Below are 42,359 nucleotides of genomic sequence, written 5' to 3'. Positions count from 1 at the left end.
GCCGCCAGCGTTCGTCCTGAGCCAGGATCAAACTCTCCATAAAAGTGGTAAGCCCGAAGGCTTGGCCATTTTTAAGAATTCGCTTGTTAGCTCATTCAAAAAACTAGCTTTGCGAAACGTTAATTTCGCGATTTATGACCATTTGACTGGTCGCTCATTGTTCAGTTTTCAAAGAACAAATTTCATGTCTGGTTTGTTGACCCAGAATCAGATCTTACCATACTTCGAAACATAATTGCAAGCTTTAATTTCAACTTGTTTTTCGTTTCGACCACCGTGTTTCGCGTTGCTCTCAGCGGCGGAATTAGAATATATCATGGTTCGACACCATATGGCAAGTCTTTTTTGAAATTAATTTTGAATAAGTAATCCGGAGACGCATCAAGCGCCTCCAGGCCTGCAGTAGAACTATCTATAACGCTGAATAAGATCAAGTTTCAATTGCCATGCTTCGACACTAATATTCACGCGATACATCTCTGGATTCAGTTTGCGAAGGTATTGCGGCCAGAACAACTTCAACTGCTCCTCATGATAATTCCGAATTCCCTCTAGGGTCGGCATCGAATACACAAGCTCCCCCGATTGGAAGATTGGCTGCAAGAGCGGTACAGCATCGTAGTCCTCAATGACTTTGTGGATATAAGGATGCAAAGGATCAAACAGCTCGATAGCCTCTCCCCGCTTCACGGCTTCCTCATGCCGAAGGGTGATATAATCACCGTCAGCCATTCCGGTTCCTCGGTTCATAATGCGGTAGACCTCTTTAATCCCCGGTGTACTTACTTTCTCTGGATTGCCGGATATCTTGATAACGGGGATAAATCCGCCATCACAGCCTTCACGTGCGACCAACTTATAAACGCCGCCCAGCGAAGGCTGGTCACCAGCCGTTATCAGCTGCGTGCCGACTCCCCACACATCAATACGAGCCCCTTGCGCCTTAAGATTAAAAATAATATTCTCATCCAAATCATTCGATGCGATGATCTGGACATAAGGGAATCCCGCTTCATCCAGCATCGCTCTGGCACGCTGAGATAAATATGCGAGGTCTCCGCTGTCGAGACGAATCGCGTTCATCCGTTTGCCCTGCTGTTCCAGCATGCGTGCGATACTTATGGCGTTCGGTACACCGCTTTTAAGCGTATCGTACGTATCTACCAGTAATGTCACATGATCCGGAAGGACTTCCGCATATTTACGAAAGGCTTCCTCCTCCGTCTCATGACCCTGAACCCATGCGTGTGCATGCGTGCCTTTGGTCGGAATACGAAATAGCATCCCCGCTCTAAGGTTGGAGGTAGCATGGAAGCCGGCCAGATAAGCAGCCCTCGCTCCCCAGATTGAAGCATCCGCTTCCTGTGCGCGCCTTGTTCCAAACTCCAGCAGTCCATCCGCTCCGGCGACCTGCTTAATCCGAGAAGCTTTGGTGGCGATTAAGGTCTGGAAATTAACGAAGTTGAGCATGGCCGTTTCTATAAGCTGCGCCTCGAACACTCTGGCTTCTACCCGAATCAGCGGCTCATTCGGGAAAATGATCGTCCCCTCTGGAACAGCATCCAGGTTTCCGGTAAACCGAAAGCCTCGCAGCTCTTGCAGAAACGTCTCTTCGTAATGCTCTTCCTGCTCCTTCAGATAAGCAATTTCTTCATCGCCGAATTGCAGACTTCTGATATAGTCAACTACCCGCTCCAATCCGGCTGCCACCGCATAACCATTGCCAAAGGGTAGCTTCCGGAAAAACAGCTCAAATACTGCCTTCTCATTCAATGTACCGTTCATCCAGTGAGCGTACATCATATTAATCTGATATTTATCCGTATGGAGAGTCAGATTGTCGTAGCTCGACATTGAGCCTCACTCCTTCCACCAATCATCATAAACAGTCACAGGGCCGCGACGTTTATGCTCGGTTAGTTTGTAACGCGCTTCGATTTTGTCGCTTAACTCGGTCGGTAATGTTTTGCCCTCCAAGTAGTCGTCGAGCTGCTCGTAGGTCATGCCAAGTGCTACTTCATCCGGAATGCCCGGCTTCAAATCCTCTAAATCCGCAGTCGGTTTCTTCGTATATAAGTGGACGGGGCAATCCAATGCTTCTAATAATGCTCTTCCTTGTCGCTTATTAAGGCCATAGATTGGTGCCATATCGCAGGCTCCGTCACCATGCTTCGTATAAAAACCCGTGATCGCTTCAGCAGCATGATCCGTACCGAGGACCAGCAGCCCATAGTGCGCCGCCAGATCGTACTGCGCCTTCATCCGCTCGCGCGCTTTCACATTGCCTTTATGAAAATCGCCCAGTTTATCGCCAGTTGCCGCTTCAAACTGCCCAACTGCCGCATCAACCGCCGGTTTAATATTAACCACACTCGTGCGAGTCGGTGCAATAAATCGAAGCGCATCCTGGCAATCGTCTTCATCCTGCTGCACGCCATAAGGGAGTCGGACAGCAAGAAAGGTTGCTTGGTTCGCACTAGCTGGATCAGCATTGTATGCATCAACAGCCAGCTGTGCGAGTTTACCCGCCAGCGTTGAATCTTGACCACCGGAAATGCCGAGAGCGAAACCTTTGGCCCCAGTACGCTGTAGATAAGATTTCATAAAGTCCACTCTACGCCGGATTTCTGCCTCCGCAACTATAGTCGGTTGTACCTGAAGGTGCGCGATAATTTCCTTCTGCAGCTTATTCTCCATGTTCAAAACTCTCCTTTATAGGTTGATTGGCTGATCGCCTGCTACTACTTCTGCACCGAGTGAATGCTTGAAATGCTGCAGCGCCCACTCATGCCCCTTCTCATTAAAGCTTGCCACACCATCGGCATGAATGACGATTTGATAACCTCTGTTGTAAGCATCCACCGCCGTATGCAGCACACAGATGTCTGTACAAACACCGACCAGATGAAGCTCCATAATTCCTCTTGCCCGAAGCTGCAATTCCAGATCCGTTCCGCAAAATGCGCTGTATCTCGTTTTGTCCATCCAATAGATACGGTCTTTCTCCATCTCGTAAATCTCTCGCAGCTTGCCATACAGCTCCCGTCCTGCCGTACCTCGAATATTGTGCGGCGGGAACAACTTGTGCTCGGGATGAAGCAGATCCTGCTCATCATGCAGATCTACAGCCATCACTACATAGTCTCCTTGTTCTGCAAACTGCTTCGTAATGGCTGCAATGCGGCTCTCAATCTCGATAGCCGGCTGACCAACCGGCAGCTGACCGATCACAAAATCAACCGTGTAATCAATGACAACCAATGCTTTCATCATATCCACCTTCCTTATTTGAATGCATGATATTAAATTATGTCGTTACGACAATATCAATAGGTTTAAAAGAATGCCTAGCTGTATATAGACAACTGAGGCACATAATCAGTGAATCGATAAAGCTGTGCTGCCCGCTGGGAGTAGCGATTCGACATCTTCAGCTCACCGCGTGAATCCCGGATTTCTTCAATAATGCCTTTGCGGCTTTGCGTCGATGTAATCTTGCGGATAAAATTGCGTTCCACGAAGTCCGGCACAACCGCTTCAATAACCTGGTACAGCTCGCCGATCGTGAATTCCTCGGGCAGAAACTCTCTGGCAATTGCCGTGGTCAGCATGCTGCGGCGAATATGTTCCAGTGCATCCTGCAAAATCTGCTTATGATCGAATGCCAGATCCAGCTCCATTGCCTCCTGCACCGGAAACAACTTCACGTCTGCAGCATCATCCGCAGCTCTGCGATGCTCAAGCTCTCCTTCATGTACGAGCGCGCAGAATGCATGCGATATCATCCATCCACGCGGATCACGCCCAGGCTCACTGTAGGCGTTAAAATATTCAATATGAACGTTATCGACGCCGGTTTCTTCTTGCAGCTCCCGCTTCGCGCTCTCGAGAATCGTCTCGGTATCTTTCGAGAATCCTCCGGGCAGCGCCCACTGCCCCGCGAATGGCCAGCTTTTGCGTTGAATGAGCAGTACTTCCAAACGGCGGGTCGGGAGAGACTTCTTCACCGTATTCCGCTGCGTAGAAGTAATCGTGAAAATCACGATGTCCGCAGGCGCACCATCCGGTGTTCGATAGTTACGCGGGGAATAAGTCATTGCTTCTGACTCGTTAGCCTCGTCAATGGGGGAGGTCAAGGTGCTTCACCTGCTTTGTTTTTTATATTGTCATTATGACATTATTAAAAACAGATGTCAACCGGTTTGAAGTAAATGTTGTCCATGCGGCAGCCACTCTATTCGTTCCACATGCAGACCAAGCTGCTCAAGCTGCATCTTGTTCAGAAACAATCGGCCACCGTAATTGCGGCTATTCGTTGCATCAACATCAAGCTCACCACCTAAACCTGGTGCGCTCGTGATATGAAAACCGCCCCAATTCTTCTTATCCGGAAGGTGCTCAGCCTGTAATTGAAAGCTATCCATTAAGGGCTGGATCCATATCCATGCTTGATCGCCTTCAAGAAAAGCTGCCGGCAGCTCGATGGTTTGTCCGTTAATTTGAACCCTCGCTTCAGAGACGTAAGATTCCGTTACTGCAGCTTCCGGTAATTGATCAGGCTGTATATCTGCTGGCGGCACTAGGTTTGGCTTATATGGTTCCGTTTCATTTGATGCGGCGCTGGTCAGTGTTTCTCCGTTTAATGGGTCCCGAATTATACCCGTGCGGGTGTTGAGAATATGAGGAGTTCGGCTGGGCTCGTTATAAGAGAACCAAATGTCACCTTTCGCAGCATCGAACCCGACAAGTTTGGCTAGCAGCAGTCTTGTGGCAGCACCAGTAGCTGGATTGATGGTGATGATTTCATTTTGCCCGGCTTCTTTACTATAAACATTCCCCAGCAGCTGATTATCTGACATCCACCGAATGCCGGAATAATGGGCCGGAAACGCAGTCTTACGCACCTTGCCCGTCTTGAAATCTTTGATGAGCACGACGAATTCCTTGTTAAAGCCTCCGCCAGCAAGATAATTCGCTGAAACAGACAGCCCCCACTTCTTGTTAGGGGATGGGATGAAGTCAATTCGGTGCGTAATATTGTCGCTGGCAGGGTCGTACACAAGCTTAATCATTTCCGTATTCATATTGACGCTAAGCGTTGACAATAAATAGGTACCACTTGTATTCGCATTCCCCATCCACCAATATCGGTTCGGGAGTATGTGCCAGTCTCCGTCCTTCTCTGCATAGATGATGCGATGTTCGTACGTGTTTCCGATCTGGGCATAGATGGGATAGTAGGATCTCCCGGTTGCCTGATCCGCATATCCATTATAGTACTGCCACTGCTGTGACTGGGATTCTGGCTGGGATTGCTCGGCTGATGCTGAAGCAGTTACCCCGAATAGGGCTGTCGCCAGTGCGAGTGCCGACCACAATTGGACTCTCATCTCAATGTCTCCTCCTTGTTATTCACGCTACTACTGAGCAAGACGTAACACGAGGGTGAATAGTTGCTCCATTCTGTTAGGCAATTCCAAATGAAAGAAGAGGGCGTCCGAGTGAACGTCCTCTTCTTTCATTTGGAAAGACATGAGGTGAGTTGCAGTATTCAGGCCACTTAAGTAGCTGATTAGCTGCCTTCATTCACCTGTAAATTGCGGAGGCCGCTTTGCGCGAAACGCTTCGAGCGCCTCCAACCGATCTTTGGTGGGGATGATCGCTTCATAGGCACTCGTCTCCAGTGCAAGACCTGACGGGAGGTCCATCTCCAACCCTTGGTCGATGGCCCGCTTCGCTTGATAAATAGCCAAAGGGGCATTAGCGAGAAGTTCTTCTGCCGTTCTCGCCCATAATTCCCGCAGCTGTTCCTCATTCTCCGCGAGGCCAGATAGCAGCCCTAGCCTATGTGCCTCTTCGGCTGTAATCCGCCGCGCTGTGAGGATCAGCTCCTTCGCGCGTGCCGGGCCGATCAGCCGCGGCAGACGCTGCGTGCCTCCGGCGCCGGGGATGATGCCGAGGCTGACCTCGGTCAGCCCCAGCCTCGCACTGCTTACGGCGTAGCGGAAATCGCAGCATAGCGCCAGCTCCAGCCCGCCGCCAAAGGCGAGGCCGTTCATCGCGGCAATGGTCGGCTGCGGCAGCCGCTCCAGCGCAGCAAATACGGCCTTGCTCCGGATGAGGCGCTGCCTTATTTGCTGCGGGTCCGTCAGCATGCTTCGCTCCTTGAGGTCCGCGCCGGCGCAGAAGGCACGGCCTTCGCCTTCGAGGATGACGACGCGGATTCCCCGGGTATCGGCTGCAATTCGGTGCAGCTGTTCCTCAAGCGCAATAAGCATCGCTTCATTAATCGCATTCAGGCTCTCCGGGCGATTCAGCCGGATGAAGCCGACATGCCCTCTTTGCTCCCATAGAATAGGCTGCTGCGTTGATTCCGTAGTCATGGCGCTGCCCTCCTTCCTTCCGCTTCGCTAGACCGGATAGACCGGATGCTTGCGCTCTGTGAAGGTGACGGTTTTGGACGTGTACACCTCAAAGCGCTTAATCAGCTCTCTGCGCAGCGAATGAGCGGGAACGATGCCGTCAATGACCATGTCGGAAGCCAGCTGGTAAAGATCTATATCTTGGCGATATTCCTCGCGTTTGGCGGCGATGAACTCCGAGCGCTGCGGCTCCTGCAGCTCCGCGATCTTGTTCGCGTACACGGCATTGACCGCTGCTTCCGGTCCCATGACGGCGATTTGTGCCGATGGCAGCGCAAGGCAGCAATCGGGTTCGAAAGCCGGACCGGCCATGGCGTATAGGCCGGCACCGTAGGCTTTGCGGACGATGACGGAAATTTTCGGCACCGTGGCCTCGGATACGGCGGCGATCATTTTGGCTCCATGCCGAATGATGCCTGCCTGCTCTACCGCCGTGCCCACCATAAAACCGGGCACATCGGCGAGAAACAGCAGCGGGATGTGGAACGCGTCACATAAACTGATGAATTTCGCCGCTTTGTCTGCGGAATTGTGAAACAGGATGCCGCCTTTGGTCTTGGGCTGATTCGCTATAATGCCGACCGGTTTGCCAGCGATCCTAGCTAATCCCGTGATAAGCTCCCTCGCGAAGAGTCGTTTGATTTCGAAGAACGAATGCTCATCAATTAAACCGTCAATGAACGGATACATATCAAACGGGGAGTACTGATTGTCTGGAATAATCGAATCGAGAGGTACTCTGAGATCCGCTGGGGGACGGGGTTCCTTGGTTGGAGGCTTCTCCGTGAAGTTTGGCGGGAAGTAGGCTAAGTATAGTCTCGTAAGCGCGATCGCTTCCTCCTCGCTCTTGGCGAGTACATCTCCACAGCCCGATACAGAGCAGTGCATGCGTGCTCCGCCTAGCTGCTCCAACGTGGCTTTCTCCCCCGTCACCATCTCCACAATCCGAGGCGATCCCAGATACATGGAGGCATTGCCCTCGACCATGATGACGATATCGCAAAATGCCGGAATATAGGCGCCGCCTGCCGCCGATGGTCCGAACAACAGGCAGACCTGCGGGATTTTGCCTGACAGCTTCACCTCGTTGTAGAAAATTCGCCCTGCGCCTCGCCGCCCCGGATACATCAGTGCTTGGTCGGTTATTCGAGCCCCAGCAGAGTCGACGAGATAGAGCAGAGGAACCCGCAGCTTATCTGCCGTTTCCTGCATCCGAATGATTTTCTCAACTGTGCGCGCTCCCCATGAGCCTGCCTTCACCGTGGAATCGTTGGCGATGACGCATACCGTTTCACCGTGAATCTTGCCAATTGCCGTGACGACGCCGTCCGCCGGCAGTCCTACCTCATTGCAGCTGGCGAATAATGCATCCTCAAGCTCGAAGTCCGGATCGAAGAGCAGCTTCAAACGGTCGCGCACGAAGAGTTTTCCTTGCTCCGCATTCTTCACATGATATTTGGCGGCGCCGCCCTTCTTGATCTCCTCGATCTGCTCCTGCAGCTGGTCATTCGCCGATTCGTGTTCAGACTCCATTGTTCTCGGAACTCCCCTCTGCTACTGACTCTGCCAGGTTAACAACCGATTTGGGCCGCAATGACGAGACGCTGAATTTCTGAGGTTCCTTCCCCGATTTCGAGCAGCTTGGCATCGCGCATGTAACGCTCCACCTCGTATTCCTTCATATAGCCGTACCCTCCATGGATTTGGACAGCTTGATCGCACACCTTCATGCACATCTCCGTCGCGAACAGCTTCGCGATAGCCGCTTCTTTCTTGAACGGCCTCCCCTGATCCTTCAACCATGCAGCCTTATAGACCATCGTACGGGCGAGTTCGATGTTCATCGCCATGTCGGCCAGCTTGAACTGAATGGCCTGAAACGCGCTGAGCGTTCGGCCGAATTGCTTACGCTGCTTCGCGTAACGAAGCGATTTTTCGTAAGCGCCTTGGGCGATGCCGACCCCCATGGCGCCAATGCCAATTCGGCCTCCGTCGAGGACGGCGAGAAACTGCTTAAAGCCGTTCCCTTCCTTGCCGAGCAAATTCTCCTGCGGCACGGCTACTTCCTCCAGCACGAGCTCGGTCGTGTTCGAGGCGTGAAGCCCCATTTTCTCGTAGCTGCAATGGGTGGTGAATCCGGGGGCATCCGTCGGAACGATAAATGCGCTGATGCCGCTCGTTCCCTTCGACCGATCGGTAACGGCTGTAAGAGCGAGATTACGCGCGTAGCTGGCATTGGTGATAAAACATTTGGAGCCGCTGATGATCCACTGATCCTCGCTTCGTACCGCAGTCGTGCGGGTTCCGCCTGCATCTGATCCGGCATCCGGTTCGGTAAGTCCAAACGCGCCGAGATACTCGCCTCTGCATAGCGGCGTTAAGAAAGCGGCTTTCTGCGCTTCTGTGCCGAACAAGGCAAGCGGCGCTCCTCCAAGCGACACATGCGCAGAGTATGTGATGCCGGTTGAGGCGCATACTCGGCTCAGCTCTTCGACCACAATCGCAAAGCTAATGGTATCCGCACCGCCCCCGCCATACTGTTCGGGAAAAGGAAGGCCCATCAAGCCGAGCTTAGCCAGCTTCTCGAAGACATCCATCGGAAAATTGCCGGTGCGATCCCGATCAACGGCCCCCGGCGCTACCTCCGCATCTGCAAAATCATGAATCAAATCCCGAATCATCGCCTGCTCTTCCGTTAAGTCGAAGTTCATCGCAAGCAACCCCTCTTCTGCTTAAGTCGTCGTGGTGGGCGGCGTTGTATCGATTTGTTGTTGATCCTCGTCCTCGTCCTCGTCCTCGTCCTCGTCATCGTCGACGTCGTCGTCGTCCATTTCAATTTCGAGCCGCAAGAGATTAGCCGCATAACACTTGCCGAGGTTATCCATGCGCAGCGTGGCAGAGCCGCCCCCGCCTAGCGCAGCACGGCATACATAATTCATAGCCAGTAAATTCGGTACTACATAACGCTTCACTTCCCCTTCGATCATGCCGGCAAAATGCATCTTAACCCGATCGGCAGTCAGCTCCCGCTTCAACAATTCGAACGCAGCCTCACCCGGTGCAAATACTGCAATGTTGATTGTATTGCCCTTATCGCCGGACCTTGCCTGCACAATATGACGAAGCTGCTTGCGTATAAGCGTCATGATGGCTGCACCTCCACAACTGTCACTTGCACGCCTTGCTCGATGAGCTCGCGTTGAACGAGACAAGACCACATGCCGAGCAGTTCGCGCGGCTTCATCACGCCAAGGAAAGCACCCATTGCAGGAGGCCCGCTCAGCATGAGCGGCGGAACGAGTCTCCCCAATTTGGCCGCCTCGTCCTTGCTCTTCGTCCGCAACGCTACGCGCACATAGATCTCATTGAGCTCATCCTGATCCGGCAGTTTAGCAAGCGGCCCGTGCAAAGAGTTATATCCCAAATAGTCCGTGCGAATTTCATCGTACTGCAGGCCAATCCGATCGATGTGGCTGCGAACAATGCGATCGGCTGTCTGTGCCTTGGCGAGTGCATCCGGCCACGAATAACCCCAGATCGCTTGACCGAGCCAGCCGTCGGCGTAACCCATCACGACTTTGAGCGTATCCGGTCGTTTGGAACCGCGTGCACCTGAAACATCGACCCTGTTCGGGCCAGCGTCAACCAGCGTAACCCCCATCAGATCAAGCACGACATCTGGCGTGACATAAGCAGCCGGATCGTGGATTTCATACAGCAGTTGTTCCTTCACCGTATCGATGGAGACGAGTCCGCCAGTCTCTTCCGTCTTGGTCAGTGTGAACGTCAAGTCCTCGCGAACCTCCGCAATAGGAAAACCAATCTTCTCGAGTTCCACTACAGTCTGCCAGTCCCCGCTGAAATTACCGCCTGACGCTTGCCCGGAGCATTCCAGAAGATGCCCCATCAGCACGCCTTGCGCCAATCGATTCCAATCATCCGGTCCAATATCGAATTCATAAATTAACGGCGCCAGAAATAACGCCGAGTCGGTCGTTCGGCCTGTAATAATCACCTCGGCCCCTTGCCGAAGCGCCTTCACAATCGGTTCGGCTCCTAAGTAGGCATTGGCAAAGACGATTTGATCCCGGATGGTGCTTATATCCCGGCCATCCTCCATGTGGGTAAGCGCAGCGCCTTGGCTGATGAACGCAGGCAGCTGCGAGCGAACATCATCCCCTGTCACGACGGCCAGCTTTAGCCCCGTCATGCCCAGTTCGCGCGCGATTCGCTCGGTTTCGTGCAACGCCCCAAGCGGATTCATGCCTCCCGCATTCGTGATGATGCGGACGCCTTGCGCCTTGGCTATCGGGAGCAGCTCCTTCATCATGCGACCAATATCAGCGGCATAGCCTCTCGCCGGATCACGCTGCCGGTCTTTCTGCAGAATGGCAAGCGTGAGCTCTGCAAGGCTGTCAAAGCAGAGATACTGCACCTTCCCCCGCTTAGCCGTCTCAATGGCGGGCAGAATGGTATCGCCATAGAATCCCTGTCCCGCTCCAATACGAATCGTTTTCATTCGAACCTCCTTTCGATGAACGCGGCGCGATCGATCGCGAGGTAGCCTTCCTTATCGAAAAAGAACATAACGTGTAATACTATCATTGTATGGCGGGCAAAAGTGCGCTAGACATGAAAACAAATACCCCGAGCATGGCATCAAGCCATCTCGGGGTATTGTGGAATGGAACCAAATTATTGATTCATAAGTCCTTGGAACAGAATGCTGATCATCTTCGCCGTCTCTTCACGCGTAGCAAATTGCTGCGGATCAAAGCTGCTTCCTGCACCGGCAATTGACCTGCCGTTAATAATGCCTGCTTGCTGCACGGCCGAGACTGCTTCTTTCGCATAGGCCGAGATAGTCAGCTCATCCGTGAACGTGACACTCGGCGTTATTTTCGGAAGGGTATAATGCAATGTTCCTGCAAGACGTGCAATCATAGCCACCATTTGCTCTCTTGTAATCGGAGCATTTGGATTAAATAAGCCTTCAGCCGCACCGCTCGTAATTCCGGTTGCCGCTGCCCATTCCACGGACTGCGCATAATAAGCATCTGAACTTACATCGCTAAACTTACTTCCTTGATAAGTCGTCAGGTCGACGCCTGCTACTCGGGCAAGTATCAGCGTAAAGTCGGCTCTTGTAACCTGCTTCTTAGGAGCAAAGCTTCCACCGCCAACACCTTCCATGATCTCTCTTGCAGACAAGTAAGTGATTTGGTCCTTCGCGAAGCTGGATGCCGTATCGTTATACTTCACATTATTGCTCGCGATCGCATAAGTAGAGAAGTGCGTCACCGAGAAGATTAATTGGCCTGTTGCTTTGTCATACTTTGCATTAGGCAGCAGCTCGATTCTTCCATTATCGGCAATATAGTAAGCGATGATGGCATTGGCATCTTCCCCTGCGCTTAACACGTACGGAATACTGATATTCACGATACCGCCTGCAAAATCAGATACCTTCTTCCCATCTGCCATTACATTAAAATCATACACAGGATGCGAGCCAATAGCCTCGGCCACTGCAGCTTGATTATCCTTCGTACGAGCAGCCAGGTCCGAAGCCGAAACCTTCGCAACGGAAACCGTTACATCCCCTGCGCTTGAAGCATTCGCTACCGTGGACATCGCTTTCTTATCCAGCTGCACCTGTCCAATTCCCGATTGAATGACCAGTGCATCTGCTCCGCTGCCGGAGATCTTATCCATTGCCGATGCGGAAATTGTTACTGCCGTCTCCTTGGCACCTGCATCTGCTACAGCTTTGATCTCAACGATGTCTTTCACACTTGCCGGATTTGAAGTTGTCAGCTTGGACAAGACTTCCTCAATTTGCTTATCCGTAACTACCGCCGTTGCTTTGCCCGAACTGTCAGTGACTGCTTTCACTTCCGTCGTCACTTTAGTTCCATCTACAACTGGCGAACCTGAACCTGTGCCAGCGTCGGGTGTCGTGGGCGAACCTGAACCCGGATTGCTTGGAGGGCTATCAGGATTCACAATGGTAACTGTTGCTTCAGCTACGCCGTAACCATCTGTGCTTAAAGCCGTGACTACCGCAGTTCCGGCTGAAACAACCGAAACTTTACCATTCGTATCTACCTTCGCGACAGCTTCATTCGAAGAAGACCAAGTCACAGTTTCAGCCCCGTCACCGTATGGGACTACCGTCGCTTCAAGCTGCGCAGGCGCACTGCCGACTTTGAGTGAAATTGCCTTCTGATTCAGTGTAACTTTGGTAACATTCAGCTGGTACACCGTAATGGTACCGCCTACTTCATTAGCTACCAGAAGAAGCGGCATTCCGCTCGGACTTGCTGTTGCAGGTATAAACTCTAGGCCTTCAGGGCCGATATCGCCTTGCAGCGGGTTGCTCGGATCTTCCGGCGTCCCGAAGTTACGCGTATTCGTATAATTGACGAAAGCAGGGTTCAGCGGGTTTGTCACATCATACGTCATGATGCCGCCCACACGCTCCAGACCGATGAATGCCAATGCTTTGCTGCCCACTTTGCCCACTTTCACGTACTCCGGCTCAGGGCCTTTCTTCGTGCTTCGTTTATCGAAAGCAATCTCCTTATGATCGGAGTTGAAAAACTCTGGAAGCCGCTGAGCTGTAATTTTCTCAAAATCATTCTTGCTGTCAAAGACAGACTCTAAGTTGCTCGACTTCAAAATGGAGAATGAGCGACCGCCGTATAAGTAGACGCCGTCCGGTCCCATGTCGCTTGGTACCTCTACACTGTCATAGGCCGTTTTCCCGTTCACCGCTTTGCTGGTTAGGAACAGAGACGCGTCCGATGTAGATGTCAATCCAGATTTCACAAGGCCGCCGATCGTGGAAATATTGGTTCTGCCCGGCCACTCCGTCGCATCCCCTTCGTTGGCTGTGAACAAATACGTTTCTCCACCCACTGTGTACGTATCGATGCCATCGGGCATGAACATGCCTTTGAACGGAACGTTCTCGAACTTGATCTTGCTGTCCTTCACCAAATCGAGGGCGTTCTCGGCTGCATTCAAATCCTTGTAGCCAAGTCCATTGACCGCTGTTACCGTTCCGCTTGCAATATCGATAGTCGCAATTGCGTTATTCTCCTGCAAGGATACATAGGCTGTTGATTCATCAGCGGACAATGCGATGTATTCCGGCTCCAAATCATACTTAGCTGCTTCTTTCGACGCAGCCGGTCCAGTAATGAGACCTGCCTCGTTTGCAGTGCCGCGAAGATGAACCAGATCATCGATGACGTTGACATCGTCGAATTTCACATGTTTCGTAACGTTATTCACGCGATCAACGATTGTCACGCTGCCTTCCGGATCAGCGCCGGCTAAACGCGGCTCGGCTTCATCCGCTGTCAATACGTAACGGCCGTCATGCGTAACCTTGATCATATCCGGCTGTACGCCTGCCTCGTAGGAGGTGACATACTCGCCGTTATAATCAAACACGAGGATCGCTCCGTTGTTCGTATACGTCTTCTCTTGAATAGCGGCGTAAATCAAATCATTCTTCGTGTCGATATCGACACTCGTAAAGTCACCGTATTCGAAGCCTTGAAGGTGTTCGTGAACGACTTCTTCAATATTAATCGAAGTCGCATCGGCTTCCGGTGCTCCGGTGTTACCCAAGGATACGATATCCAGTGTCGCAGGATCACTCGAGCCATTGACGGAATAGAACTTCTGATTCTCCGGATTGTACTTCACAATCTCTGCTACGCCGCCATCCTCATTCGGCGCACCGGCGATGAATGAGCCCAGTTTCGTCATCGTCAGTGTATCCAGAATCGCCGGGTTCACCAGAAGAACGTAGGATTTGCTTGTCGTTTGCGGTGTTGAGCCGCTGTCTGTGATTGTAACTTCCACGTTGTTCGTCACTGGCGCATCGGAGGCCGGGGTTCCGGAAATCACTCCGGTAGCAGCATCAATCGCCAGACCCGCAGGCAATCCCGCAGCGCTGTAATGGTAGGGCTGTTTCCCACCTGTCACATTGATGGCAGCGGCGTACGCATAGGTTGCTGTTGCATCTGTGAGTTCATTGGTAGCAACCACAAGTGGTGTAGGCGCAACGCCCCATTCTCCATCACTTCCGCTTCGAGGACCATAAGTAGTTAGCTCTGCTTGTCCCGCAGTCATGGAGCCGTAAGTGATTTGCACAAAATCATTCTTGTTGTTGTCAGAGTCCGTAAAATGAACACGTCTTAGCGACATGTTCTTCGATGTGCCGCCTGTAGTCCCTGCGACTCCGGTGCCGACTGTTTTGCCTGTAGGGTATGCCGTCTCAAAGCCGCTAATATCACTGCCAGTGTCATTACTGCCTGTGCCCAGCATATCCACATAGCCTTCTGGCTTATTGACGAACGGATTTACTGAGACATCTTTATCCAGCAAATCTTGATTGCTGAGCAGGACGAGCTTCATCCCTTTGTTCTGGATCGTACGCGTAAAACTCTGATCGAACTTGTCGTCTGCAATCGTAACCTTGATTGCAGGAAGCGTAGTTGGATTCGCACGAATCAAATACGAAGCGTGCGCAGCAATCGTTCCTGTCAGATTCAGCTTCTCCCAAGCACCGGTTGCACCGGTAGTGGTGTTCGTTGTTTCGCCGCGATCGGCATATTGAATGGACCATTTGCTAAGATCCACGCTTGAATCTGTAGGGTTATAAAGCTCGATGAAGCCGTGGCTTACCGCCGCACCATCTGTTGCAGCACCTGCACCGTAATATTGATTAATGATTACATGCGGAACTTGAACACTGTAAGCCCCGTTTGCATCGTACGGTGTACCTGGAACGATAGTCGCCGCGGCAGAAGCAGGAATTACTCCGGCGAACAGACTTGCAGCAAGCTCAGTTGAAAGCAGCAGCGCCAATAGCTGTTTATTTCTCTTCTTCAACATGTCTTCACTCCTATATAGGGATTGTCTTAGCCATTATATGGGAGATTTGTGATGCATCTATTAAGGTTATATGGATGTTTTGTAAAGGCCTCCAGCCGTTCTCGGGCAAAAAAAATAACCTCGCCAATTCAGGAGCATGCCTGAATCTCGCGCGGTTATCTACTTACGTACCGATATTCTGTTTGTGAAGCGTTCACTTACTTACTGGACTCTTTAGTCGCCTTATCCAGCATATCGTTCCAATTCGCAAATTGGGTCTCTCTGGCTACATGACGATCAAACAGTTCATCGGGAATATTGCGAATGTCCTCGTGTGTTTCCACTTGGAAATTGCCTTTCTCCAGAAACTCCGAAAAGCTCTTCATCCCGGAATACTTCCCCATGAAGGAATCAGTAAACAATCGATCAAACGACAGATGGTCCGGATCTTCCTGAACGGTCTTCTGTCCTTGCAATTCCTTTAGCAACTCATCAAATGGCATTGGCTTATGCTTTCTCAGACGCTCACCCCTAAAAAATTATTATCATTAGTATAACCATGACGGTACTGATTTCTTCCTGTTTATTCAAGCTCAGTATATGTGAAAGTCAGACACGGCACACTGCTACTCTACCCAGTATACAAAAGGTACCCCTAGTTTGAACACCTTTTTTAGAAGTGTCCTGTCTAAGGGTACCTATTTCTGGCAATTTCGCCATCGAAAATGTCTATTCTTCTTTAACGGATTCCGCATACTTCTTAAAGTTATCGATAATCGCCTGCCAGCCTGCTTGCTGCATCTCGACAGCATTCATCGTTTCCGTCTCGAAGGTTTCAATGACTTTCGTCTCGTTATCTTGGCTGATGAACGAAATCGAAACTTCTCTGCCATCGCCTAATGTATAAGCAATCGCCTCATTGACTTTCACTTCATCATAGACGCCGCCAAATTCAAATTCAAAGCTGCCATCTTTCGCGGCCATCTTGGAAGTGAAGGATCCGCCAACGCGTAAATCATTCTCGGCAAATGGCGTGTGCCAGTCATCAGAGGCGTTATTCCATTGTGTAATATGTGCCGGCTCGGTCCAGTATTTCCACACTTGCTCAACGGGTAATTGCACGACTGTTTGCACGGTTACTTTTTCAGAACCTGTTCCCATTTCAAATACCGCCTCTACTCGTATAGTAACTACTGACAAGCACATTTTACCAGAACATTCATTCTTCCTCAACGCCTCGCATCATTATGCGTGAATCTTCACATTCGTACCTGTCGGGATGGTGCTGAACAACCATTCTACATCCTTGTTCAGCATCCGAATACATCCGGCGCTGGCATTGGTTCCGATCGAAGAAGGCGCATTCGTACCATGAATGCCGTATTTTGTTCCTTGCGTATTCGGCACGCTCAGTCCAAGCCACCGGCTGCCCAGCGGGTTCTTCGGATCGCCGCCCGGAATTTCTTTGGCCATGTACCACGGATTCTTGATCTTCGTAATGATCTCGAAGCTCCCGACTGGTGTTAATCCCTTCTTCTTGCCGCTTGCGATATCGAAGCTCTTCTCCACCGCTCCGCCTGCAATCACAAATAGCTTGTTTCGCGTAATATCGATCTCAATCGAGACTAACTTGGTGGAAGTAGGAACCGCAGTAGTCTTATCCGGTATTGCAACGCCGGCGCTGTCCAAGGTCGAGTAGAACGGATTCGGAATTTGGACAACTTGTCCCGCCTTGATCGAACCGGACGTTTCTTCGATCCCGTTCACCTGTGCGATCATTTGCTGATAGTCCTGCGCTTTAAAATATTTGGTCGATAAGCTATACAAGGTATCGCCTTTATGAACCGTATATTTCAGTTCGCCTGCTGGCAGCGGCACGCGCAGCGCCATATCAACTTTCAAATCCGTATCCGCTATTATGTGATTGAACGCCATCAACGCATTCATATAGTAGCCGCGGTTGAAATAGTGGTTCGTAATCGCGTACAAGGTATCGCCCTGCTTGACCGTATATTGATCCAGAACCAGCGGATTCGATAGCGTCAGTGCCGTCCCTGCTTTCAAGCTCACTTTCGGATTCAGTCCATTCGTTCTAGCAACTTGCTCATAATCGCCGGTCAAATAAAACTTCTTCGCGATACCAAATAACGTATCTCCAGGTTTAATGTTGTACGAAACGCTGCTAAAGGATTCTTTTTCTTTGTATCCCTGCGCATTCGCCATGACGGGATAGCTTGTACAAATGACCACCAACAACACTATACTTAAGACCCACTTCGATTGCCTACTCAACGATGATCACACCTTCTGCCGGAATAAATTGCGGCTCAGATGATTCGTCACCGTTCGTCAGGAATCCTTTTTATTTCATGTCGATTTTTGAAAAATAATCCAATCGTAGGAGACCGGAGAAAAAGACCGGCCGAAGTGGGTTCTTGAGGACCAACCCCTTCTTCTATTTGCCCGGTTTTCGAAGAGGGATAAAGTCCCAGCTGATTCGGTTGGCTTTACAGAACCATTTCGTCACCGGCAAGCCATTGATCCAACCACTGGAAGGCATCCTCTTGCATCTGATTGTCGAACTTATGAGGCCCGGGATAGAACAGCCCTCGATAATGCTCGCCGGCCCCCATTTTCTCAAAAATCGCCTTCAGCTTCCGATCACTTTCTTCTTGTCCTTCAATGGTCCATAAAGGATCGTCGATATCGTATTGCACCATCACGGCATTAGGTCCGCTTAATGAAAGGATGTCCGGCATATCCAGAAAGGCGGATAAATGAGGGACATGCATCATCCATGTATGACGGTGAATGCGATGGGCCACGACTTCACGGTTGGTGGACATGAACCCTACACATACCGAGCATTTGATTCGATCATCCAGCCCCGCAAGATAAATCGTTCTCAGACCTCCGCCGGATAATCCGCCGCAGCCGATTCGATCGCCGTCCACTTCAGGTCGTGTCAATAAATAATCGACAGCCCGCCTATCCTCATAGGCCATGATTCCCGTCCAGGTGGTGCCTGCCAGGAATAACGTTTTGGCCACCATGGATTCATACTCGCCTGCAAACCGATTATAGGCTTCAATATAAGCTCTGGAGCCCGCCTCTTCACGCAGCACGGGTAGTACATATTCTTCCGGAACGCTCTCCACGTCTGTCTTTCGTGATCCCCATAGGAAAACATCCGGCACAAAGACAACATAGCCCCGTTTAGCCAGCTTGGTCGCCCATGAACTGCCTTCATAAGCGGCCTGCTTGAATTCCGTCATGATTTCAGGTTCATCATCCAGCTCCACTAACTTCTCTTTGCCGAAGTACTTGAACCCACCATGATCATGAAGTGCCACGACTGCCGGCAGCTTCTCCTTCCGTTCAGACGGATACAGTAGAATGCCCTCCGTTCTTGGGCCAAACGGCTGATCGTAACTAACATGCTCCACGACAAGACCGTCCTTCACATACGAGCGATCCACGCTTGCTTGCATGGGACATGCATCAGCCTGATAGGACAGCAGCTCCATGACCTTCGCTTTTGTCGTCGTTCGCCAACTATCAATATCAGACCCCTCATATGCCAGAAAAGAAAGCGGAAACGAACATTTCTCCATGGCATTCATAGCTAGTGGTAAATAATTGCCAAATAGACTTTTCATGTCGAATTCTCCTCTCAAACTTAGGCAGCCTTGATTCTATTAAAGATCCTCAGCAGCGGCACGGATAACAATAGCGAGGCAGCTCCCGCTAAGATGAATGGCATGGAAATCATGCCTGTAGCCAAGTACCCTGCTATGGAGATTGCCCCTCCGCCTTTGAGCGCTACTTCTCTGGAAACCAGGCATCCGGATAGGTTGTGCGTACGTTTACTTTCTTTGACGAAATTGGCGAAAATCGGAATGGTGAAGAACGGCACTAGAAACCCGCCTGCCGCGGACAATGTAAACAGACTAATTGGCGCCATCGCATACGGCCTTATCATCCAGATGGCTGCATAAGCAAGCAATGGAAGGAGTGCCGGGAGAAGCCATTTGCGCACATCCGTCAATCTGCCAATCACTAGGTTTGCTCCTAGTACGCCAAATTGTATAACCACGGCAACAAATCCAACATCGATAAAAGCTGCCGAGACGGTGAACACATACAGCGACCAGAAGATATCAGCCGTATCGCTGAAGCCGGACAATACAGATGAAACCAAATAAATCCGGATGGCGGCAAAAGGAGATTGGGGCTGGGGCTGTGCCTCCGCCGATTCTAACGTGTCCAATTTCGATGCTGCCTCGGAAGCAGAGGAAATCAATGGCGCTTCATCCCCATTTTGCAAATAAGAAACAAGCAGCACGATAATCGACACAACGAAGAAAGTAATTGCGATCGTCGATACGGCTTCAATGCCGAAATAAGTCAGAACAATGCCGCTAATGCCTGGTCCGATGATTTTGCCTGCTACAGATGCGGCGCGGAAGCGGCCCGTAGCTTTCCCGACTGCCTTGCCGGCTGACGCGGCGAAGAGATAGTTCAAGGGAACCCAATAGAACGCATTGGCACAAGCCGTTGATGCGATCAAACCATACAACAGCATGGTGCCATGTCCCGCTACTAATAAATACTGCGTAGCCAGCACAGGGATAAGCCGGAGCAAAATAAATGCAAACGGTTTGGCCGTCATGTAACGTCCCAACGTCATATTGAGCAGCGACTGAAGGATATAATAGCCGCCCAAGTAAGCCGCCGCATGACCGATCGAGCCCAGCTCTTTGTAAATTAATATGGGGATAAATACTTTGAGCAGGCTGTCAGCAAGCTCATTCATGACTCTATGGACCAGCAGGATCTTGGGGTTAACAGTCCTCACGTGATTCTCTCCGATGCATGTACATTCTATCTATACGGTTATTATAAGGAACCTTATTCCAGTTTAATAGACACAATAAAAAAAGTTGGCACAAGGAATCCCCCTGCACCACCGGTACGCTTTTGAAAACCAACTGTTTGGAGCTGAACGTTCGCATTCTTCGTCGTTCCGCGAAACGCTAACGAATCGTAGAGGCCTTATTTGCTCATATTTCGGGGCTTCGAGAATCTAACGAATCGTAGAGGTCTTATTGTGGGATATTCGGCTCCAAAACACCTCCAAACCGTCAAATAGGGCCGCTACAATTCGTTAGAATTTTGTTGGAGCTATTTCGGGACAAATAAGCGCTGTACGATTCGTTAGCGTATTTTGCAACTCGCACACCGCAACTAGCTTAAGCGATTATTCATGCACTAGGCGTGATTCAATGCATCAAGCTCGGCCGTAACGGACTCGATCATCGTGACGAAAGCTGCAAGCTCCTGCGAACTGGCGGCTAGGAACATGTTTTTATTCGAATTACGGATCGCGGGAAAGGTTTTATACCGAATTTGAATCGGCGGGGCGTTGGACTCTTCAGCATGGAAGAGCGCGCTCGCGGTATTGGCGGTCAGCTTGAAGTGATATCCGCCTTGGGGGAAGGTACTTCGATTACATTAATAGCGCCCAAGACGGTGTAAGCTGATTGAGGTCTTGAAACTCCAATTCCCCCACTTCTTTAACGGTTGTCAGCGTGGCTATTTTATGAAAATAAACCTTTTTGAAATGCTAACGGTTGTGACAGACGTTATTTGCAGCAAATTGATCGATTCCTAGTGGACAACGTTCAAATAAGCGCGCTGGCAACCGTTAGAATATATAAAGAGTACATTTATGCCAAATAACCACTGTCACAACCGTTAGAGTTGAAAGGTGACCAAGCATGCACTCCCCGTGGAAGTACAGAACATAAAGAAGGTTGCTCTCGTGCCGTGCCGGAAGCTTAAAAACCGACATTGAATCAAACATGGGGTTCTAATCTTTATACGGATCGAACTCATCTGCTCCTGCCATGCAAACGCCGATCGGCTTCAGCACGTGAAGAACCTCGATTGTCTCCGAATGTGCGTCTAGTACTTCTTGGAGTTTGCGATAGGCAAACGGGCTTTCATCCGTTCCGGCTCCACGAAGTTCAACACCATACTCGTTAACCGCTTGCATCATTTGTGCCGTAGAAATTAGGCCGCCGGAGCGAGTTCGCGTCTTCCAGTTCATTTTACCAGCGGCTTGTGTTCGGCTCATAATCCGTCCAGCTCCGTGAACGGTACTGTAAAATGATTCGTAATTCTCCTCCGTATCCCTCCCCTGCACAATGACCGATATATCGCCCATGCTGCCGCCGATGAAACCCATTTGTCCAGGAGCCGAAGGCGTTGCCCCTTTACGAACGACAATCGAATCCTTTCCATTATGGGACTCGAGCCAAGCGTAGTTATGATGATTATGCACCGCAAAATCCGCCTGAGCATCGACAATCGTTAATACTTGATCCATTACATAATCTCGGCCTGCATAAGCATACCGTCCTGCGATCATCATCGCTCGGAAGTACATGTCGCCAAGCTCACTGTCCATTTCGAGCAGCACAGGAGGCTGATCCATCTTCTCCCCCGGTGCATTCGCCAGAAATTCTCGCCCGGCAGCCAAATTGATGAACCCGCTTGCCGTCTTGTGACCGAACCCTCGACTGCCAAAATGATTGGCAATCCACAGCTTTCCCGTTCCCAGCTCTTCGAACAGATCAACAAAGTGGTTCCCGCTTCCGACCGTTCCAAGCTGATCGCGAGCGAGAGCTTTCAATTTGTCATGCTCCTGCCGCCCGATGGATGAATAAACGCTCCAGTCCGGATCATCAAACAACGCATGATCGATCTTCTCGCTGTTCACGCGTCCTACTCCGAAGGATATCTTCCTAGCAATCTGATCCATGATCGCGGATATTCTTGGTTTGATATCCGCGGCCATTAGGTTTGTTCTAACCGCCTTGTTGCCGCACGCGATGTCGTAGCCGACGCCTGAAGGCGATATTTGTCCGTCATAGACGACTACGCCTCCGATTGGCTGGCTATAGCCTTTATGATGATCAGCCATCAATAACGCTTGAACGACGTTACCGTGCTCCGCGCAAGTTTTAGCTTGCGACATCGCCCCTGGGTCAGGACTCCCCCAGACTCTTACACCATCTATTGTTTGATACGCCATAGCTAACAACTCTCCCGTTCTATTTTGTTCATCTTTTCATTTCCACGCTTCTATTAAGGTTGATCGGAATAACGCATCCAATTGCTCTGCTCGGCCCTCTCCCGCTCTTAAATTTAATGCCGTCTGTTCGAAGTGCGCGAGACGTTCCTCCAAATACGTATTGATTGTATTTAACCGAGGCTCAAAGTCCAACTCTTCGCCTGCTTTCTTGCGAAACAATAATTGCTGAACCGTCTCCCACAGTTCTCCGTCTTTCGGAACTATCCCCTCCACCAGCACTTCAAACTCTATTGGCGGCATTTCGCCATATCGCTCGATCCATTCGCAAGCGAGCACAGGGCGTAAGACGTAGAAGTACTTCTTGATCCGGACCCGATCCCCTTGCAAATACATCCTATAGTTGCCGCGAGCCATGTTTAGATAGTGATACATACACGACTTTGGCGAGAAGGTTAGCGGAGATAATTGGCGGAGTTGCTCAGCCAGACTAAGTTTCTCTGCGTACCGTATTGGAGATTGCAGCCACTCTAACAGCGGCGGGTTAGACTTTAGATATAAGTTCAGCGCCTTGCGTATATCCCAACCGCTGATGTCGAGCTTATCGCTGATCGGGCGTTCGATGACATCTCGTTTATCGAAGATGGACAAATACCATTCCGGCCGCCGAATATAGATGAATCGAACATCATAGTCGCTATCCTGCGAAGGAAATCCCCAAGCCCGACTTCCCGATTCGCATGCATATAAGATGGTGATATCTTCCTCTTGCTCCAAGCGAGCCAATTCTTCCTTGATGACGCTATGTATAAGAGTCATTGTTCCTTCCTCCAATCGAGCCAAGTGATCATGGATGCTGTATGCACAATCTTCCCATGATCACTCGACCTTCATTCACTGTTGTGAGTCTAACGCTATGTCATCGATTCGTTTTATCATGGAGCCATAGCCTTTCGCCGTCTGAGCAATGTAATTCAATACCGTGTCGCTCCATCCATAGATATAAAAGGTGTTACGATCCTGTGGTGGAACCATTGCGCTCCGGTAAGGCGCGATATCGATGATGAACGCTTTGACGTTTGGGTTTACTTTGGTTCGATATTTTAGCAACGCCTCGTAGAATGGACTGCCGGTATTTTGCTGTTCGTCCGTGATGATGACGATTTGATCGACATGTCGCTTGTCAGCCAACAGTTTGCGTATCGGTGCTCCGGTATCCGTGCCTCCACGCGCTTGGATCTGTTCCGCCTGCGATAGGATGCTGTCTCTACGAGAAGGCTTAGCATCCACCACCTCGGTATCAAACAACCAGAACAGGGAATTGCCTTGCGTCTTCTTGTACAATGCCAGTGCAAACACCGAACCGATTTGCAAATACTCGCCATTCATCGAACCCGAGATATCGAGGAAAATGGCTGTGCGGTCCTCCAAATCCGGCAAATTCGCGAACGTGTACTCTACTGCATCCCGCAGTGCATCTCGTAATTGCGGGTGCTGAATTTGGCGGAATGCCTTTGCGAATCGGAATGGCAGAATCTTCGCCTTCTGCAAGGCGCGTTGATCGGTCAAACGAGCGACCACGTTCTCCAGGTTGTGACGGTCCTCCAACACACCTGTTCGATCAAGCGTATTTAGGTGCCGAAGCAACGCGAAAGTCGGCATCTGATCAATCAATGCTTCCCAGACCGCCTTGGTCGGCTTCACTGCCCCGGTCACGACTTCATGCGGCAGTTTGCCGCTTTCGATCCAGTGCAGTTGTTCCGCCTCCGAAGCCGCTCTTTTCAATTGCTCGAGCGCTTCCACTTGCGGCAGCAAAGCCATATTCGCTTCTTGACCGCGCAAATAACGAAACAGCGCTTGCTGCTTCAGGTCTTCAGGCTTAGGGTGAGCCGTAGCAATCGCATCACCTAAGCTATAACCGCGGCCACGGCCGTTGTATTTGATTGCCCAATACTCGGAAACGCCGCTCAAGAATCGGTTCACTTGCCTTTTCACCGCCCTACCGCCTTCCCCGCGACCCAGTCCTTGCAGAATCGTCAAGAAATCGGAGAGATCAGACGGAATTCGAACGACTTGCAGGAAGACTTTCGCGAACAAGTCCGGACGGTATCCCGACAGAATCGCCAATCCGAATATAGGCTGCAATCTCATGTATCCTTCATTTCTAGCGTAAATAAGCGCTTTGGCCATAAACTGCGGATTGCTCTGTGCCATTTCGCGGTGTAAGGCCTCCGCCTCCATCAAGAGCTCTTGTTGGTCCGCATAAAAGGTGTTGCCGAATGTATTGGTCACCAGCGTCTGCACATATTGCTCTTCGGCAGAGCGAATATAAGCCGGATAACCGTCTTGGTTACGAGTGGTCGGTCTCACGGCTGAAAATAGTTTTTTTGCGAAGCTCATCGATCATGCCTCCTTTAAATAAATACTTCTTGAATAGATCGTTGAGGAAAAGGTCGGAAAGGTACATGCTGCTCTACCAACTGAGCTATCCCATCTATGAGATTGGAGTTGGACTCGAACCAACGACACGCCGATTAGAAGTCGAAGTATCCCTTCCATACGCCTCAACGATTATTTTCAACTCTTGCTTACAGTGCTGCTTCTTGCTCATGCTGAATTTATTGCGATATGTACTTTGCAGGAATCCTACGAAAAAAAGACCCCTGTTGCTTCAGATCCTTCCCTACAGCAAATTCAGCCATAGAAAAAGACCGCTCGGCCTCAAGCAGTCTTCATAAGTACGCATATGTAATCCATCGTTAACGGAGTCAGGTTGCGAGAAACAACCGGTCGGCCGAAGCGGATCTGCGCTTATAAAGAATGCCCCTATGAAATGGAATGAAAAGATGCTGCGAATCCATTCTCTCTTGCTGCTTATTAATCGTCTGTTCCATCTTAGGAAGCGGCTTTATCCAATAGAGTCGATTGCTCTCATGCATGCTTCAACATTCCTTTCTTAACTAAAATTTAAGTTCACGGAGGAAAAGGTTTTGGAAAGGCCTTTACACGCTTCGATCCCATTTAGATGAGATGGAAGCAGATTGGATTCGAACCAATTAAACGCCATCGAAGAATCCCTTCCGAGCGCCTCCGTGAAATTACGAATCCGATGTCTTAACGCCTCGGCTTCATGATCTGATTTTCGCTGATATAGGGGTTCGGGAACAGGGTGAAAGTATGGCGACCGATAAAAATTTTCCATATCCTCCAACTTCCGTCCTTGATACAATATAGATCACACATGATCGATAAAGGCTGGGGGAACGCGAGTGGCTAGGGAGAGCTTCGATAAAGAGATTCAATTCCTGCGCATGCTGGCGCTCGCCGGCGGCGCATATAACAGACAACAGTTTGCCAATCGGCTTGGCATCTCCGTACATACCTACGACAAGACGCTTCGCAGCCTCAAAGAGATGCTTGGTACGCTGAAACAAGGGTTGTCGCAAGAGCAGGGTTCTGTGTTATCCGACGGATTCCACTATAACTATTACGAATCCGCTGACCCGCTCCTTCTGTTCTTATTTCGCGCGAAGTCGCTGAAAGAAACGGAAAGCATTCGGCTTACGCTGCTGCTAAACGTCTTACAATCCAAGGAGCTGACCGCCAAGGACCTGCAGGACCATTGCAGCGAGCAGATGCCAGCTGACTACCCGATTCCGGACGAGAAGACGATTCGAGGGGATCTGAAGTACTTGGAGGAAGTCGGTGTCATCACCCGCTTGGACGGTGGACGCCCCTACCGCTATAAAGCGGCCAACGATTTAATCGACCGATTATCCGATGATGAGCTGCTTGATTTGTTCGATTACGTCGATGTCATCTCCAATACGCAGGTCCCTTCCGTTCAAGGTTTTCTGCTTCGGGCTACCTTGAAGAAAGCGTTAAGTAAAAGAGGCTTCGATCCGGACACCGGGGAAACACATCGCTACAAGTACCATTATCATTCTCGGATTCTGGATGAAGCGCATTTATATACGATTTTCAAAGCCATTCAACAAAGGAAGAAACTTCAGTTTCTCTACTTGTCACCGAAGAAAGGGAAGAGCTACGCCTCCCAAAACTCCAATCCTCTCTTCGAGCGAGAAACGGAGGGGACTCTGCAAACGGCACTGCCGCTGCGCGTCATCTACGATCACCAATATGGCAGGTGGTATTTAATCTGTCACGGACCACGAGGCATAATGAAGTTCCGAATGGAAGGCTTGACGCAGCTTGAGGAAGGCGAAGCCGTTACGGAAGAGGACTTCGACCAACGGTTACAGACTGTCATGGAACAGATGAAATATAGCTGGGTAACGGACACCCTTCGCCCATTAAAGGTTGCGGCCCGCTTCTATAATCCCGAACGATCCGGCGCTAATTTTGTACGAGAACGGGTCGAGGCACAGGGACAATGGGGGACGATTACGGAAGAAACGGAGTCTACCTTCCTCTTCGAAATTACGGTGAATGGCATTTACGAGATCAAACCATGGCTGCGAAGCTTCGGATCGAGCTGCGAGGTGTTGGAGCCGGCATGGCTAAGGCGAGAATTCATTGCGGAGTGGAAGGAGATTCAAGGCTACTATGAACCTGTTCGAGAAAATCTTTAACTATCAGATCATGTCCCGCCTTGATGAAGCCGGTTCCTTTGCACTGACCTCCCAAGAACGAGTATGGCTCAAGATGATGCTGGAGCACGCCACCTCTGCGAATGCCTTTACACCAGATACGCTGGGCAAATTGAACCAATTGCTTCAACCTGAAGCTTCGACCGATATACGAGATATTATTATGGAGAAAGCCAAGAGCAAAGAGCGCCAGGTCTATCATCCGCTCCTTCGCACGCTGCGGCGCATCTTAATGCTAAACCACGGCATTAGACTTACCTATCGCATTAAACACGGCGGGGTAAAAGCAAATCAAAGCGGCTTTCCTTATAAACTCGAATACAACATGGTCAAGAGAGAATGGTATTTACTGTGGTACAGTGATCGAGGTCGCTCTCTCATGTCCACAAAGCTGCACAATATCGTTGATATCGAGGGCATTGAACTGTCAGCAGACCGAGTAACGGAGTTAAAAAGAGTATTGAATCAACTGTTGGAAACACGTAAACAACAAGCCATCATACAAGTCGTCCCAACCTACAATGAAGAACTATCTCGCATCTTGTACGCATTCTCCTGCTTCGAGAAGTCGGTGTCCTATGACGAGGTCGCTGCTCAATATCGAATACATATTTCCTATCTCGCCGACGAGAGCGAATTTCTGCTATCCAAAATCCGATTCCTCGGATTGCGCGTAAGGATCAGCGAAGGGGAACATCTACAGGCCAGAATGAGGGACTCCGCTTCAAGAGCGCTTAATCGCTATGGAATTGTAATAACTGAAACGCTATCTTGATATAAAAAATGACCTCTGCATATGCGGAGGTCATTTTTGTATTACTTGAACTCCCAGCAGTTCAGGCTTAATGTGCCCAGCTGGTAGCTGCGATGCAGCAGCTTTGCTTGTCGGTTGCTATCGCCGGCCCCCATTGCAAGAAGCAGCGGAATGAAATGCTCATTCGTGGGAACGGCTTCCTTGGCATAAGGAGCTAGTGTCTCGTAATTGAACAACGCCTCTAGATCCCAATTCTCCAGCTTATCTTGAATCCACTTGTCGAAGGCGGCCGCCCATTCTTCAGGCGTAGTTCCCCCCCGCCAATTCAACATGCGCAGATTATGAACGATACCCCCACTGCCAATGATCAGAATATCTTGCTCCCGCAGCGAAGACAAAGCTTTCCCGATCTGATACTGCTGCTCATTCGTCAGGAAGCGGTTGACGGACAAGGCAATCACCGGAATATCCGCGGCAGGATACATCAGCTTAAGTACAGCCCATGCCCCATGGTCCAGCCCTCTCTCCGAATCCATTACGCTAGGGATGCCATTCTTCTCGAATAACTGCCCAATCTCCTCGCTGATCGCAAGGTCTCCAAGTGCCGGGTAAGTCATCTGGTATAGTTCATCTTGAAAACCGGAAAAATCATAAATAGTGGAGTAGTACGTATCCACGGTGCTGACTGTTTGCGTTCTGCTTTCCCAATGTGCGGAGAAAAGCACGATAGCCTTAGGCTTGGATGGCAGCGCAGCGGCGAACTGCTTCAGAAAATCAGTATAGTCATGTTGCTCGAGTACAAGTGATGGTGCTCCATGAGCAACGAAATAAGATGGCATCATAATAGTTGTTCACTCCTTCGGTTGTTTCGTTTAATGTTGTACATCCGTTTGCAGCCAGCTGACGAAATCTCTCTGACTCTCTTCCGATACGCCATGATCGGTCGGATAGAGCTTGAATGTGCAATTCGGTGTTATTTTATGAAAATAATCAGCGTTGTCCTTACCTATCTGGACCGGGAATACGGAATCGTACTCACCATGGGAGATGAACACGGACACTTGATCTACATGCTGCAGCGTGTAATCCGTCTTCACGAAATCCGGTATATAGCCGTTCAAAGCTACAATTCCTTTCAATTGCTCGCCTATTGTCAGCGCAAGTGTCATGGCTAGAATCGCGCCTTGGCTGAAGCCGAGCAAGTATCGCCCAGCAGCGTCAATCGGATACTTCTCTGTAGCATATTGGATGAATGCCTCTAGCTGATGAACTGCCCGATCAAAGCTCTCACGAATTGGATTACCCAATCCCCTCAGCTCGTAATATTGGTAACCCGCACCTAAACGAAGGTCTCCCCGAATGTTGACGATGATAAAATCATCGGACAATGGAGCTACCAAGCCCTGCATGTTCTGCTCATTCGAGCCTTTCCCGTGAAGGGTGAATATCACCGGGTGTTTCTTGTTGGGATCGCTGTGAGGCGGTAGATGGATATCGTATTCATAAGTCAAACTCACTATAATCAACCTCCCCATTACGCTCGTTCAAATATTACTAATAGAGATTTATTTATGATATGGCTAATATAACTCCGTGCCACTAGTATGTCAATTGATTTATTGTTAATATGTAATTAACATTTGTATTACTAATATTATAGGCAGGTGATCCTGATGGACATCGGTTCCACCATTCGCGCAATACGCAAACGCAAAAACATCACGATCGCCCAAATATGTGAAGAAACCGGTTTGTCGCAAGGTTTCATGAGCCAAGTCGAGACGAATAAAACGTCTCCTTCCATATCAACACTGGATAACATCGCTGCGGCGCTGAACGTGCCTTTGACTTATTTGCTCATGAAGAAAGACGAACGGATGTCGATCGTCCGCAAAGAGGACCGCAAAGTAACAACAAGCGGCATTGAGAAGCTAAAGGTCGAGCACCTCAGCTCCACAAGAGGCATGAGAATGATGCTTGTTGAACTTCCCCCCGGCGCCTCTACGGGAGCAGCCCCCCATGCACATAAAGGTGAGGAGTCCCATCTCGTCATTCAAGGGAAAATCGTCGCTGAACAAGGGGAAGATTCTGCCGTTCTGGAAGCTGGCGACTCCTTCAGCTGGAATGCCTCCACTCCCCATAGAGTAACCAATGTCAGTGAAGGTATCAGCATCGTCCTCATCTCCGTGTACACCGGGGCGGAAGATGATCTGGAACAGGAATATTTGTAGGTCTTCTTTTTTAGAAAAGAGGCTATCTTGAAAGGCGTATGAATCCGCCCTTCAAGATAGCCTCTTGGTATGATTGCATTCTAAATTCCGAGCTTCTGCCCTTTCTCCAACCGCTGAATCTGTTTCTCGCCTTCGTCCGCCAGATCGCGGAATTGACCAATGGTTTCGCGCATTTTGGGGAGGGCTTCCTTCTTATACGTACTGATTGAATCCAGCGCAGCAAGGACATCCGTAAACGCTTGTTTCAATGTGTCTACCGAGATGCTCGCATTTAGAGCCTGCTTATGAATCTCTGCTCCTTGCTCCTTCAGCATACGGGATGTGCCGGCGATTAATTCGTTTGTCGTTTGATTTAACAGTTCGATTTTCTTCAATACAATCTTCTGATTATAGAGGGCGCTGGCGACCGTAACGGAAATTCGCAGTGCCGATATGGTCACATTCTTCGCTCTGTCCACGCCGCGAATAAGTTCTTTGTTGTTGCGGATGACTACCTCGATGGCCATAATCCCCTGCTGGTTGACGACTAGCATCTGCTGCAAGTCCATGACGCGCTGGCGCAATGGGAACAAGACTTCCTCCGTGATAAAACGAATCTTGTCAGGATCCTCATTGCGAGCTGACGCCGCTTCGATCTGCGATGCGATGGATTCGTCCATCAGCATGCCGAGCTGAATCTCCTTCTGGAGTTTCTTGGTCAATTCGCGAAGCGTCTGCTGCTCGATCTCAAGCGTCGTATTGTCGTTCTTGAGCGTCATTTTTCCCTTATCCAAGGAAACGACGATGTCGGCGATAACCGCATCGGCCTTCTGATATTTGAGGAAGTAGGCGCGTAACGGATTAAACAACTTGCCCAGAATTCCCGTTTTGGCAAAATCCACGACACTTGGGTCCAAATCCTTCAACTGCGTATGAAGCGCGGATAACCCTTTGGCAACCTGCCCGCCGTCATCTCCCGTCTTCGAGAGATTCCCGACTGAAACTTGGAGAAGCGAGTTCTTATCGGAGGATGATTTCATCGTGTTCAGCCCGAAAGCGTCGATCGATTGGAGAATCTCCTTTCGCTTCTCGAGCGATTCCGTGTCTAAAGCCATAATTGTGGATACGTTGTTATCTGCGATTTCCTTGAGTTTGGCGATTTCTTCGGGGACCGGTTTAACCTCTTGCTCGATTACCTGTTTGATTTGCTCCGGGCTGGCCACTTCCATCGAGAATGACATCGAATTCCTCCTTTAGGTTTGGGCCTTACATTTGAACGTTGAGAAGGTTGCCGATCTTGTAAACGACGTCGTCTGTATCCGCGTTGATGCTTGCCGCCTCGTTGATGCTCGATATGCTTTGAAGCGCTTTGATGTTGGCGTTATATCCGATGGTGTAGATCGGAACTTTATAGATTTCGACCAGCTCTTTGATGTCGTTGAGCGAGTGTCCCTCGTTCGTCTCCCCATCGCTTAGGACGAAAATAACGGGTTTCATATTCGGATTGACGAGTAATTGGTCTTGAAGCAGCTTGAGCGCGACGATGATGCCATCGAAGGTCGCCGTCCCTCCGCCCGATTGCAGATTGTTCACGGCTCCCACGAACAACGATTGCTGAATCGCATCGTATTTCCCGATCGGCACATCGATGGATACGTCGCTGGAGTACGAGACGAGTCCGATACTGTTATCTCGGCCGAGATACTTCTGTCCTTTCAGCAACGATTCTTTCAGGCGGGCCAGTGGCTCGCCGTCCATACTTCCGGAGATATCCGTTACGAAGACGGCAGCGATCGGCTTGCTCCCATTCTTCTTCTCTTTCCACAGCTTCTGAGCGGAAGTCAGCGTTGCGCCGTCCAAGACAGCCAGCTCGGATTTGTAATCTTCAAGTTGGTTAAACCCTTTGTCTTGTGCCAGCTGCTGATAATTGTCCTGCGTCACGAAATCCGCGAATTTCTTGATGATGTCCATTTTCTCTTGCGGGAGATCCCCTAAGGCAAATAGCGGACTGTCATGTCGAACACCGAACGGCGTGAATACGTAACCGTTCTTCAAATCCGCTGCATTGACGAAAGTTTGATACTCAAGCACGAAACCATCCAACATCCCTGACTTAGCCGCATCCCGCATCTGTAAGGTTGTAGAAGCGATGAACGGCACGTTCGCTTGAAATTTCTCGAACCCTTGAACCGCCTTGTCGCTCAAGCTATTTGAATTATCGAATGTATGTAGTGCTGTAACGAGAAAGTTGAGTCCGGTCGAGCTGGCAAAAGGATCTGTATACCCCATCGAAAATTCATTGTTTGCGATTGCTTCGGTAACGGTTTTGACATTGACCGAGCCGTATTTGTCGACCAATGCATCGTATTTGGCTTTGGCAATGACGATGCCCGGAACATTGCCTACGAGGCGCGGCGCAATAAGCTGCGTCTCGACTCCGCTGGCTTCCACCATTTTGCCCCATAGCTCGTTGGAAGGCGTGAAGGCGTCCGGCACATATTTACCGGTCTTGATATAATCGGTCGCCGTCCCGGAGGCGATGTTTCGTATTTTCACAGATGCGGGACGTCCATTCACTTCGATACCGGCATTGTTGAATGCCGCCCCGACCTCGGTTAACCATCCGTCAACGCCGGTTCCGGATTTCTCCGTGGAGGAGAAGATTTCAACGAATTGCTCGGTCGTGTTAGTCACCGCAATCGGGAACTTGGAGATGTCCGGCAACGAAGCGGCGACGTCAATGGGGTCCAGATCGATCTGCCCTTTCACCGGCTCCGCAGTCGTAACGGAAATATCGCCGTACAAATCGCTTAATTGCTTACCGGCGTTCTCGGAAGTGACCTCCGCTTTGGACTTGCCTAAGTTTGAGGTCAGATTGATGCCATAATACACAAGGACGAATACGAGACCCAACATCACAATCGATATCAACAAAAACTTGCTCTGTTTGGACATAACCGCACCTCTCACTGTTTGTAATATTTAGTCTGCTTGATCAACGAATCGATCTCCTGCATACATGGCATCTGATCGATCTCACTTGGCTCGAAACTGTCCAAGCGCGAAATTTCAAGCAGCAATTTATCCAGCTTGATCAGCATCTCTTCGTTCGACTCCAGCGATTGCTTGACGAATGTCAACTGCTCGGCAACAATGCCCGATCTTACTTGGAGAAGCTCTGGGGATATCCGGGAAGGCTTTCGACCTCCACCGGCACTCTGAAGCTCGGACTCGTCGCACACATGCAGCCGGTTCAAAATACTTCTTACGTTCAGGTAAAATAACTTCTCTATTTCCCTCGTTACAGATGCGAATTTCTTGTAACTAAGCTCATTAGGATCGAATCGCTGCCCGAGAACGTTCAGCAAGGTGTCCTGTCTCTTATTCATCCGCTCCAGCTGCTCCAAGGCGTAAGCCATATCCTCTTGCAGCACTTTCACTCGTCTATACCGAGTGAGTGCTTCCTCGAAGTCTTCTCGCGTTTGAAGCTGCTTAAGGGGAATCGTCTCTTGCTGCTTAAACAGCAGCACATAACTTCCGTACAGAAGCGCTATACCGCTCGCAAGAAGCAACGTGACGCCGAGCGCCGACTCGAAGGGACGCTCCCCGATCTGGGCACCTATAAAGCCGGGCGAGAATACCGCAATATTCAAAGCCGCGATCACCACAATCATACCTAGCAGCTTCACGAATTTAGTTCCCATCGCCGATGCTCCTCCATCCAGGTTCATTCCAATGTACGCAGCTTGATCGCAAGATATTTCCGTTTCCTTAATCTGGATTACGGAAGACCAGATGCGTAGTTTCAACTTCGCATACATTTACCAGGGCGGTGATTCACATACTTACAGAGAACCCCAAAATAAATGAAACTTTTTCACTCGATTCCCAAATATTTGTGATATAATTTTCCATAGTTTTTTGACCGGAGAACAGCCCTATCTAAAGCGAAGGCGATATTCGGAACCTCAAAATGCAGAAACTTACAGAAGTCGGTGATCACATGTTTCAATTCAAGTGGCTATGGCACAATCTGATAGGCGATCGAGCACGATATATTATCGCGTTATGCCTATCGGTGGTGGGCTCCTCGCTCACCATTATTAATCCGTACATCGGACAGCGCATTGTCGATCTCTTTATCGCTGGCGATGATGCAGCACGTAATCTGACAGACGAACGGGCGCTATTGATCGGTCTTTGTTTGGGCATGATCGGCTTTTCCCTGCTTCGTACGAGCCTGGCCTATTTTACGACCATGCTGTATGAACGAGCTTCGCAGAACATGCTTTACCGCGTCCGGATCTACCTGTACAACAAAATTCAGGGCCAGGACATGAGGTACTACGATCGCAATCGTACCGGAGACCTCATGACCAAGATGACAGGTGACCTCGAAATGGTCCGGCACTCCCTAGCTTGGATCGTGAAGACGATTATCGAGTCGTTGACGGTATTTGCAGCAGCGGTTGTCTATTTCTTCTATATCGACGCAGAGCTGACTTGGTGGCTGCTCATCCTCTCGCCTCCGATCGGCATCGTGGCCTTCATATTCGCCAGACGTGTACGTCCGATGTATGTGGATCTTAGGGAGCGCCTATCGCAGCTGAATACGACCACCCAGGAAAATATCGCTGGGAATCGCGTAGTCAAAGCGTTCGCTCGCGAGGAATACGAAATCAACAAATTCACGGAGAAAAGCGTGAATTACTCGAAGGCCAATAAGAAAGCTGCTTTGGTCTGGCTGGACTACTTTCCATACTTAGAGATCTTCTCTCAGGGATTCAGCGTTATTCTGATGCTGGCAGGAGGTCTGTTCGTCATGAACGGGCGGATCACATTCGGGGAATTCTCAGCCTTCTCCGCGCTTGTCTGGGGACTTTCCAACCCGATGCGCAGCATTGGTATCATTATCAATGATATTCAGCGGTTCTTCGCGAGCCTTACCAAAATCATCGAGGTCTATTACGCTAGTCCGGAAATTGTCAACGAGCACAATGCCACTGTTAAACGGCGTTATGACGGCCGCATTCAGTTCGAGCATGTGAGCTTTAAGTATGACAGCGTGACGGTGCTTCAAGACATTAACTTCACGATCGAGCCTGGCGAGACGATTGCCATCATGGGCGCAACTGGATCGGGAAAAACGACGCTCATTAACCTCATCCCACGCTTCTATGACATTACGAAAGGTCGCGTCTTGGTAGACGGCAAGGATGTGCGTAAGCTGGAGCTTGATGAACTGCGCGGCAATATCGGCATAGCGACACAAGATGTCCTGCTGTTCTCCGATACGATTGACGGCAACATTGCCTATAATCATCCGGATATGCCGGAAGAGGACGTCAAGAAATTTGCGGAGCTTGCGGCTGCCGAAGACTTCATTCGCAAAATGCCGGATGGCTACAACACCGTCGTAGGCGAACGCGGTGTCGGTCTATCAGGCGGGCAGAAGCAGCGTATCGCCTTGGCTCGGGCTTTGGCCGTGCAGCCTCCGATTCTGATTCTCGACGATACAACTTCCGCTGTCGACTTGGAGACGGAAGAGCATATCCAGAAGAGTCTGCGCGAGCTCGACTTCCCTTGTACCAAAATCATTATCGCCCAGCGTGTATCCACAACGGCGCAGGCTGACCGCATTCTTATTTTGGACAATGGACGAGTTATTGAAGAAGGCACCCACGCCGAGCTTCTAGCTAAGCGCGGTTACTATTACGACGTATTCAAGCTGCAAATCGAAGGTATCGGAAGGGGGGCGATCGCTCATGGCTAGAAATAAGTTCGATATTGATGAGAATCTGGAGTCACCGTTTAATATCCGACATTTCCGGCGTGCACTGGTCTACATCAGAAGGCAGCAGAAGCCGATGATCATCGCGTTCATCCTGAGCGCCTTATCAGCCGGTATCGCGCTCTCCGCGCCTCTTATTATGCAGCATGTCGTTGACGTTACGATTCCTACTAAGAACAAAGAAGCGCTTGTAGGCTGGTCGCTGCTTACACTGGCCACCATCGTCGTCAGCGTCATCTTGGCCACGATCCGCTCACGTATGATGACGAGTGTCGGGCAAGATATTATTTTCGATATTCGGACCGATTTGTTCAAGCACTTGCAGGAGCTGCCGTTCCAATACTATGACGACCGCCCACAGGGCAAGATTCTCATCCGGGTCGTCAACTACGTCAACTCCGTGTCGGACGTGCTCTCCAACGGGATCATCAACTTAATCCTTGAAATTATGAACCTGCTCTTCATTGCCATCTTTATGTTCTATGTCGATGTGAAGCTGTCTTTTGTCATTCTGGGCGGTCTGCCTGTCTTCCTCGGCATCATCATGCTCATCAAGACGAAGCAGCGCAGAGCGTGGCAGTCGGTATCTAACAAGAGCTCCAACTTGAATGCTTACCTGCAGGAGAGCATCAGCGGCATTCGCGTTACGCAAATCTTCACCCGTGAGGAGCATAACGAAGGTATCTTCACTCGGCTGTCCGGCAACTACCGCAGTGCGTGGATGAAAACGATGTACCTCAACTTTCTGGTCCCGTTCTCGGTAGATAACCTGGCGACAACCGTCACCACAGCTATCTTCTTCGTTGGTTTGCTGACGCTGGGACCGGAAGAGGTGACGTTCGGCGTCATACTCGCTATGAGCAGCTATGCGTCGCGCTTCTGGCAGCCCATCCTTAATATTTCGAACTTGTACAACAGCTTTATCAACTCTGTCGCCTACTTGGAGCGTATCTTTGAGACTCTTGATGAGCCGGTAACCGTCAGCGACGTTCCGAAAGCGAAGGAATTGCCGCCTATCCAAGGGAGAGTCACCTTCGACGATGTGACCTTCGCTTATGATCCAGGACACAACATCTTGCAGCACCTTTCGTTCGATGTCAAAGCAGGTGAAAGCATCGCGCTCGTCGGTCCAACAGGCGCAGGTAAGACGACTGTCGTCAACCTGATCTCGCGTTTCTATAACATCACGGGCGGACAAATTCGCATCGACGGCCATGATATTTCGCAAATCAAGCTCAAATCGCTGCGCAGTCAAATGGGGATCATGCTGCAGGACAGCTTCATCTTCTCCGGCACGATCCTGGATAATATCCGCTACGGCAAGCTCGACGCTACGGAGCAAGAGGTTATCGCTGCTGCCAAGGCCGTCTGCGCGGATGAATTTATCCGCGAGTTCGAGAAGGGCTACATGACCGAGGTCAATGAGCGCGGCTCGAAGCTCTCGCAGGGACAGCGGCAGCTTATCTCCTTCGCTCGCACGCTGCTTGCGAACCCGCGCATTCTCATTCTCGACGAGGCGACTTCGTCCATCGATGCGCAAACCGAGCGACTGGTGCAGATGGGACTGAACGAATTGCTGAAGGGTCGCACGTCGTTCATCATTGCGCATCGTCTCTCCACGGTCAAGAACTGTGACCGCATCATGTATGTCGCTGACAAAGGCATCGCCGAAAGCGGCTCGCATGATGAGCTGCTTGCCAGGCGCGGCCGGTATTATAAGCTGTATTCGGCTCAGAAGATGGAGGCGTAAGTCTGGTCTCCGGTGTATAAGGCAAGCCCCCGATCGCTGTGATCGGGGGCTTGTTTGTTTTTGTTGGAGGGCCTATCGCCTTAACCTGCCTGCTTGGACAGGTGGTTGGCGATCTTGTTTATGTTCTGGCACCGGCAGATAGCAAACATCGTCGCTTGCTCCAGCATTTTTTTCTTTACGCGAAACCGGCAATAGTGAAGTCCGTGGAACACTATCATGACATCCATGTCTAGTGAGCCTTGTACATTCCCGCAACATGAACGTGCGAAATACTCTAACGAACCGTACGGCGCTTATTTGCCCATTAATAGCTCCGAAAAAATGCTAACGAACCGTAGGGGCTCTATTTGATGGTTTTGGAGTAGTTGGTAGCCGATTATCCCCAAATAACGCCTCCACGGTTCGTTAGAATCTCAAAGCCTCGATATTCGACCAAATAACACCCCTACGGTTCGTTAGATTTTCGCGGCAGGCAAGAAGAGGAGTGTGAGATGAGATTTGTACGATATCTATGCGGTGATGTCGTGAAATGAAGCAGATTTTAAATGGACGCCGAGACTTTATCGGCAGCTTGAAGCCCCTGAAATCAAATAAGGGTTACCCCACAAGCAGCTTGTAAGCCGCATGTGGGGTAACCCTCTGTTTCACTCTACCCTACTTGCTCATCTGCGCCAGCATGTTGAGCAGAACCGTTACAGCCTCTGCTCTTGTTGCATGGTCGCCAGGGGCGAATTGGTTATCGCCTTTGCCTTGCACAATGCCTGCTTGCTTCACGAACGCTACGCTGGCTTTCGCCCACGCTGGAATAGCCTTATCGTCTGCGAAGTCGGTTGCTGCAACCTCTTCAGCCGCTTTACCCAGCGCCTTCGCGATCATCGCCGCCATCTCTGCGCGTGTTATTTGTGCATCCGGACGGAAACTTCCGTCTGCATAACCGTTAATAATATCTGCTTGGACCGCTTGCGCGACTGCTTTCTGCGCCCACGTTCCGATCTTAGCTGTATCTGTGAAAGTAAGTGCCGTTCCGCTGCCTTGTGGCTTCAGCGCATTCATCAGCATGACGGCAAACTCCGCACGCGTGACGGTTTTCCCAGGCTTAAACGTACCGTCTTGGTAACCCTTCACGATCCCGCTGCTTACTGCTTGCTTGATCTTGGCTTCAGCCCAGTGTCCGGAGATGTCGCTAAAGGTAGTCGTTGGTTCCGTTGTCGTTTGGCTTACAGCGAATACCGCATATTTCGTAAAGTGATCGACCTCTACAGTGATATGGTTAGCGTTTATCTGAACACCGCCAACTTTCACCCATTCCTTCTTCACTTCGTCATAATAGAAGACCGCTGCTTGCTCATCGCCACTTAATTTCGTCGGATCAAAAGCAAATGTCAACGAGATAGGTTTACTGAAATTCTCCGAGAAGTTCTTCAGAATTTCGAAGACAGGACTGGCTAGAATATCTTCATCCGAAACTAGATTTTGAGTGTTCAACACTTGGTCTATTGTTAGTTTCAGGTTAGTGTCTGTTGAACCTGCCGGGATTTCGATCGTAACCGAGTCTCCCAAGCTAACCTTGCCTGATTGACCTACAGGCAGCGTTAATGTACCATCTGTCGATGTCACTGGAGTGTCACTTGGTGTTGTTACAGGTGGTGCAGGAATGTATGCCGCAGTAACGGTTACAAGCGTTGCTGCGCTCACATTGCTTGCTGCATCTGTTGCCGTTACCTCAAGCTGTGTAGCTGCTGGTAGAGCTGCTGTCAGCGTGATGGAGAATGTCCCGCCTGTTGCTGTTGCTGATCCCAGCGTTGTTCCCCCTGCTTTTACCGTTACTATGGAACCCGCTTCTGCTGTACCGGTAATGACGAGATCATTGCTATCCACGGCGTTCACTGTCGGTGCTGCCGGCGGTGTTACGTCTGGCGGTGCTACAACTGTTGCATCCGTTACCGTAATGAGCGTTGCCGGACTCACATTGCTTGCTGCGTCCGTTGCCGTGACCTCAAGCTCTGTAGCTGCTGGTAGAGCAGCTGTCAGCGTAATGGAGTACGTACCTCCTGTTGCTACTGCTGATCCCAGTGTCGTTCCGCCTGCTTTTACCGTTACAGTTGAACCCGCTTCTGCTGTACCGGTGATGATGAGGTCATCGTTGTCCACTACGTTCACTGTCGGTGCTGCTGGTGGTGTTACGTCTGGCGGAGTTATAACTGTTGCATCCGTTACCGTAATGAGCGTTACCGGGCTTACATTGCTTGCTGCGTCCGTTGCCGTGACCTCAAGCTCTGTAGCTGCTGGTATAGCAGCTGTCAGCGTAATGGAGTACGTACCTCCTGTTGCTACTGCTGATCCCAGCGTTGTTCCCCCTGCTTTTAAGATTACAGTTGAACCCGCTTCTGCTGTACCGGTGATGACGAGGTCATCGTTGTCCACGGCGTTCACAGTCGGTGCTGCTGGTGGTGTTACGTCTGGCGGAGTTACATTGTCTAGCTGAATTACGGTCAGCGTGAACGTCTTGGTCTCGACTGCTGCGCCTTTGGTGATTGTCGCGGTCAACGTTACCGGCACATCGCCCGATCCGAATGTTGGACGCGTTACTGCACCAGTCACAGCATTGATTGCTGCATTATCCGACGACCATGCGACTGTCGTACTGTTCAACCCTGTTGCTGGCAACGTTACTGCTTGTGTTACGCTTGCAGCTGAATCGCTGCCGCCGTATGTGATTCCCAAGTCTGACTTCGCTGCGCTTACTGCTTGAGCATCTGTTTGTTCTTGCTCCAGTACGGTCAGCGTGAATGTTGTGGTCTCGCTAACTGCATTCTTCGTGATCGTCGCGGTCAACGTTACCGGCACATCGCCCGATCCGAATGTTGGACGCGTTACTGCACCAGTCACAGCATTGATTGCTGCGTTATCGGACGACCATGTTACTGTCACTCCGTTCAACCCTGTTGCTGGCAACGTTACTGCTTGTGTTACGCTTGCAGCTGAATCGCTGCCGCCGTAAGTGATTGCCAAGTCTGACTTTGCCGCGCTTACTGCCTGTTCATCCGTTTGTGCCAGCTGCGGTACGGTCAGCGTGAAGGTCTTTGTCTCGCTTGCTGCATTCTTCGTGATCGTCGCCGTCAACGTTACCGGCACATCGCCCGATCCGAATGTTGGACGCGTTACTGCACCAGTCACAGCATTGATTGCTGCGTTATCGGACGACCATGTTACTGTCACTCCGTTCAACCCTGTTGCTGGCAATGTTATTGCTTGTGTTACGCTTGCAGCCGAATCGTTACCGCCATAAGTGATTCCCAAGTCTGACTTCGTTGCGGTTACTGCTTGAGCATCTGTTTGTTCTTGCTCCATTACGGTCAGCGTGAATGTTGTGTTCTCGCTTGCTGCGCCTTTGGTGATCGTCGCAGTCAATGTTACCTCCACATTGCCTGCTCCGAATGCTGGACGCGTTACCGCGCCTGTCGCTGCATCAATTGCTACGTCATCGGACGACCATTCTACCGTCACTCCGTTCAGCCCCGTTGCTGGCAATGTTACGCCTTGCGTTACACTATCAGTAGAATCAATACCGCCGTAAGTGATTGCCAGTGCCGACTTAGCCGCGCTTACTGCTTGCGCATCCGTTTGTGCCAGCTGCGGTACGGTCAGCGTGAAGGTCTTTGTCTCGCTTGCTGCATTCTTCGTGATCGTCGCCGTCAACGTTACCGTTGCATTGCCCGATCCGAATGCTGGACGTGTTACCGCTCCTGTTGTTGCATTAATTGCTGCGTTATTGGACGACCATGCTACTGTCGTTCCGCTTAGCCCTGTTGTCGGCAGCGTCACCGTTTGCGTCACACTTGCAGCCGAATCATTGTCGCCGTAACCGACCGCCAATGCCGTCTTCGCTTCGGTGACGGCTTCTGAATCCGTCTGCGCTAGCTTCTGTACGGTCAATATGAACGTTTTTGACTGGCTTTCTCCACCTTTGGTGATCGTCGCCGTTAGCGTTACCGTCGCATCGCCCGACCCGAATACTGGACGCGTTACTGCACCTGTCGCCGCATTAATTGCTGTATCATCGGACGACCATGCGACTGTCGTTCCGCTTAACCCTGTTGCTGGCAACGTTACGTCTTGCGTCACACTTGCAGCCGAATCATTGTCGCCGTAACCGACCGCCAATGCCGTCTTCGCTTCAGTGACCGCTTCTAAATTCGTCTGCGCTAGCTTCTGTACGGTCAATATGAACGTTTTTGACTGGCTTTCTCCACCCTTGGTGATCGTCGCCGTCAGCGTTACTGTCGCATTGCCCGACCCGAATATTGGTCGCGTTACTGCACCAGTCGTAGCATTAATTGCAGCATTATCGGACGACCATGCTACTGTCGTACCGCTTAACCCTGTTGCTGGCAACGTTACTGTCTGCGTCACACTTGCAGCCGAATCATTGTCGCCGTAACCGACCGCCAATGCCGTCTTCGCTTCGGTGACGGCTTCTAAATCTGTCTGTGCTAGCTTCTGTACGGTCAATATGAACGTTTTTGACTGGCTTTCTCCACCTTTGGTGATCGTCGCCGTCAGCGTTACTGTCGCATTGCCCGACCCGAATACTGGACGCGTTACTACACCTGTCGCCGCATTAATTACTGCATCATCGGACGACCAGGTCACTGTCGTTCCGCTTAACCCTGTTGCTGGCAACGTTACTGCTTGCGTGACGCTTGAAGCCGAATCACCCCCGCCGTAACCGACCGCCAATGCCGTCTTCGCTTCGGTGACCGCTTCTAAATCCGTCTGCGCTAGCTTCTGTACGGTCAATATGAACGTTTTTGACTGGCTTTCTCCACCTTTG

General features: G+C 50.5%; 30 protein-coding genes. 5 read left to right on the top strand and 25 right to left on the bottom strand.

Going from position 1 to position 42,359, the window contains the following annotated elements:
- Positions 1–408 precede the first annotated feature (408 nt).
- The 19 genes from AC506A_RS31115 to AC506A_RS31025 form a co-directional block, all read right to left on the bottom strand.
- Positions 409–1,854: a nicotinate phosphoribosyltransferase gene (locus AC506A_RS31115; protein ID WP_495464834.1), complete on the bottom strand. Its 1,446-nt coding sequence runs from the start codon at positions 1,852–1,854 to the stop codon at positions 409–411.
- Positions 1,855–1,860: 6 nt separating this feature from the next.
- Positions 1,861–2,685 carry an NAD(+) synthase gene (gene nadE / locus AC506A_RS31110; RefSeq protein WP_495464836.1) on the bottom strand — a complete coding sequence of 275 codons (825 nt, stop codon included), beginning with the start codon at positions 2,683–2,685 and terminating at the stop codon, positions 1,861–1,863.
- 27 nt (positions 2,686–2,712) lie between these two features.
- Entirely contained in the window at positions 2,713–3,270 is a 558-nt protein-coding gene (locus tag AC506A_RS31105; protein ID WP_495464835.1) for a cysteine hydrolase family protein, read from the bottom strand.
- Between the two features lie 77 nt (positions 3,271–3,347).
- Positions 3,348–4,097, bottom strand: coding sequence for an NUDIX domain-containing protein (locus AC506A_RS31100; RefSeq protein WP_495464833.1), 750 nt, complete (start codon positions 4,095–4,097; stop codon positions 3,348–3,350).
- 96 nt (positions 4,098–4,193) lie between these two features.
- On the bottom strand, positions 4,194–5,390 hold the full coding sequence (locus AC506A_RS31095; protein ID WP_495464832.1) for a hypothetical protein: 1,197 nt from the start codon (positions 5,388–5,390) through the stop codon (positions 4,194–4,196).
- A 192-nt stretch (positions 5,391–5,582) separates the two neighbouring features.
- Positions 5,583–6,383: an enoyl-CoA hydratase-related protein gene (locus AC506A_RS31090; protein WP_495464831.1), complete on the bottom strand. Its 801-nt coding sequence runs from the start codon at positions 6,381–6,383 to the stop codon at positions 5,583–5,585.
- Positions 6,384–6,410: 27 nt separating this feature from the next.
- Entirely contained in the window at positions 6,411–7,955 is a 1,545-nt protein-coding gene (locus AC506A_RS31085) for an acyl-CoA carboxylase subunit beta (RefSeq protein ID WP_495464830.1), read from the bottom strand.
- A gap of 38 nt (positions 7,956–7,993) precedes the next feature.
- Positions 7,994–9,133, bottom strand: a complete 1,140-nt coding sequence (locus AC506A_RS31080) for an acyl-CoA dehydrogenase family protein (RefSeq protein WP_495464829.1) — start codon at positions 9,131–9,133, stop codon at positions 7,994–7,996.
- A 21-nt stretch (positions 9,134–9,154) separates the two neighbouring features.
- Entirely contained in the window at positions 9,155–9,568 is a 414-nt protein-coding gene (locus AC506A_RS31075; RefSeq protein WP_495464828.1) for an AtuA-related protein, read from the bottom strand.
- Entirely contained in the window at positions 9,565–10,941 is a 1,377-nt protein-coding gene (locus AC506A_RS31070) for an acyclic terpene utilization AtuA family protein (RefSeq protein WP_495464827.1), read from the bottom strand. The genes AC506A_RS31075 and AC506A_RS31070 overlap by 4 nt, the downstream gene beginning before the upstream one ends.
- 176 nt (positions 10,942–11,117) lie before the next feature.
- Positions 11,118–15,335 (bottom strand): choice-of-anchor I family protein, encoded by a 4,218-nt coding sequence (locus tag AC506A_RS31065; protein WP_495464826.1) that lies wholly within the window; start codon positions 15,333–15,335, stop codon positions 11,118–11,120.
- Between the two features lie 197 nt (positions 15,336–15,532).
- Positions 15,533–15,817, bottom strand: coding sequence for a hypothetical protein (locus AC506A_RS31060; protein ID WP_495464825.1), 285 nt, complete (start codon positions 15,815–15,817; stop codon positions 15,533–15,535).
- A gap of 226 nt (positions 15,818–16,043) precedes the next feature.
- Positions 16,044–16,475: an SRPBCC family protein gene (locus AC506A_RS31055; protein ID WP_495464824.1), complete on the bottom strand. Its 432-nt coding sequence runs from the start codon at positions 16,473–16,475 to the stop codon at positions 16,044–16,046.
- 84 nt (positions 16,476–16,559) lie between these two features.
- Positions 16,560–17,606: a LysM peptidoglycan-binding domain-containing protein gene (locus AC506A_RS31050; RefSeq protein WP_495464823.1), complete on the bottom strand. Its 1,047-nt coding sequence runs from the start codon at positions 17,604–17,606 to the stop codon at positions 16,560–16,562.
- 215 nt (positions 17,607–17,821) lie between these two features.
- Positions 17,822–18,973, bottom strand: a complete 1,152-nt coding sequence (locus AC506A_RS31045) for a dienelactone hydrolase family protein (RefSeq protein WP_495464822.1) — start codon at positions 18,971–18,973, stop codon at positions 17,822–17,824.
- Between the two features lie 20 nt (positions 18,974–18,993).
- Positions 18,994–20,172, bottom strand: coding sequence for an MFS transporter (locus AC506A_RS31040; RefSeq protein WP_495464821.1), 1,179 nt, complete (start codon positions 20,170–20,172; stop codon positions 18,994–18,996).
- A gap of 1,014 nt (positions 20,173–21,186) precedes the next feature.
- On the bottom strand, positions 21,187–22,413 hold the full coding sequence (locus AC506A_RS31035) for an RtcB family protein (RefSeq protein WP_495464820.1): 1,227 nt from the start codon (positions 22,411–22,413) through the stop codon (positions 21,187–21,189).
- A gap of 36 nt (positions 22,414–22,449) precedes the next feature.
- Positions 22,450–23,229, bottom strand: coding sequence for a nucleotidyltransferase domain-containing protein (locus AC506A_RS31030; protein WP_495464819.1), 780 nt, complete (start codon positions 23,227–23,229; stop codon positions 22,450–22,452).
- A 75-nt stretch (positions 23,230–23,304) separates the two neighbouring features.
- On the bottom strand, positions 23,305–24,810 hold the full coding sequence (locus tag AC506A_RS31025; RefSeq protein WP_495464818.1) for a TROVE domain-containing protein: 1,506 nt from the start codon (positions 24,808–24,810) through the stop codon (positions 23,305–23,307).
- Positions 24,811–25,679: 869 nt separating this feature from the next.
- Here AC506A_RS31025 and AC506A_RS31020 point away from each other — a divergent pair.
- Together AC506A_RS31020 and AC506A_RS31015 are read left to right on the top strand one after the other, a co-directional pair.
- Positions 25,680–27,002: a helix-turn-helix transcriptional regulator gene (locus AC506A_RS31020; RefSeq protein WP_495464817.1), complete on the top strand. Its 1,323-nt coding sequence runs from the start codon at positions 25,680–25,682 to the stop codon at positions 27,000–27,002.
- The gene (locus AC506A_RS31015) at positions 26,977–27,795 is read left to right on the top strand and encodes a WYL domain-containing protein (protein WP_495464816.1); all 819 of its coding nucleotides are present in this window, start codon (positions 26,977–26,979) and stop codon (positions 27,793–27,795) included. Before AC506A_RS31020 ends, AC506A_RS31015 begins: the two co-directional genes overlap by 26 nt.
- 41 nt (positions 27,796–27,836) lie before the next feature.
- Here the strand turns inward: AC506A_RS31015 and AC506A_RS31010 are convergent, their stop codons facing one another.
- Both AC506A_RS31010 and AC506A_RS31005 read right to left on the bottom strand, forming a co-directional pair.
- The gene (locus AC506A_RS31010) at positions 27,837–28,616 is read right to left on the bottom strand and encodes a DODA-type extradiol aromatic ring-opening family dioxygenase (protein WP_495464815.1); all 780 of its coding nucleotides are present in this window, start codon (positions 28,614–28,616) and stop codon (positions 27,837–27,839) included.
- Positions 28,617–28,646: 30 nt separating this feature from the next.
- Positions 28,647–29,291 (bottom strand): alpha/beta hydrolase, encoded by a 645-nt coding sequence (locus AC506A_RS31005; RefSeq protein WP_495464814.1) that lies wholly within the window; start codon positions 29,289–29,291, stop codon positions 28,647–28,649.
- Between the two features lie 156 nt (positions 29,292–29,447).
- Between AC506A_RS31005 and AC506A_RS31000 the strand changes: the two genes are divergently transcribed.
- Positions 29,448–30,005, top strand: coding sequence for a helix-turn-helix domain-containing protein (locus AC506A_RS31000; protein ID WP_495464813.1), 558 nt, complete (start codon positions 29,448–29,450; stop codon positions 30,003–30,005).
- Positions 30,006–30,085: 80 nt separating this feature from the next.
- Here AC506A_RS31000 and AC506A_RS30995 read toward each other — a convergent pair whose 3' ends face one another.
- The 3 genes from AC506A_RS30995 to AC506A_RS30985 are packed head-to-tail and all read right to left on the bottom strand — an operon-like array spanning position 30,086 to position 33,688.
- A complete protein-coding gene (locus tag AC506A_RS30995) occupies positions 30,086–31,225 on the bottom strand; it encodes a toxic anion resistance protein (protein ID WP_495464812.1) in 1,140 nt (379 codons plus the stop codon).
- A gap of 25 nt (positions 31,226–31,250) precedes the next feature.
- Positions 31,251–32,939, bottom strand: a complete 1,689-nt coding sequence (locus tag AC506A_RS30990) for a vWA domain-containing protein (protein WP_495464811.1) — start codon at positions 32,937–32,939, stop codon at positions 31,251–31,253.
- A gap of 11 nt (positions 32,940–32,950) precedes the next feature.
- Positions 32,951–33,688, bottom strand: coding sequence for a hypothetical protein (locus AC506A_RS30985; protein WP_495464810.1), 738 nt, complete (start codon positions 33,686–33,688; stop codon positions 32,951–32,953).
- 269 nt (positions 33,689–33,957) lie between these two features.
- On the opposite strand from AC506A_RS30985, the gene AC506A_RS30980 reads away from it, so the two are divergent.
- Positions 33,958–35,757: an ABC transporter ATP-binding protein gene (locus AC506A_RS30980; RefSeq protein ID WP_495464809.1), complete on the top strand. Its 1,800-nt coding sequence runs from the start codon at positions 33,958–33,960 to the stop codon at positions 35,755–35,757.
- On the top strand, positions 35,750–37,525 hold the full coding sequence (locus AC506A_RS30975) for an ABC transporter ATP-binding protein (protein ID WP_495464808.1): 1,776 nt from the start codon (positions 35,750–35,752) through the stop codon (positions 37,523–37,525). The genes AC506A_RS30980 and AC506A_RS30975 overlap by 8 nt, the downstream gene beginning before the upstream one ends.
- A 654-nt stretch (positions 37,526–38,179) precedes the next feature.
- Here the strand turns inward: AC506A_RS30975 and AC506A_RS30970 are convergent.
- On the bottom strand, positions 38,180–42,359 hold a 4,180-nt coding region (locus tag AC506A_RS30970; RefSeq protein ID WP_495464807.1), incomplete at its 5' end, for an immunoglobulin-like domain-containing protein.

Source organism: Paenibacillus sp. N22P23, from assembly GCF_059383735.1.
Note: the sequence above shows the minus strand (reverse complement) of the source record. Positions and strands in the feature narration are given on the sequence as shown.

Coding starts and splice junctions, on each gene's coding strand:
- AC506A_RS30990 (WP_495464811.1), bottom strand. CDS start 32,939: ATGTCCAAACAGAGCAAGTTTTTGTTGATATCGATTGTGATGTTGGGT.
- AC506A_RS31035 (WP_495464820.1), bottom strand. CDS start 22,413: ATGGCGTATCAAACAATAGATGGTGTAAGAGTCTGGGGGAGTCCTGAC.
- AC506A_RS31010 (WP_495464815.1), bottom strand. CDS start 28,616: ATGATGCCATCTTATTTCGTTGCTCATGGAGCACCATCACTTGTACTC.
- AC506A_RS31105 (WP_495464835.1), bottom strand. CDS start 3,270: ATGAAAGCATTGGTTGTCATTGATTACACGGTTGATTTTGTGATCGGT.
- AC506A_RS31060 (WP_495464825.1), bottom strand. CDS start 15,817: ATGCCATTTGATGAGTTGCTAAAGGAATTGCAAGGACAGAAGACCGTT.
- AC506A_RS31070 (WP_495464827.1), bottom strand. CDS start 10,941: ATGAAAACGATTCGTATTGGAGCGGGACAGGGATTCTATGGCGATACC.
- AC506A_RS31015 (WP_495464816.1), top strand. CDS start 26,977: ATGAACCTGTTCGAGAAAATCTTTAACTATCAGATCATGTCCCGCCTT.
- AC506A_RS31030 (WP_495464819.1), bottom strand. CDS start 23,229: ATGACTCTTATACATAGCGTCATCAAGGAAGAATTGGCTCGCTTGGAG.
- AC506A_RS31045 (WP_495464822.1), bottom strand. CDS start 18,973: ATGAAAAGTCTATTTGGCAATTATTTACCACTAGCTATGAATGCCATG.
- AC506A_RS30995 (WP_495464812.1), bottom strand. CDS start 31,225: ATGTCATTCTCGATGGAAGTGGCCAGCCCGGAGCAAATCAAACAGGTA.
- AC506A_RS31000 (WP_495464813.1), top strand. CDS start 29,448: ATGGACATCGGTTCCACCATTCGCGCAATACGCAAACGCAAAAACATC.
- AC506A_RS31085 (WP_495464830.1), bottom strand. CDS start 7,955: ATGGAGTCTGAACACGAATCGGCGAATGACCAGCTGCAGGAGCAGATC.
- AC506A_RS31025 (WP_495464818.1), bottom strand. CDS start 24,810: ATGAGCTTCGCAAAAAAACTATTTTCAGCCGTGAGACCGACCACTCGT.
- AC506A_RS30985 (WP_495464810.1), bottom strand. CDS start 33,688: ATGGGAACTAAATTCGTGAAGCTGCTAGGTATGATTGTGGTGATCGCG.
- AC506A_RS30975 (WP_495464808.1), top strand. CDS start 35,750: ATGGCTAGAAATAAGTTCGATATTGATGAGAATCTGGAGTCACCGTTT.
- AC506A_RS30980 (WP_495464809.1), top strand. CDS start 33,958: ATGCAGAAACTTACAGAAGTCGGTGATCACATGTTTCAATTCAAGTGG.
- AC506A_RS31095 (WP_495464832.1), bottom strand. CDS start 5,390: ATGAGAGTCCAATTGTGGTCGGCACTCGCACTGGCGACAGCCCTATTC.
- AC506A_RS31075 (WP_495464828.1), bottom strand. CDS start 9,568: ATGACGCTTATACGCAAGCAGCTTCGTCATATTGTGCAGGCAAGGTCC.
- AC506A_RS31080 (WP_495464829.1), bottom strand. CDS start 9,133: ATGAACTTCGACTTAACGGAAGAGCAGGCGATGATTCGGGATTTGATT.
- AC506A_RS31115 (WP_495464834.1), bottom strand. CDS start 1,854: ATGTCGAGCTACGACAATCTGACTCTCCATACGGATAAATATCAGATT.
- AC506A_RS31055 (WP_495464824.1), bottom strand. CDS start 16,475: ATGGGAACAGGTTCTGAAAAAGTAACCGTGCAAACAGTCGTGCAATTA.
- AC506A_RS31090 (WP_495464831.1), bottom strand. CDS start 6,383: ATGACTACGGAATCAACGCAGCAGCCTATTCTATGGGAGCAAAGAGGG.
- AC506A_RS31100 (WP_495464833.1), bottom strand. CDS start 4,097: ATGACTTATTCCCCGCGTAACTATCGAACACCGGATGGTGCGCCTGCG.
- AC506A_RS31065 (WP_495464826.1), bottom strand. CDS start 15,335: ATGTTGAAGAAGAGAAATAAACAGCTATTGGCGCTGCTGCTTTCAACT.